We start from the raw sequence: 57,671 nt of genomic DNA, 5'->3' as shown, positions 1-57,671 counted from the left end.
CAACGCCGTAGAAAAACTATATTGAACCAAAGTCAACTTGAACAAATTGAGGTGTGGATAGAGGAAAACCCCAATATTACTATTAGAGAAATGAGAATAAGAATCCAAGAAAGATTTGGTTTGAATATCAGCAAATCCACAATACATCGTAATATGCAAAGAATGAAATTCTCATATATCACACCAAGACCAGTTCATAGTGGACAGGATAAAAATAAGCAAGAGGAGTTTAAAAAAAAACCTCAATGAAACTATTGTCATGCATTCTGAAAAAGAGCTATTTTTCTTCGATGAATCACGGTTTGGTACACATTCAAAAGTTGGACATGGGTGGTTTAAAAAAGGCAGTAGGACACAGGTTAAGGTAAAATTAGGTAGGGAAAATTTTTATCTCTATAGTGCAGTTAATCCCAGAAATGGAGAGAATTTTAGCTTATTTGCACCAAACGTCAACACTGCTTGTATAAATATATTCCTTGAACAGATGTCGCAATATTTAGGAATACGAAAGGCTTTTCTCGTGATGGATTGCGCTAGTTGGCATAAGTCAAAAAGTTTAAAGATACCTAAAAATATCGAAATTATATACCTACCACCATACTCACCTGACCTCAATCCTGTTGAGAGGTTTTGGTTATATATAAAACAGAACATTTTGCGCAATAAAATCTACGATACAATTGTTCTGCTTGAGAGCGCTTTGTGTAAATTTATTACCTCTCTTTCCCCTTCCACGGTTAAACAACTCTGCAATGCTTCTTATTTGGTTCATTAATAATGAGAGTTGGTATAAGACCTGTATTTGCTCATTATTAAGAGTATGGGTCAAAGTTTCTAGCTGATTGTGTGTTATTTTCTCAACAAAAATTTTTGCAAATGTTTTTGATAGCATTATATCCTCTGGTATTTTAGATGATATTATATCTTGTATTACTTCTTCCTTGACATGCCGTTCAATATATTGGAGTGCCTGATTGTCAGGTGAATCAATAATATTCCCTTGATCATCCGAAAAATAATATTTGTAGGTATCACCCGACTCTTCCCATGTTACATATTTATATTCCACTGGTTGTGCCTTAAAAACGTAAGTATACCTTGTGCTATAATCAGAAGGTTGTGATACTTCGTAGTCAATTGATATCTTCATTAATTTTTCATTAAGATACACAAAAGAATGTAAGTTATTTTCATAACCGAGTTTAGCGTTTCTAAATGGCACGACTGGAAATTTACAATTTGTGATTAGACCTTCTCCTTTATCACAACGGTAAGATGTTTGTTTCAAATCTTTTCCATTCTCCTTTATGCATGCAACAATTGTAAAGGGACCATCGCTTGGAGCGTTGCAAAATTTTATAGGTAAATCTAGTACTCTACCATCTTCATCGTCCAGTGGAATAAATCCAATTTTATCAAAACTATTCCAAGTTAACTCTTCACCATCTACGGAACCTTGAAATATCCTCATTCTAGTCTCGTTAAATACCCTTTGTCCAGGTACCATCTTAAAAATATGTTTTTTTCCGCTCATTAAGTATTATCCAATAAATTTGACTATATTTATTCTAACATTTATTGATTAATTTATTATTAAGTTGAAATATATTAGAATTATAATAACAAACATTACTTGTGTAGAAAAAAGTTACAGAAAGAGGGATTTTTTAGGAAACTAGTATAAAACACTCCTAGATTAAAATCACAACTGTACGAACGTTGTAGTTTGGGCCACCAGTGGGGTGTCATCCCAGTGCCCAGACACTGGGATCCAGCTTCTATGCAACTTAATTAAAAACGTTTGTTTTAGCATAAGAAAACTACCTTTAGCTCATCAGCTCAGTTATAAGCAAAATTTCTGGATTCCAGTGTCAAGCACTGGAATGACACCATTTGCTGTGCAATTTATCTCCAAAAATGAATGTTCGTACAGCTATGGATCAAAATAAGCTGTTTTGACAAGTTTTGTGGCGTGCTAGAGCTAATATAGACTGGTGGAGGCAAGCGGGATCGAACCGCTGACCTTCTGCGTGCAAAACAGATGCTCTACCAGCTGAGCTATGCCCCCAACTTTTGCTTAAAGCATAAATCACTCAGGCTGAAATGCAAGAAATATTTATCTGTTACTCAATAGTGCACAAACTCTGCAGTTATGTAAAATTCTCTATCTTTTTAGAGTTGTATGTCAGCTTTGCCAAATAAATCTGTTAATTAACAAGAAGTTTTCCTTCAAAAATTTTTAATTAAATTATCACTAATACAGTACATTATATAATTTATTTAACCACGCATGAAAATTTTAGTTTGATTAAAACAGATAAAAACTATATTACTGTTTATTATAGCTGAAAAATAAAATGATCCCGTAGCTCAGCCGGTAGAGCAACTGACTTTTAATCAGTGGGTCACGCGTTCGAATCGCGTCGGGATCACTTAGAATCTTAAAAGCATGCTAAAAGAACAGGACAAAATATTCACAAACTTAAATGGTAAAGAAACACCACTACTTGAGGGTGCAAAAAAACGTGGTAGTTGGCAAAAAACAAAGGAATTACTGGATTTAGGATCAGAAAAAATCATTGATGAAGTAAAGAAATCTGGTTTGAGAGGTCGAGGGGGTGCAGGATTTTCCACCGGCCTTAAGTGGAGCTTTATGCCCAAAAATCCTTCAAAAGCGTATTTAGTAGTCAATGCAGATGAGTCAGAACCTGGTACGTGTAAAGATAGAGATATATTACGATATGAGCCACATAAGTTACTTGAGGGAATTCTTCTAGCTGGCAGAGCAATCAACGCATCAGTTGCATATATTTATATCAGGGGTGAATTTTATAATGAATATTTAGTTCTAAAAAAAGCACTTGAGGAAGCCTATAAAGAAAACTTAATTGGAAAAAATGCCTGCAAATCAGATTATGATCTTGATGTGTTTATCCATAGGGGTGCAGGAGCTTACATATGTGGAGAAGAAACAGCTCAACTTGAATCAATTGAAGGAAAAAAAGGCTTTCCTCGCATGAAACCTCCATTCCCTGCGGGTGTTGGACTTTTTGGCTACCCAACCACAATAAACAACGTTGAAACTATAGCCATGGTTCCAGATATTCTAAATCGCGGAGGAGAGTGGTTTGCATCTCTGGGTAAACCAAATAATACTGGCACTAAGGTCTTTTGCATTTCAGGGCATGTAAATAATCCATGTAATGTTGAAGAAGAGCTCGGAATTTCACTGTGTGAATTAATTGAAAAATACGCAGGTGGAGTGAGAGGAGGTTGGGATAATTTACTTGCTGTAATACCTGGTGGGTCTTCAGTCCCATTAATTCCAAAATCTATATGTGATACTATTGAAATGGATTTTGATTCATTAAGGGCTGCACAATCAGGGCTTGGTACTGCTGCTGTAATAGTGATGGATAAATCAACTGACATAATAGCTGCAATAGAAAGATTATCACATTTCTATATGCATGAGTCCTGCGGACAATGTACACCATGCCGTGAAGGCACTGGATGGATGTGGAGAATTATGAGAAGAATGGTAGCAGGAAATATTAAACCTGGTGAAGTAGATAAGCTACTTGACCTTACAACTCAAATAGAAGGGCATACAATTTGTGCACTTGGCGATGCTGCAGCTTGGCCAGTGCAAGGATTAATCAGACATTTTCGTCATGTGATTGAAGAGAGGACAGTAACTTAACTTTATTTATGCTTTCCTACTATCTAGCAGCTAGAACTAAAAAATATTGATTTCCTTCTCGTTTAGGCGCTAGCTCTACCTTTGCAATATCTTCAGTATCTCTAATGAACCGTTCCAATTTTTCCAGTCCGACTTCAGTGTTTATAAGCTCTCTGCCCTTAAATCTCATTGTGACTTTAATTCTATGTCCATGCACAAGAAAATCCCTTGCTTGACGCAATTTTGTTTCGTAGTCGTGATCATCAATATTAGGACCCAGTTTAATTTCTTTTATAGTTAATGTTTTTTGTTTCTTTTTTGCTTCACTTGCCTTCTTTTTTATATCATACTTTTGTTTGCTATAGTCCAGAATCTTACATACTGAAGGAGTTGAATCAGGTGCGATTTCTACCAAGTCTAAATTAACACTTTGTGCAACTTCCAAAGCTTGTTCTATTGGAACAATTCCGACCATTTCACCATTTTGGTCAACCAAGCGTACTTCTCTAGCTGTGATGAATTCATTAATTCTGTGTTTTTTGTTTTGCAAATTTTGACTCCCTTAACTTAAATTAACGCCTTTTAATAGCAATTCAGTAGCATTCTCCAAAGAAAAAGACTCCTGCTTTTCCGATCCTAAATTTCTCACTGACACAGTTTTATTTGTAACTTCACTTTTGCCCATGATCCATAATATAGGTACCTTACTTGAACTATGCAAACGTATCTTATAGCTAATTTTTTCATTGGTCAAATCAGTTTTGATTCTCACACCTTGTTCTTTTAAAACGTTGCTGATTTCTGTAGCATAACCGTCAGCCTCATTTGTAATGGTCAGAATAGCAAGCTGTGTTGGAGCAAGCCAAACTGGAAATTTTCCTGCATAATTTTCTATTAAAATTCCAATAAAACGCTCAAAAGTTCCAAGAATTGCCCTATGTAACATGACAGGGTGATGCTTGTGCCCGTCTGCTCCTATATAAAAAGCTCCAAGCCGCTCCGGTAAAATAAAATCAACTTGCAACGTTCCACATTGCCAATTTCTACCTATTGCATCTTTCAAAACAAACTCTAACTTTGGACCATAAAATGCACCTTCGCCAGGGCTCAGTTCATAACTCAAACCCGCTTCTTTAACGGCTTCAAGCAGCGCTTTTTCAGCTCTATCCCACACTTCATCATTACCTGCTCTAATATCTGGACGATCTGAAAATTTCACAGAAATTTCATTGAATCCAAGCTCTGAATATACTTCTTTTAAAAGGTCACAAAACTTTACAGTTTCAGAATTCACTTGTTTTTCCATACAAAAAATGTGTGCATCGTCTTGCGTAAAACCACGCACTCGCATCAGTCCGTGCAATGAACCTGAGCTTTCATTCCTATGGCACGTGCCAAATTCTGCCATACGTATTGGTAGATCACGGTAGCTTCTCATGTGAGAATTAAAAATCTGCACATGGCAAGGACAATTCATGGGTTTTATTGCTAGCTTTTTGCTTTCAGATTCATCAACAATAAACATGTTTTCACGAAACTTATCCCAATGTCCCGATTTTTCCCACAGCTCTTTGCTTACTAAAATAGGAGTTTTTACCTCAAAGTAGCCATTGTTCATTAACTTTTTTCTGATGTAAGACTCAAGAACATTATATAAAGTATACCCTTGTTTATGCCAAAAAATCTGCCCAACGGCTTCCTCTTGAATGTGAAATAGGTCCATATCCTTAGCGATTTTACGATGGTCGCGTTTTTCTGCTTCCTCCAGACGTTTAAGATAAGTATTTAATTCATCCTTATTTCTCCACGCGGTGCCATATATTCTTTGCAACATTGGGCCCTTAGAATCGCCACGCCAGTATGCACCTGCTACTTTCATAAGTTTAAACGCTTTAACTCTGCCAGTTGATGGTGAGTGCGGACCACGACATAGGTCTACAAAATTGCCTTGTTTATAAACAGTTAGGTTTTCGTTTTCTGGTATTGATGAGACAATATCAACCTTATATTTTTCGCCTACATCACTAAAGAAATCAATTGCCTGTTTGCGAGTCCAAACCTCTCGGACGAATCTGTGGTTACTTTTTATAATTTCCTTCATTTTTTTTTCTATTGCAGCAAGATCGTCCGTGGTAAAGGCACGATCTGTAGCAAAATCATAGTAAAAACCGTCCTGAATTATTGGGCCAATAGTAATCTGAGTATTAGGAAATAGCTCTTTCACTGCCTGCGCCATTATATGAGCAGCATCATGCCTTATTATATCTAAACCCGCTTCGTCACTTAGTTGTATCACCTCTATCTCTGCATCAGATTCAATTTCACGTGAGAGATCATACAACTCACCGTTTACTTTCAATGCAACTGCTTCTTTCAAAGCATCCGGTTGTAATATATCAAAACCAGTGACTCTACCACTGTATTCTTTTACTTTTTGTTCGGTTGAAAAGGTAACTTTTATCATTCATCAGACCTTTTGTCATCCCAGTGCGTGACACTGGGATCCATGTTTCTTTTTTTCTAGATTCCAGCGTCACGCGCTGGAATGACACCAAAAGGTGAGCTACTGATCTTTCACTTAAATAACAGTTGTACAAGAGATCTATTACATACTTGCTGTAAGAAATTTTAATTGTTGACATACCTAGTTAATAATACGGTCTATTCTTTTTTAACCTTAGTGCAATTGCGTCTTCCCAAACTTCACCATTACGCAATAATTTTTCCTTATTGTACATCAACTCTTCTCTTGTTTCTGTGGCAAACTCAAAATTAGGGCCTTCAACAATTGCATCAACAGGGCACGCCTCCTGGCAAAGCCCGCAATATATACACTTTGTCATGTCAATATCATAACGCGTAGTGCGGCGACTGCCGTCTTCCCTTTCCTCTGCTTCAATAACTATCGCTTGAGCAGGACAAATAACTTCACATAATTTACAAGCTATGCAGCGCTCTTCACCATTTGAGTATCTACGTAATGCGTGTTCACCACGAAATCTTGGACTTAAAGGACCTTTCTCCATAGGATACTTAAGCGTAACCTTTGGCTTAAACATATATTTTAATGTAATAACAAACCCTTTAATTAACTCTACAAAAGACCAATACCAAGCTAATTTCTTTAGCATAAAATGTTTAAAACCTGCATTTATAATTATAAGTCATATTATCAGTTTTCAAAATAAATATTTTCACCTGAGGGACCTTTACAGTTTCTGTATATAATATATTTATTAATATGACAATGTTATATTTCTATAAATTAGCAAGATAGATAAAAATTTTGAATATTTTTAAATTATGCATTTCTCTTTCTTAAGTGTAATATTGCTAAGTAGTTTATATGAATAATGACAAACACAAATGAAACTATCTTTGCCTTATCAACTGTGTTTGGTAAGTCAGGAGTTGCAGTAATTAGAATTTCAGGTAACGATGCACTTAAAGCTTTAAATCATTTTAACATTAAGAAAGAAGTTAAATCAAGGCTTGCTACTTTAGTTGACCTATATGATAACTCCGATCAATTGATAGACAATGGAATAATTATTTATTTTCCTGCTCCAAATAGTTTCACTGGCGAGGATGTTATAGAGTTGCAGGTACATGGAAGCAAAGCAGTAATAAAAATTATCTTGGAGGAGTTATCAAAAATTTGTGTTATGGCTAGGCCTGGAGAATTCTCACTTAGGGCTTTCCTGAATGGTAAGTTTGACTTAACGAGAATAGAGGGAATTGCAGACTTAATTGATGCTGAGACAAAAATGCAAGCCAAACAAGCAATCAAGCAAATGTCAGGAGAATTAGAAAAACTATACAGCAGTTGGAAGCAGAAATTAATAACGATACAATCAGAGATTGAAGCATATATAGACTTCCCGGAAGATATTTTGGCAGAAAAAAGCCAATTGGAAAAAATTAATAATGAAGTCCAACATCTCATGCAATTGATACAAAAGCATTTAAATGATAATAGACGTGGTGAGAGGTTGCGTGAGGGTTTACATATTGTAATAACTGGTAAACCAAATGTTGGTAAATCAACGCTGTTTAATTTCTTGGCCAAACGTGATATTGCTATTGTTTCTGAATATGCAGGCACAACAAGGGATGTGCTTGAAGCTCATATTGACATTGGCGGATACCCAATTATTCTCTCTGATACTGCCGGAATTCGTAAGAGTTTAGATCCAATAGAATCAGAAGGTATAAATCGAGCGAAAAAGAGGTCTTGTGAAGCTGATTTAAGAATAGAACTATTTCCCTTTGAACAACGTTATAATATCAATTGCAACGTTGTAAATAGCGATACTATTTATGTATTGAGCAAAGCTGACGATGCAATTAATGACAGAAATATACTGATTGGCGGTGTAGATTTTCTACCTATTTCTATTTTAAAGGGAATAGGTACAAACAAGTTGATCTCTCTCATAAAAAAGAAGGCAGAGGAAAAATTTGGGCATGATAGAGACACTCCTGTGATTACTCGGCAAAGACATAGGAGTCACATGCAGAAAGCACTGAAACATTTACAACGTTTTAATATCGATAATCCAATTGAGTTGATATCTGAAGATTTGAGGCTTGCTGCATTTGAGCTTGGTGCAGTGATTGGAACTATTGATGTTGAGGAAATATTGGATGGTGTGTTTAGCAGTTTTTGTGTAGGTAAGTAAGATTTTTATAGATTGCTTGAAATTAAATGTTGTGGTAAAAAAGAAGTGGACGGATGGCCGAGCGGTTTAAGGCACCAGTCTTGAAAACTGACGTACGTGATGAGCGTACCATGGGTTCGAATCCCATTCCGTCCGCACAGCATCTCGCTATGATAGCTGATTTTTAGAGCTTATTTGGACTATGTGGTTCATAACGCTGGAAATCTTATCTAATCTAGCCACATCTTTTAAAAATACATCCCTTTGTAAATTGACCTTGTTAGCAAAGAAAGCTAATATCTATAAATAGATCACCATCTGAATATGGAAACCGATATCGTAATAATAGGTGCAGGGCCTGTTGGAATATTCACTGCTTTTCAAGCGGGAATGCTTGATATGAGATGTCATATAATAGATGTTTTGGATCAAGCAGGAGGACAATGCACAGCTCTTTACCCAGAAAAGCCAATATATGATATACCTGGTTATCCTGTAATTACTGCCCAAAAATTAATTGAGCGACTAATGGAGCAAGCCTCACCATTTGAGCCTGTTTACCATTTAAGTCAAAAAGTGGAAAAGATTTCAAATAACGAAGGTGAAAACTTTACTGTCATAACAAACATAGGTACAGAGGTAAAATGCAAAGCCATTATCATTGCTGCAGGTAACGGAATGTTTGAACCTAACCGTCCACCCTTAAGTGGTATATTAGAATATGAAAATAAATCTGTATTTTACAGTGTAAATAAAATTTCTGATTTTCAGGACAAAACTATAGTTATTGCAGGGGGGGGTGATTCTGCAGCTGATTGGACTGTAGAACTTTCTAAAGTTGCAAAGAAAATTTATGTAATACATAGAAGAAAGGAATTTCGCTGCACTCCTGAAACTAGAAATAAATTAGAATCACTTGAAAATAATGGAAAGATAGAACTGGTAGTGCCATATCAATTACATGAACTAGCAGGAGGTAATGGGCAGTTGAGCGCAGTGATAGTAAAAAACATTGCCTCTAAGGAAGAAAAAGAAATATCTGCTGATTTTTTACTGCCGTTTTTTGGATTATCAATGAATTTGGGTCCAATAACCAATTGGGATATAAAGTTAGAACATGGCCGCATAATTGTCGACCCAGCTACACTTAGAACCAGTAGAGATAGAATATATGCAATCGGAGATATAGCTACTTATCCAGGCAAACTAAAATTGATACTAAATGGTTTTGCTGAGAGCGCCATGGCTTGTTATGACATATACAAAGTAATTCACAATTCTCCGGTTAACTTTCAATACTCAACTTCAAAGGGAATTCGTAGAAATAAAGAGTAAGGACATTCATGAGCCTGCATGCAATTACCTCAAGCATAAGGGAATACAAACGAAAAAGATTACTTTACAAATTCTCCCAACTCCCTTATTATGATATATATAACAATGTTACAAAAAATAATATCATAGAATTCAGTAGGATAATTCCTAGAAAACCCCTACATACTAAAAAAAGCAAAATGCTGTTAAAATGAGCTTAAGAATAAATAGCAAACATCTAACATAACAATTCTATTTGTAAATCAGGTGAGGCTTATCCTATAGAAAGCTTTCGAACTACGCAAGCGTATCTTTTGCCTTTAGTATTTCTTTATTGTTTAAGATAACTGTCTGAGCTCCTCTGCCTTAGCATTATATCTCCACTTTCTGCAAGTTATTCCATTAAGTAGTAAAAATATTAGACTTGCCGCAAAACTAAGAAAAAAAGACCAAAGATAGAGCAGATTGAACTTACAGTAAAAATAGAACAAAAAAACTCCAACAATAAATTATGCAAACTTCATCAGGTTAACTTTAACTTAAGAAAACATAAATCAAATTTTCTTGCTCAAAGACCTTGCTTTTTCTCCAACCTTACTCAAACGTACTCTAGCTTAATGCATAATTTTACCCATAAACAACCTTATCTTTGGTACTTTTATTAGTTACAAGTCATCTAGAAAACCCAGATGCTCTACGAAGCCCACCAATCAATATCAGATCCTGCTCTTGTCCTACAGCATTTAATATAGCGTATAACAAAACCATCGCATCTCCCCCAGTAATACGCTTGCATCCTCCACAAAATTCGTATTCACTTAACTGTCGATTTGCCTCCACCCTTTTTCGTTCAACTTGTTCTGCGGTGTTAGCATACTTCAACTCTATTCCAATTGGATGAGTATCATCATTTTCCGCAGATTTTGATAATACTAGGTCTATTTTCCTTCCTCTCTGTAGCTGGAACTCAATAATTACCTTGGCAGGATTATCGCAACTTTGAAATATCCCACGCAACAAAGCCTGAAATTTAGCTTCATTGTTCACGAGTAGACGGTTTCCATTTAATAACGGAGACAACAGACGAGAAATCTCATTAAATAAAACTTCATACCTAGCCCTGTACTCACCATTAACATTACCATCATTACCAAAATTAGGCTCAGCACTCATCAACTGATCTGCAAGTTGATGTAAATTCCTAACATTACCCATTTGTTCTGAAAACCTTCCCTCGAAATAACCTTCACTATGAGAACGTGAGTAAGCACGTAGTGATTCGAATTTCTTTGCAGAAGCCACTTCCAGATGACCCTGGACATCTACTTCACAAAGTACTTGACGCACCTTAGCATCATCTGTGGCTTGAGGCAGTAACGACAGGTTCAATGCTTTGTCTGGTAAAGTCTGCCACTTTAAACGACGAAAAATGTGAAGCACAACAAAACCAATATTTGATAAAAATAGAGCTAAAGTTAACGCATGGCTTACAATATCTGCTGCATCTCCCCTACCACCTGTACGTTTCATTTTCTCTCCCTGAGAGTGGTTAAATAGATACTTGGTAACCCTTACCTCCCGCCCATCATTTGTTTCTAAGTCCCTCCTTGTAGATAAAACATTTCCAAAAACAAACGATGACGTACAGGAAAAAGTGTTACAATGAGGCGATTAAGTGAACTCTGATGCTATGGGTTGTAAAAAACGTTTTACATTTCCCCTAACTCCATTTCCATGAGGATGTAGTAAACCCGGTATTAAGGAAAGACCACCTTCTGAAAAGGCCTGCACAGAAGTTCGGAGACCAGCACCTCCACGTAATTGAAAATTTAACGCTACACAAACAGCACTTGGTGATGAGGTATGAATAGGCAAAGACGAAACAGAACAACTTTTAGCATAATCTTTAGCTTGCTCTAATCCTTCCTCATCACCAACCTTCAACTCAATTATAATTGGAACCGAATCATTTGTCTGATCAACACCACGAACAAGCAAAACAACATCTGCATAACCTTTTCCTATAAGTAGCTCTGGGTAGAAATCAGCCACAGCTCGGTATCTAAAATTTACTAAAAACCCACACAGAAAACCGTGGTAATCAGACTCTGCACGAAACACTAAGCTATCTTCATGTTCATCATGGATATCAATAACATACTCCAAAATTCTTTTAACATTAGTACGCACTTCTCCTGTATCATCATTTGCCAACTCACTCATCAGGTCTAACAATTCACCTTGTTCTCTGATTGGGTTAATTTCATGAAAAATTGGAGCTCCAGGTTCATCACGTTGAGGAAATCTATCTATTTCATGAATAAACCTACATTCTTCTCCAAACCGAAATATTTTATACTCTTCCCAATCCAGATCCTTATCTTCCTGTAATTCTTGTGGAAGATTCTCTTCTACCTGCTGCTTCTCTTCTGCACTAAACCTTGACCCAGGGCTGTTCTCATTATCAGCAACAGTATAACACCTGACTATTCTTCTATTTTCTTTATTAGTGAGAACAGCAACTTTTAGATTTCCATAATTGTCAAAACGAAAATAGACTCTTTCATCTTCAACTAATATACCTGCATCATGTGCAGTAGAAAACATACCAAAAAAGAATGTAGGAAAAAAGCCAGGCTTATTAGCCGAATGCAAAAAAGATGGACAGTTGTTTAAAAAACCTACAAATTGTCTACTAAACTCATCACAACCTCCACTTAATAAAGCCCTAACTAATTCACGATCTTCATTATTACCATGCATAAATACTCCTATTTGTTAACAACTGCAGCAGGCGAAATACTAACATTAGTACCCACTAACGTAGATTGAGGACCTTCAGTGCTAGCAGAGAATAAATTCAAATTTCTCGCTGACTTACACAACTCTTCTATTAAATTGCAGGAGCTAGTTGCATCTATCATCTTAGAATTCCTTGTTTTATCTAAACTATTTGCTATCCTCTCTTTTAATGATTTAAAGCTTTTGTCTGAACAACAATCTTTAGCAAACTTTAAAATACTCAAGACCAAATCAACTTTTTCACCATCGCCAGCACTTTGAGTATCCTTGCTGTTCTCCTGATCTACAATCAAATTTGAAATTGCATTTTCCATTGCAACAAAAGCAATCCTATCTTTAAAAGGATCGACAACATTTATTTTATTTTGGTTAAATACACTAGATTCCCAAAGACTGCTAATAGCTGACCTTGCTTCATTCCTGTTATCCAAGTCATAATCTTTAGAAACTACAACAAATGAAAGCGATGAGAGAAGATGTGCATATCCTCTAGGTGAAAGCATTTTCTCTACTTCAGATCTTGAACATCCCTCGCTCAAGTACTGGATAACATACTTAGTTGTGCAAAGAAAACCGTGCTCTACTAAGTAACTAAGAGGACGATAGATCACACCCCTATCTTTCTTATTCGGTAGCCCAAGTAGTGACTTATGATCTACTTTTGCGCTTATGACTTTACCTAGAAGGGAACTTAAGGTAGAAGCAAGTTTATAGCTAGATTGCAATGGAGATAATTTTGCAATAGCAGAAACTAGCAATTTTTCTCTCTCTTCTTTCACTAATTTTTCTTCAGAACACAGACGATTATAGAAGTGTTCCACTCCCTTACTCCACTTGAAATCTACAGCCTTATTAAATCCATCTTCTGCTTCTATATTTTCTCTAAGGTTACCTGATTCTTGATCAATCCAGAAATTGAAAACAGGATCACGTCTTCCCATGGAACTTAACAATTCAACTCTTGCAAGCTTATCACTGCAAGCTAAATTCCTATCTTCCTCACATGCACCTTTATGAGATAAGTCAGATCTAAAAGACTCTAACGCCTTGTCAAATAATTGCTTAATTTCACTCTCTACACACTCAATACATGCTATTTTATATATAGCAAATGGATTCAACACACCTGATTTAGCTAATTCTCCTACCAATTTAGCAACATCTAGTGTCGCACCTGACCAACAAGATTCATCACGAAACGCATTACATAAGAGGTCCGATTGCTCAACGGTTAGACCCTCTACTGTTACAGGGTGAGCCTTGACCCATTCCTCAATAGCTGAAGTTCTATCACCTTTAACAACATCCTTCAGCTTACTTATTACTTTGCTAGAGATAATCTCTTTATTTTTTTTAGGATCAGAACTGAGACGAGATCTTTTGCTTGGGCCTGCATTACCCTTCAAATCTTCCGTTCCACGTTTAGTTTTACTTTTTGGCATCTAATTACCTCAAAATCAAATATTCAATGAAGGTATTATACAAGCATTAGAATAATATATAAATCGAAAAATTAGTGTGCACCTAAATTTAAGCAGTAATTATAGACCTGCTGCAAAAGAGGAGATATTAAAGAGAGATGTAGCAAGAGGGAATGAGCTTAAATTATCAAATTAACGTTATTCTACTTTACCTCACTAGCATTTTCCTTACCTTGAGCCTTACTATTACTCACAAATATAAACGTTCGTTACATAGCTCTTAATATGTCTAAAGAGACGAAATTTCCCGAATTATTTATAATGAACCCTTACGATCACATTCTGGGGACGTACATCAGAAAACTTTTATATTATTAGTTTTGTAGTAAAATTATATGAGTACATCGTATCTATTAAATCAGAAGCTTTATGGATTACAGATTGAGAGCTTATTTGTTTGGGGTTATCTGGTTTATACTTAGCTTACTTAGTAGTGTAGCTAATGATACTATATCAAAATATCTAAGTTTACATCTTCAGAGTTTTGAAATAATTTTTTTCCGCTTTCTGTTTACCACTATTACCCTTGTACCTTTTATGTTTTACTATGGAATAGAAACTTTTAAAACAAGTCAAATATCTACTCAAATAACCAGGGGTGGGTTGTTGTTTTGTGGAATGACCTTATGGACTTACGGGTTGACTGTTTTCCCCATAGTAACTGCAACGATTATAAGTTTTTCTATACCATTATTTGTTATACTTCTTGCAATCCCTTTACTAAACGAAAATATAATTTGGCAAAGATGGATAGTAACTATTATTGGTTTTGTTGGTATTGCTATTACCACCAAAGCTCATAGTGAAGACTTTAATCCTAAAATCTTATTTTTATTGTATCTGCGTTAATCTTTGCTATATTAGACATACTTAATAAGAAACTTGTGATAAAAGAGTCAGTAATAAGTATGTTATTTTATTCAGCTCTAACGACAACTATTTTTTCTACTCCACCTTTGTTATTTTATTGGCATATGCCTTCCTTGTTGGAGTTAGTATTACTGCTGATTTTAGGAATAAGTTCAAACCTAATTCTGTTCTTCATGTTAAAAGCTTTTGCTCTTACTGATGCTACTGCACTTGCACCGTATAGATACATAGAGCTAATAATTTCTGCAATAGTAACATACGTTATATTTAATGAATTACCTGATAAAAGTGCTTTATATGGTACTTTGATATTAATACCATCAACCTTATTTATAGTTTATTCGGAAGGTAAGGCAATTAAGAAAAATAATGTAACAACAAAAGTTTATAATTGTTAATGGTATTTATTTTAGATGCTAAGCTACATTTTTAAGGTGATAGTAAAATGCACATAACTATTATAGGAGTAGGGTATGTAGGCTTAGTATCTGGTACAATGTTATCGGAGCAGGGCCATAAAGTTGATTGCATTGACATAAATACTGAGAAGATTGAACTTTTGAAATCAGGGAAAATTCCTCTATATGAACCTGGATTAGCAGATTATTTAGAGAATAATATAAAGTCACAAAGGATAAGATTTTTTGATTCGTATTCTCAAATAAATCCCAATACAGAAGTAGTATTTGTAACTGTAGATACTCCATCAGACTCCCTAGGAAATGCAAATTTAAAGAATGTATATAATGCAGTAAGTGAAGTTTCTGAGAGGGTTAATCAAGATTGCTTAATAGTGATAAAGTCAACTATTCCTCCTGGTACTGCAGAAAATATACATAATTATTTATCTAATAAGGGCTATAACTTTGATTTGGGAGTTAATCCAGAGTTTCTCAAGCAAGGCTCTGCAGTATCAGATTTTTTATACCCAGATAGGATAATAATAGGAGTAAAAACTAAGCTAGCTAGGGCAAAACTAGAAGTTATATATAGATCATTTATAGATAAGAATATTCCGTTAATAGTCACTGATACAGTTACTGCTGAAATGATTAAATATGCTTCTAATGCTTTTCTAGCAACAAAGGTTGCTTTTATCAATGAGATGGCAGGTTTATGTGAGCTATTAGGAGCAGACATTGACCTTTTAGCTAACAGTATGGGAATGGACCATAGAATAGGTAAGGAATTTCTCAAAGCTGGTCCAGGATTTGGAGGATCATGTTTTCCTAAAGATTTGTCAGCTTTAATAAGGCTTGCTGAAGATCACAATGTCAAGCTACAAATTTTAAATTCAGTTAAGGAATCTAACTATAATCATATAACAAACATTGCTAAAAAGGTAGAATATGTATTAAATGGAGTCCAAAATAAAAAAATAGCGATATGGGGGCTAACTTTTAAGTCTGGTACTGATGATGTAAGAAATAGCCCAGCTATAGACGTTGCAAAATTGCTAGTGAATAACAAGGCTAAAATTACTGCATATGATCCAATGGGGATGGATAATGCTAGGCAAGTTCTAAAGGATATAGAGTACGCGGACAGCGCTATAGGAGCTGCAAGAGACGCGGAAGCCTTATTATTATTAACGGAGTGGAAAGAATTTAAAAATCAAGATTTTGCAAGTTTAAAGAGTATTATGGCTGCACCTAATATTTTTGATTTCCGTAATTTATTAGATAGCGAGCTATTACTAAGATATGGTTACCATATTTATTCCTTGGGTAAAAAATCTATCTACAAAGTTTAACTGTTGAGAAATTTTTTTTACACCGCTTTACTTAGTTTTTTAAGATCTTTGCTTGATAGTATGGAAAAGCAAACGAGTGCAACAACAGAGCAAATGGAAAAAAATGAAAACATAATACTGTTACCACAGTGCTTAACAAGTACTCCTAAGAGCAGACATGAAAATATTGAACTTGCAATATACCCAAATAATCCTGTTAAGCTTACAATTGCACATACATTATTTTGTGGAGCAATTTCTACAGCTATAACACCTGTCAGTACTTGAACTCCAAATATAAAGAATCCTGATAAGATTGCACCAAGGTTCATAAGAATTATGTTTTGGCCAAAGTTCATTGCAATAAAAGTGAGTGCTATACCCAACATGTAAAGTAATGCCAGCAAGCTTCTATTTTGAAAAAAGTACATATCACTAATTCTTCCTGTGATTAAAGTTCCAAGGATTCCACCTAAATCATATACGCCTGTTATTAGTGAGGATTGTACAAGAGAAATTTGTAATTTATCCCTTAAAATTATAGGAAACCAAAAGAAGATTCCCATTTTTATAATATAAGCACAAAAAGTAGCACAACATAGAAACCATATGGAACTTTTCACTTTGACACCTATCTGAGATTTCTGCACCTTATAATAGGTAGTAAAGTTGGCACTTTCTTTGTAATATGCTTTTAATATTATATAAATTCCAAAAAGTAAGCATAAGAGACCAGAGTACAAAAATGCACTTTTTGCATCATATATTTTAATTATACTTGGTAATACAATTAAAGTAATACAAGAACCAAGTTGCTGAGATGCGCTCATAACTCCCCATGATGATGCAATTGAAGAGATGCTAGAGTTTGTAACCATAAACTTGGTAATAGCTGGCCAACCTAACCCTTGTGTCCAAGCTAATAATATTAATGTTAACAGTAATAAAGTTAGATTATTATATGATAAAGTTATACCAATGGTTAATAATCCAGTTGCAATATTGCATAGCCCAAACATAAATAATGGATTATTTTTGGAGTCCATGATTATTCCATTAACGAATTTTGATACTCCATAAAAAAAAGAAAAGCAGGCAAAAAAATAGCTTAATTTTACATGGTCAGTATCTATTAACAGTGGTAGAGCAATTGGTATACTTTGTCTTGATAAATAAAGCAGCATATATCCACAGAAGAATAGCAAATATTGAAAGAAGACAAAGTTCACACCTATTCCCAAATAGCTCTATGCAGATGCTAGCATAATACTATATTGGTATAATATTGTTTGACAAGAAGTTTGCAAACAATTAGTGCAGAAAATTACTTGCTTAGTATCTTTCTTATAGCAGATACAGTAGTATTAATATCTTCATAGCTTATATCTCTATGTGTTATAGCTCTGATTTTACCTCTTATGTTAGCCATTCTAATTCCATAATTTGTAACTAGTACGTTTATTAATTCTTGAGTAGATATACAATTAGTACGTAATGAAAAATACGCTATATTAGTTTTGTATAGGTCGATATCAATTATAACTTGATCTATGGAGTCTAGGCCTTCTATAAGGTGCTGCATCTTTTTATGATCTTCCTCTAAACAATTTATATTATTATGTAAAGCATATAAACATGCAGCTGAAATAATGCCAGCTTGGTGCATACCTCCGCCAATTTGAAACTTATAGTACCAAGCTTTTTCAATAAACTCTTCACTTCCAAGCAATATTGCGCCCATTGGAGCACCTAATCCTTTACTAAAATCAATGAATACCGAATCAAAATAACTTGCATACTCTTTTGGAGATATTTTAGTATGAGCACAAGCGTTGAACAGTCTTGCTCCATCTAAATGAGTGAATACGTCATTCTCTTTGCAGAGACTTGAGATCTCTTGAATATATTCTAAAGGCCACACAGCTCCACCACCAAAATTTGTCGTTTGTTCGATAGAAACAAGCCCAACTCTCGGAATATTTCTTAAACTAGGACGAGTAATAAACTCAACAATTTGTTCTCCAGTAAATATTCCTCTCGTACCTTTGATGGGCAAAGGAGTGGCATGTGCCTGGGCTGCGATCAAGCCAGATTGTACTATGAGCGGATGTGAAGTTTCATCAAGCAGCAAGTAATCACCAGGTCTTTGAATGTGTACTTTATAAGCAATTACATTGGACATCGTTCCTGAAATCAAAAAGATTCCTGCAGGTTTACCTAATATTTTACATGCGGTTGCCACTAATTCGTTCACAGTTGGATCTTCACATGCAGCTTCGTTTCCAACTTTTGCTTTAGCCATCGCTTCCCTCATTTTAGCTGAAGGGTCAGTGTTTGAATCGCTAAAGAAATCTATTTTTATTCTCATATTAAATTTAACACAACTTCCTTTATAATTTCAGCAGCTTTCATGATGTCTGTTTCCTTTGTGCCAAGATGGGTAACTGCTCTTATATGAGACTCGAGCCAAGGAAAAAGCAATAAACCATAAGCTTGGCACTTACTCAAGAAAACCTCATTAGTTACATTTAGTGCTTTTATACTAAAGCTTACTATATTAGTTTCTGGATAAGGTAGTACCAGTTTTATGTGTGGAATTTCTTTAATCTTATCTGCAAACAATTTAGCGAGCTTATTATCTTCTTTAAGCCTAGAGATATTATTCTGTAGTACGTATTTTGCTGCATTAGCACAATACCCTATCTGATGATAACCACTACCTAGCCAAACCTGTAGCTTTTTAGCCCTTTCAATTATCTCTCTTTTACCCATAAGCATTGAACCAAAAGGAGCGCCAAGTCCTTTAGTAAAAGAAAAGCTCATTGTATCCACATATTTAGCATAATCTGCTAAAGCAATATTTGTTTCGATATGAGCATTAAATATTCTTGCACCGTCTAAATGAAGATTTACATTGTGAGCTTTTAAAAAGTGATATAACTCGACTTGTTTTTCAAAAGGATAAATTTTACCATTAAACCCATTTATACTATTTTCTATAGAAACAAGACTCACCTGAGCAAAAATTTTATACCTCGGCTTAGAATTAATAGCATATTCTACTTCATCAACATCTAAGATTCCGCTATTATTTCTAATACAATTAAATACGATATTATTTACTTTTGCATTGCCTGCACTATCGAAAAAATTAATGTGATAATTATAATTAGTTATTAGTTCATCACCAGGACTTGTTTGAATGGCAATGGCTAATCTATTTGCAAGCATACCGCTGGTTACAAATAATGCTTCTTCTACTTTGAATAATTGTTTGCAATATTCTGATAAGTCATTACAGCTTTTGTCTTCACCATAAGCAAAATCTCCAACAGTTGCATTACTTATTGCATGTATAACGTTGGAGCTCTGCAGAGTTGTAGTGTCACTTCTCAGATCAATAATTTTTTCCATCTTATTTCTTGCCATTCAAACAACCAATTTGAGCATTCCAAAGTTCCTTGTAAAGACCTTGCTTAGAAACTAATTCAGCGTGTTTACCATCTTGGACAATTTTTCCTTTGTTAAATACTATAATTCGGTCCATGTGTAAAAGTGTAGAAATACGGTGTGCTATAGTAATCGTAGTTTTATTTTTCATCAATTTGAATAAACTCATTTGAATTGTTTTTTCTGTTATAGAATCTAACTGACTAGTTGGTTCATCGAGAAATAATATTGGAGCGTTTTTTAAAAATGCCCTTGCTATTATTATTCTTTGTCTTTCTCCTCCAGATAGCTTGATGCCTTTTTCTCCAACTGTAGTTCCATATTGATCTGGTAGAGTCATAATGAAATCGTGAATACCAGCCAGCTTTGCAGCTCTCATTATTTCTTCGATAGTAGATTGAAGTTTACCATATATGATGTTTGCTAAAATAGTATCATGAAATAACAATGGGTCTTGAGGTATTACAGATATTTGTTGCCTCAAAGAACTCTGTGTAACTTCTGATACTATTTGATTATCAATCTGTATATTACCTTTTTTAACATCAAATAGCCTTAGAATTAAGTTTATAAAAGTAGATTTACCACCTCCAGAATAACCAACTAGACCTACCTTTTCGCAAGGATTAATGGTAACTGAGAAATCTTGAAATAATGGCTCCTGACCTTCATAAGAAAAAGAAACATTGTTAAACGTTATTCTTCCACTTAATAAATTTAATTCTTTAGCATTTTCCTTATCTTGAATTTCTGGTACGGTAGTCAAGATTGGCAATGCATCTGAAACTTTGCCGAAATGAGTAGAAAATTGGGTAAGATTCCTAGTTAGATGGTTAAGAAACTCTATAATCGATATATTAATTCCAAGTACAAGAACAATATCTCCTATTGCGATTTTGTTCAATTGATAATCATGAATTAAAAAATACAAGTTTACTGCTTGGAGTATATCAAATGAATAGCCGTATATAAACCAAAGCCAAAAGTATGCCCATTGTAATTTTCTCTCTGCAATAGTTCTTTTCTTGCATATTTGAAAAAATTTGTGTCTCTCATGTGCTTGCTGAGAAAATAACCTTACTGATATAACATTTAAAATACTATCTGCTATACTAGCTATTACCTGTGAATTTTGTTTAGAGTAATTATCAGCTAATTCAGTAAGCACACGAAAGCTGAAAATCGAGACTAAAATAAAAATGCTTACCCAAGTGAATGTAGCGATTGCAAACTTTATGTTTACTAATGATAAGGTATAAATAGCTAAGACTAATGCTATACTGTAACCGAAAAAACAATCTATAAGCAATCTTATTAACTCTATCACACTATCCATTAAGCTACTGACCTTATGTACTAAGCTTCCAGATAAATTGTTCTGATAATAGGAATGGTCTTGTTGGAGTAGCCTACAAAAAGATATATCAGCTATCTTTTGACGCATTAAGGTAAACATTTGAATGTCAACAAAATAGCCATAGAATCTAAAAGCAGTAGTGATAAGTAATGCCATACCAAGATAAGCGCTTACAGGTAATAAAAGATTTTCAATTACATTACCTTCCTGATATTTTACAGCTGTATCTAGAATATTTTTTACTAAATACTTTCTAAAAGACAAATCAACAGCTACCACCAGGGCAACTAAAGACATTATAAGTACATTAAGTTTGAATTTAGATGCTATATTCAAGATGAACATCAATACACATTTGAAGCTATCAACTCTACTTCTGTTCATTTATAATGCTAGCTCCACTACGTTGACTTTTTTATTGAGAAATACAAGTAGTGAAAACCATAAATTTTTGTATATTTTTCCTGAGATGTCTCCAGCATCATGTAGTGCTGATGCTTGATTGAGAATAAGTAGCTTATATAAATCTCGCTTAGCCTTAGTAGTGTCGATCTCAGAAATATTTGTAGTTGTGTCTGTAATAAAGGCTAACCAGCTCTTGATAAGTTCTTCCATGTTTTTTGCTTTTACACTTTCCTGGTAGCCAAACAATGACAAGCATTCTATCAGTACAGATTCTGTTAACTCACCACAATTGAGTATACCAAAAACTGAAGGCTGAGGTTTTGGCACATAGGGAAGATCTTGATCTTTTATAATCCACCTTGTTACATAAGCAAATCTATCTTTAGCATCTGTATTCTTATCACTACCATGCCATAACCGTGAATCAAAAACTATTGCATCTCCTGCTGAAATAGGTAATGACTTAATTTTGTAATTTTCCCGATTATTTGAGTACTGATCAAAAAAATATGGGTACCAAAAATCAACTAAAGGCTGTATTTCCCATTTATGACTGTTTTCTATAATTTGCAGTGCACCTGAAGTTTCACTTACATTATTCAAAGCTAACCAAACAGAAAAGTGGTAAGGATCATTGAAACTATAGGAGATGTCTTGATGGAAGGGAACTGCATCTATTAAATCAGCAGTTTTACATATAACATTTGATTTTTTCTGCAGTATCTGACACTGAAGTGACTTTTCAAGGTAATTTTTAATAATTTTATCTAATGCTTGAGAGATAATTCTAGTTACTCGAGATGACGTACCCCATCTGCCGGTACAGTTTAAGTAGTCAGAAGTTGAAACACTTAGTTCTTGGGATAGCTTTGATATCTTATTTGTTATATCACTTAAAGACTGAGTTATTAGCTCTAAAGGAACCAGATTTTTGATAATAAAAAAACCATTTTTTTGTAATGTTTCCATGTGATTAACACCTGACATCAATAACTGATAAGTAATCTGTTAAAGGTAAAACAGCAAAAATTTTGAATCCTTTTACTTGTTTGAGTATTTTTTCCCAATCGTTTAATGTTCTTAGTTTACCTCCTGTTTCAACCATGACATTAATATCTACAGAGCCTCCAGTTGGAGAGCGGTAATCTAAAATAGTTTCTATCAATAAAATACGAGATATTCCTTTGACCAATTTTAAATAAGATAATACTTTATCATCATCATAATGCTGCAGAAAGCGGCAAAAGACACCTAATTCATAATTTGTAACTGATAGTTCTTCCTGAGTTATAAGTTTGACTTTTAAATTTTCTACTAACTGTCTTGGTACTTTATGTTCGTTATATAGGCCTATAGAACCTTTATTGTGTATATCAGAATAAGCAAGAAATAAAGAGTGTACACCAAATAGCAATATATTCTTAGCACCATCTATATTAATCCTAGAATTAAACTCTTTAGTATCAAATCTAGAATATCCTAGCAATGCTTGGTAAAACGCTATTTTCTTATCTTCTGATGCTTCTCTTTCCTTAAAAGATTCAAATGAAGAGATGGACTTCTGTTTTAGTATATCGGCAATCTTTAACCAATTCTTTTCAGCGGCAACTCTTGCCCACATCGTTGCTGCTTTTGGCAAAAATGGTATTTCCTTAAAACACTTACCTTTTGATGATAGTTGCCATAAGTCCTTGTCCTTATCGTAATCAATAAACCCTATTTCCCACAACGCCCTTAACAGCCTTTCTAGATTTGGTACGATAATGTTTAACTTTTTAGATAAAAACGGCACAGTTGCAGGTAAAATATTTAACAAATCAAGTTCAATAGCAACGCTTGTTAGGTAAGTTTTCCAAAAGGCTGAAAGTTCTGCAGAAATCCTATGCACTTGAGATTCTTTACCTAAATCAAAAATACTAAACTTTACATTTCCGGTAATATTGATTTGTCCTAACAAACCTTCAAAAGTTTCAACCTTTGCCATGCCATTATAGAATGCTTCTACCATTTTAAATCTCTGCTGGTAAACAGGATCACCATTAATATCTATATGAAACCAACCATGTTGATCTTCTGCAATAGAATACCCTTTATGAAAAACATTAAGTTTTTTATACCATTTATTATGTACTAACTTTCCATGATGATTAATATGTGTAGCTTTACCATCCTTATAGACTACAGCGATACCATCCTTAAAATCTCCAACATAATCATATTCCTCCTGATAAATCCTGTTGCCATTTAAATTAATATGAAAACATTTATCATGTCTTCTAACTATACAAGCATCTTCCTGATAATTTCCAACCCATTGATAAGACTGTTTGTATACTCTACATCCAGATGGATCAATGTGATAACACCCTGTATCATCTTCTACGGCCGCTCTATTGAAGTAGAATCCAAAAGTTTTTAGAAATCTATGATGATAAACTGCTTCTCCTCTTACATTGATATGATAAGCGCCTGTCTGATCATAAACCGGTGCAAGACCGGGCTCATGAAATTTACCAGCCTTTATAAACCTATTTTCATACAAAGGATTTCCTAGTAATTCGTGAAAGCTCTCACACGGTGAAATTTTAATAGATCTAAGATTATCTTTGATTAATTGATCAAAGGTTTTCTCATGTTGCATGTTTTGCATAATTTGTAATTTAAATAATTCTTTTGTAAGCTTAGGTACTCACTACTCTGCCATATTTCCTCGAGTTTAACCTCATTAACATTACCAAAATTTCCTAATGTCTTACGGAGTTCATCTGGAGCACAGCAAGGACTAAACTTTCCTTCATTGTTTATCCATGCTTCTTTACCTAAAAATGGGCATTGACCACCTGGAGCCAAATCCTTAATACCTTCTTGAGAAAGGATTGTGAAATTTTCTAATTTTATCTTTTTACCATTTGGCAATAGAATATTATCTCTAAGTTCGTATAACCTTCTCACCTCCGTGTTCCATCTACTAATTGCTAACTCATCTCTTCTCATAGATAGATCCTTAATTTCCTCAAAATGTGCCCAAAGATGATGTCCTTTAACTCTATCTATGCCATTTTTTATGGCCATCTTAACTATGTCATAGAGTTCATATAAATTACTTTCCAAAAATGTTAATTGTAAAGTAACGGTACACCTTTCACCTGTATTGCTAAAGTATTTATCTCTAACTTCAAGGAAAGTTTTTAAATTTTCTGTCACTACTTCCCATTTTGAACCTTTCATGATTCTTTCATGAGTTTCTTTAGTTGCCCCATTCCAGGAAATCTTAACATCAGACAAAATTGGCACCAATAATTCAGCCCATTTTCTAGCTCCTTTAATAGGAAAAGAACCATTGGTCGTAAGATTAAGCTTCAGGCCGAACTCATGGCACAAATTGATTATTTCATCAAAGCTTTTATACATTAAAGGCTCACCCATAGTAGAAGGAATGATTTCCCTTAAAGGTGTGCCAGCTGCTTCCTTAATTACTTTTCTGATAGTTTCTATCGACAGTATCTTAGGTTTTATTCCTTTAGCTTTCTTTTCTTCTTTAACTTTGCTGTATGGTGAAAAACATTCGCACATTATACAAGCAAAATTACAGTAATCTGGATTAGTATCAAAAGTAATTCTCCAAGGACCGGGTTTAACAGCTACTGATTTGCCTTTCTTTTCAATAGCATCACGGTAAATCTTGTTAAGTTTTTCAGTATGCTCACTTATAGAAGGTATATTTCCATTTTCAGTATAAGGATAGCCTTTTTGGGTAAGTTTATTGTATAACTCCTGATTTGTAGATAGGACTTGCATTTTTTCTGACAAACTACTTGCATCTCTGTGCTTAAACAATAGTCCATCTCTTACATATTCTGCCATGCCACCATAATCGGCTGTTATAACTGGTATTCTAAGTTGCTGTGCTTCATGTATTACTAACGGTGAATTTTCACCCCAAATTGAAGGAACGACTATTGCATCAACTTTATTAAATACGTCAGTAACTATATTCTTATTATCATAACCTCCCATCCACTCTATTCTTTCTTTCACAACAGGTGAAAACTGATCGGCAATCGCTTTTAAAGCTTTAGTTTCTTCTCTTGCTGCTCCCCAAATTCTAAGTTTTGCTTTAGATGATAAGTGAGAAAAAGCTTTCAATAATAGATCAACACCTTTTTCGGGAGTATGAGTACCAATATAACCGAAAATAAACTCTTTTTCTTGTACTCTATTTCTATTCTTAAGACGATTGAGATCAAAACCATAATCAAGATAAGAAATTTTGTTTATCGGAACATTAAAATCCTGAGTAAATTTGTCCATCAAGAATTTCGATGGGGAAATAAAGTAATCTATATAGTCTATTATTTTCCTTGTGTGCTTCATTCTAGTTGCAACCCATTGTTCCCAATAATTTATGTCTAAATTCAGGAATTCTTCATCTCCTGTAAAATATCCTTTGTAACATTGGGTTACACATTTTTGATCCTTTTGTCCATCACAAAGCTGTAACAAATCTCCAGAATTGCGTTGAATAAACCTTCCTCTTGGACACATTAACCAAAAGTCATGTAGCGTAAAAATTGTAGGTATATTTTCTTTAAAAGCAATTTCTGGTAAAGTAATTGATAGATGATTAAGATGACCAAAATGTATAAGATCTGGCTGAAAGTTATCTATTACTCTTTTAAATTGTATATCTACTTCTTCATTGATAAATTTGTAACGATATTTAGCTGTGGGTATATTAATTAAATGCAGTAAGATTCGAGAATCACTACGATCTAGGACTGTAGTGTAATAAAAATCAGGTAAAAAGCTATTTTCATACCTAGTAAATACTTGTACCTCATTGTTATTTGCTAGTTCATGAGCAAGAGTTTGGCTGTAAACCTCTGAACCAGCACTATAATAAGGAGGGTAACCATGAATAACTTTTAATATTTTCATATATTACCATATCTATATTGTTAGGATACTCTTGTATATTGTTTTGTAGACTTTTCATAAAATTGCTTAATCCTACCTCTAATGAATGCTTTGGAGACCAACCAAGTAGCTCTTTAGCTCTAGTAAAATCACCATGGAACTTAGTTACGTCAAAATTTCTTGGAGGATAAAAATCAATTCTAGAATCACTTTTCGTGACTTTTAATATTGTTTTTGCTAAGTTTTCTAAAGTACATGGGCTATTAGTAGTAAGATGAATAGCAGGAAGAGAAGATTTTTCACTTTGTAAATATTTAACAGTTAAGCATATACCCTCTATAACATCATCCAAGTAGGTAAAATCAAAAACGCATTCTTTACCTTCTATTTTAATTGGATCACCTCTTAATGCATTAATACAGAGTGCAGGAATTACTCTACTGTTATGATCTAGTAAACCACCGTATACATTTGAAAAGCGTAATATTGCTACATTAAAATCTTTTAAACTTGTTATTTGTTCCTCAATAAATGCTTTACCTTTGGCATAATTATTTATTGGATCGATACTAGCAGATTCTGTAACCGGCAGTTCCTTCTGCTCTCCATAGACTTCCCTACTACTTGCATATATAAACCATGGTTTATTTGGAAGTGACTTACATAACCCTAAAAACTGCATTGTACCATCAACATTAATTTTTCTACACAGTTCAGGATAAAGTTCACCATGTATAACTCGAGAAATTGCAGCCAGATGAATAATTCCTGTACACTGAGCAAGTAGTGGTACTATATCTTCTGAAAAAAAACTGAGTGGATTGTTGTGAAACCTAATATCACAGCTTATTACTTCATGGCCCTGGTTTTCTAACTTTTTCACCAAGGTTGACCCTATCAAACCTGCAGCACCTGTTATTAATATCTCCATGTATACCCTCTCACTACAACTAGGAAAATTTGTCGTACCAATTATCTTACAAGTAAGAATCAAAAGGTATTATAAAACCAGTATAAAACAAATGTCAACTTAAATTAATGAATAAGAAAATGTAGTTATGAAAGAAAAGTTGGCCGCCTTTTTTTTTGAAAATAGTGTTCGGCTTTAATCAAATCCTCTTTATTATTTACTCCCATTGCTTCTCTTTCATCAGAAACTACATAACCTACACTCAAGTTATTGTTTGCTGCAATGGGTACTATATCATTAAGACAATATTCATTGGTCGAATTATTAAATTTTATTTCTTTTACTAAGGTAAAAAGATCTTTAGCATATGAAACTATTATTCCAGAGTTTGCAAGAAGCATTTTATCTCCTGAAACTATTATTCCAGAGTTTGCAAGAAGCATTTTATCTCCATTTTTTAGGATTTTTTGAACATTTCCGTAATTATCAATTACTAATCTTCCATATTGTTCATCTTGACTATTGAATCCAAGAAGAACTAAATTATTATACTTTAAACAATCAGTCATTTTCATAACTGTATCACTAGATATAAAGGGAGTGTCTCCATACTGTATTAAAACTATGTCTTGATCAGATAACTCCTCCAGATTTTCTAGAGCAATTTTAACTGCAGTGCCAGTACCTGTAATATCTTCTTGAATTATTAGTTTTATATTGTATTGATCGATTATACTTTTTAGGGTATCAAACTTTTCTAAATCTTTTAGAAGGGAGTTGTTAACAACAATTGATAAGCTTTTTAGACTCAGCAATTTTGCATTAGAAATTATATGTTCTAAAAGAGTAAGATTTCCCACTTGGTGCAACGCTTTTGAATATTCAGAATTCATTCTACTGCTCTTTCCTGCTGCTAATATTATCAAAATGTTACTCATACATGACTTAGGGATTGATTAGATAGTAAGTTAATTTATAATTAATAAGATGTAAAGCCCACTATAATTTTCTAAATGATCTAGATCTTGGCACCCTCATTAGAGTTTCATTTAAGAGAGCTATAACTTTAAACTCTTTACTCGATTTTCTACGCTGACATCTTGTAAACTCTGATCTGGACTTTTTAATATTTCTAATAATCTACTTGCAAGGTTTGAGTGTTTATTGATTACTACAACCTGGACTAATGACTTGCCTTGATCATCACGAGCATTTGTTACAGCTACGCGCTCATCGGGTTTTATTGCTTTCAGCTTACTGATAATTTCAACATTACCATTTTTTGCATTTTCAAATAGCTCTTCTACTAATTTCAATAGGTTAGTAATATTCTGGTCTCGAGAAAGATCAAGTGGTGTTTTACCTTCTTTATTCTTGATGTTATAAATTGCACCATGTTTCAACAAAGATTTTACAGCTTCGAAAAAGCTATTTTCAGTAGCAACATGCAACGACGTAGTGCCTTTAACTATTGTTTTAGCATTAATAAAATCACTCAATTTATTGTGGCTTACACGTTGTAACAAAGCTTCAATAATTTCTTTATGACCTTTGGAAGCAGCAGTGTGTAATGGTGTATTACCTTTGTTAGTAACTTTAGTAGCATCAGCTCCATTTGCTAGCAAGATATTTACAACTTTTATGTGCCCATTATTAACAGCATAATGTAATGGCGTTCTTCCATCCACGTTCTTCGAATCAATGATTGCTCCATCTCTAATGGAACTCTCAATTCCTAAATAATTATTATCTTCTATAGCCTTAAATAACTTCTCAACCAATTTTAGTAATTTTATTACTTCTGGGTTTCCTCTTCTTTCCGCAAAGTGTAATGGTAAAACATATCTACCTCCTTCAGCTCTAGCATTAAAGTATGCTCCGCTCATAAGTAGAGACCTAACTATATCTAAATTACCAATTTGTGCCCCTAAGTGTAAAGGCGTAGCATTTTTATCCATTTTTGCATTAACATCCGCTCCATTTATAATAAGAGTTTTAACTACCTTAGGATGACCATATTGAGCTGCAAGATGTAGGGCTGTGCCTTTATTTTGATTTTCTTTTACATTTACATCAGCACCATGTTTCAATAGAACGGTTGCTATCTGATCATAACCTTTTTCTGCTGCAAAATGTAAAGGAGTCCAATTTGTGTGATCTAAAGCATTAATATCTGCTTCCTTTTCTAAGAGCAATTCAACCACCTCTAAATGATCATGGTCTACTGCAAAGTGTAGAGGTGTAGTACTTTTAACTGTTTTAGCATTAATGTCTGCTCCTTTATCAAGCAAAGATTTAGCAACTTCTAAATTACCATCATATGCTGCACAATGTAGAGGAGTCCAACTTCTGTTATCTAGAGCATTAATATCTGCTCCATTTTCAATCAAGAAATTCATTATTTCCAAGCGATTATGTTCTGCTGCCAAATGTAGAGCTCTTCTACCATCATCCATCTTTGCATTTATATTTGCTCCTTTTGCAATTAAGCTCTCTACTATTTTTAAAGAAAAACCATTATATGCTGCATTATGTAAAGGAGTCCAATTCTGATCATCCACGGTGTTAATGTTTGCTCCATTTTTAATTAAAAAATCACTCACCTCGAAATGACTTTGCTGAATTGCTAGATGCAAAGGTGTAAAACCTTCGTTTTTTTTAGCATTAACATTGGCTTTTTTCTCTATTAGTAGCTTCACTACTTCTAAGTGACCATTCTGAGATCCTATATGTAAAGCTGTGGAATTATCGTGGTCCTTAGCATTAACATCAATTCCCCTTACGAGAAGAAGAGACTTAACTACTCCAAAGTGATTACGTTCTGCTGCTAAATGTAGAGGTGTAAGATTCTCATAATCCTTAGCATTAACATTAGATTTTGCTTTTAGTAAAATGTCTACTAACTCTAAAAAGCCATTTTGAGACGCTAAATGTAGAGGTGTAATCTTATCATCTGTTTTTGCATTAACGTTTGCTCCCGCTTCAAGCAGAACTTTAACTATATCTAACCTACCAGTTTGTGTTCCCAGATGTAAGGGTGTAATGTTTGCATCAACTTTATGATTACCTATGCCTGAAGATCCAGCGTTAATATTAGACCCTTGTGAAATAAGAGCTTTAACTACTTCGAGGTTACCATTTTGTACTGCAGAATGCAAAGGTCTTGCTCGATCATTATTTACAGCATTAACATCTAATCCCTTTTCAATAAAAACATTTACTATATCTAGATGACCATTCTCTGCTGCTAGGTGTAAAGGTGTATTAAGTTTATCTGTTTTAGTACTAAGATCTGCTCCATTTGCAATCAAGGTGTTGACTATATCTAAATATCCTTGCTGGGATGCAAAACTTAAAGGTGTAAAGCCTAGAATGGTCTTATGGTTTACATCTGCTCCATGAGCAATAAGAAAGTTAACCATCTCTAAGCGATTTTTTGCAATTGAAAAATACAGTGGCGTAAAGCCATCGTACTTAATCTCTGAATTAATATCTAAACCTTCTCCTAATAAAGTGTTGACTAAATCCAACTGACCATTTCCTGCTGCTAAATGTAGTGGTGTAAGACTAAGATGTTTCTGAGTTTCATAATTTTCGTTTAAAAACTCTACAAAAAATTGTAGCTGATCCAGATTATTAGATATTCTATTAGTAAACATAAAGGCCTCGCATGAAGAATTTATGTAAAATATAGTATCTACAAGTTTTTAAGCAAGATAAATCTTCTTCTTAAAAAAGATACTGTGATCCAATCTGTGTGCTTATAACTTTTTTATTTGATCATGAGTGATCAGCTGTCTCAGCTGCAATAGAGACACCTTCCTTAAGTAGTTATACCAACTCTCATTATTAATGAACCAAATAAGAAGCATTGCAGAGTTGTTTAACCGTGGAAGGGGAAAGAGAGGTAATAAATTTACACAAAGCGCTCTCAAGCAGAACAATTGTATCGTAGATTTTATTGCGCAAAATGTTCTGTTTTATATATAACCAAAACCTCTCAACAGGATTGAGGTCAGGTGAGTATGGTGGTAGGTATATAATTTCGATATTTTTAGGTATCTTTAAACTTTTTGACTTATGCCAACTAGCGCAATCCATCACGAGAAAAGCCTTTCGTATTCCTAAATATTGCGACATCTGTTCAAGGAATATATTTATACAAGCAGTGTTGACGTTTGGTGCAAATAAGCTAAAATTCTCTCCATTTCTGGGATTAACTGCACTATAGAGATAAAAATTTTCCCTACCTAATTTTACCTTAACCTGTGTCCTACTGCCTTTTTTAAACCACCCATGTCCAACTTTTGAATGTGTACCAAACCGTGATTCATCGAAGAAAAATAGCTCTTTTTCAGAATGCATGACAATAGTTTCATTGAGGTTTTTTTTTAAACTCCTCTTGCTTATTTTTATCCTGTCCACTATGAACTGGTCTTGGTGTGATATATGAGAATTTCATTCTTTGCATATTACGATGTATTGTGGATTTGCTGATATTCAAACCAAATCTTTCTTGGATTCTTATTCTCATTTCTCTAATAGTAATATTGGGGTTTTCCTCTATCCACACCTCAATTTGTTCAAGTTGACTTTGGTTCAATATAGTTTTTCTACGGCGTTGAGGTGGAGAAAATAATTTTTCTTCTCTTCCAAATTTTATGTGCTTTATCCATGTAGTAATTGCCTTTCTCGAAATGCAACATATTTTTGCTACAGCTGTTATACTGTGCTTTTTTGCTGCAATTACAGCATTTAGTTTTTTTGCAACATACGCATTATTTCTTACTTTCTTCAGCATCTCTTTTGCTGATTCCACCACTTTTTCATCCAATAATTTTGATCTTAATGCCATCTAAACCTCGCTATTTTACTTACTCCAGTATGGCTTTTTTTCCATTATTGTCTATTCGTTGCTTGTATAGCGGGAATTGGTATTAGAATCTGTACATGATCTCAAAAAAAGAATAGATTTTTGCTTTTTATCCCCTGTTATAAAGGAGTATACAGCGTACGGTGAAAGGCCTGGGTAAAAATGATATAATTCCAACAAGAGAGATAACCCTTCAGATCATCTTCCATTGAATGTAATGGTTGATGTCACAGTTGAACAGCACAAGCAAAGACAATTAGAGTTATAAAATCTTGTTTAATACACATTAAAGTGGACCTATGTTTTGCCACTCAGAACCTGTCTTGAAAGGGGAAAAAGAAAAGAATAAAGCAAGAAATAGGAGAGTAACAAGTGATAAGGCTAAATGTTGCACAAGAAGCAATAGGGAGAGCAAAAACATAACAATTATTAATGCGATAAAATATATAATGAGGCAGTGCTAACCTTTAATATAGTTATGCAAGAGGCCTAATTTAAAATATTAACGTAAAAAATTGCTTCCATATATTTTAGATCTGATTATAATCACAGTTAGAGATATTTTAAGAGCTCAAAATCTATCTTCGTCTGCAGACTTTTCTATTAAATAATCAAACTAAGTAAGAAATGTAGCGTATCTTCTTCAGCGCATACACATATGCTTAATCTCTGTCGTATGTGCGCTGCACTTTTTTCTAATCTTTTTTACATAGGGGGATTTTATGTCCAGAATTCCAGATATTTGACCTTTACTTTAGCTAAAAAACAATAGGCGCCTATGGCTAATTAAAATAAAAATTTTTCTAATATATAGAAAAATCACTATTTACTGAAAACGGGGCAAGAAAGCTGCTAATGTCACAGAATTTTAGGTAAACGTTGTTTGCTTGACGTATGAGCGTGCTCTCCTTACTTCAAGAACTCTTTAATATTTAACCACTTAAGTCCTTTCAAGATATGTTCTTATACCAATTCCCGCTATACAAGCAACGAATAGACAATAATGGAAAAAAAGCCATACTGGAGTAAGTAAAATAGCGAGGTTTAGATGGCATTAAGATCAAAATTATTGGATGAAAAAGTGGTGGAATCAGCAAAAGAGATGTTGAAGAAAGTAAGAAATAATGCGTATGTTGCAAAAAAACTAAATGCTGTAATTGCAGCAAAAAAGCACAGTATAACAGCTGTAGCAAAAATATGTTGCATTTCGAGAAAGGCAATTACTACATGGATAAAGCACATAAAATTTGGAAGAGAAGAAAAATTATTTTCTCCACCTCAACGCCGTAGAAAAACTATATTGAACCAAAGTCAACTTGAACAAATTGAGGTGTGGATAGAGGAAAACCCCAATATTACTATTAGAGAAATGAGAATAAGAATCCAAGAAAGATTTGGTTTGAATATCAGCAAATCCACAATACATCGTAATATGCAAAGAATGAAATTCTCATATATCACACCAAGACCAGTTCATAGTGGACAGGATAAAAATAAGCAAGAGGAGTTTAAAAAAAAACCTCAATGAAACTATTGTCATGCATTCTGAAAAAGAGCTATTTTTCTTCGATGAATCACGGTTTGGTACACATTCAAAAGTTGGACATGGGTGGTTTAAAAAAGGCAGTAGGACACAGGTTAAGGTAAAATTAGGTAGGGAAAATTTTTATCTCTATAGTGCAGTTAATCCCAGAAATGGAGAGAATTTTAGCTTATTCGCACCAAACGTCAACACTGCTTGTATAAATATATTCCTTGAACAGATGTCGCAATATTTAGGAATACGAAAGGCTTTTCTCGTGATGGATTGCGCTAGTTGGCATAAGTCAAAAAGTTTAAAGATACCTAAAAATATCGAAATTATATACCTACCACCATACTCACCTGACCTCAATCCTGTTGAGAGGTTTTGGTTATATATAAAACAGAACATTTTGCGCAATAAAATCTACGATACAATTGTTCTGCTTGAGAGCGCTTTGTGTAAATTTATTACCTCTATTTCCCCTTCCACGGTTAAACAACTCTGCAATGCTTCTTATTTGGTTCATTAATAATGAGAGTTGGTATTAGATAATAGTTTTTCAAATCTTTGGTAAATCAAAGTCAGCTTAACTATTAATTATTTATCTTTTTTTCTAGTTATGTAACGGGTCTGTTATTAAATTTTTCAATAATACCTTTTATTTTCGCCGCCTCTTCAAACTCTAAATTTTCAGCATGCTTCAACATTTGCTTTTTCAAACTATTTAGATCATCCTTACTAAAATTCTCAACTACCACTTTTTCCTGTAAAGTATTTGATATAGGCTTTATTATAGTTTTTGGTACAATATTATGCAGTGTATTATGCTCTGTCTGTTTCTTTCTTCTCCTTTCAGTTTCTTTCAGTGCGCGATCCATAGAATTAGTAATTTTGTCTGCATATAAAATTACTCTGCCTTCAACATTGCGTGCAGCACGACCTATCGTTTGAATGAGCGAAGTCTCTGATCGTAAAAACCCTTCTTTGTCAGCATCTAAAATTGCAACCAGCCCACATTCGGGAATATCAAGACCTTCCCGCAATAAGTTAACACCAACAAGAACATCTATTTCTTTAGATCTTAATTTGCATATAATTTCAATTCTTTCCAGTGCACCAATATCTGAATGTAGGTAAGTTACTTTCATACTGAGCTCACTCATATGCTCAGCTAGCTTTTCAGCCATTTTTTTTGTCAATGTGGTAATTAGAATACAAAACCCTTTTTTTATTGTTACTTGCGCCTCGTGAATCACATCATCAACCTGACTCTCTGTTGGTTTTATTGTGCAGATGGGATCTGTCAGTCCTGTTGGGCGGATAACTTGCTCTATGAATGCGTGGTTAGTCTTTTCTAACTCATATTTTCCTGGAGTAGCCGAAACGTAAATAGTCTGGGGCCGTATTGCCTCCCACTCTTCAAATTTTAATGGACGGTTATCAAAAGCAGAAGGTAGCCTAAAACCATAATCTATCAATTTCTTTTTACGTGCTTCATTACCGCTATACATTGCACCTATCTGGGGAACGGTTACATGGCTTTCATCAGCAAATAAAATTACATCTTTAGGTAAATATTCAAACAACGTAGGCGGTGGATCCCCGGATTTCATTCCATAAAGATAACGCGAATAATTTTCAATACCTTTACACACTCCCGTCGCCATCATCATTTCAATATCAAAATTAGTACGCTGCTCAAGGCGTTTTGCTTCAACAATTTTGTTCTGTGAATAGTAATAATCCAAGCGTTCATGCAGTTCTTTTTTAATTAATTGAACTGCTTGCAACAGGGTCTCACGTGATGTAATATGATAACTATTTGGAAAAATGGTGACTTTATCTATGCGTCTGATAGTATTGCCAGTTATAGCATCAATTTCAGAAATTTCTTCTATTTCATCACCAAACAATGATAAGCGCCAAGCTTTATTTTCATAATACGCAGGAAATATATCAATAATATCGCCGCGCACTCTGAAATATCCTCGCTCAAATCTGACATCAGAACGCTTATATTGGAGATTAGCTAAATTATTCAGAAAGTCATTAACATGAATCTTATCTCCAGCACTTAAAGTCAAGGTCATGCTGAGATAGCTCTCAGGCGAACCAAGACCATATATACAAGAAACACTGGCAACTACAATCGTATCCCTACGCTCCAAAAGGGAGCAAATAGCAGAATAACGTAGCATATCAATTCTTTCATTTATTAAAGAGTCTTTTTCAATATAAGTGTCTGTTTGTGGCGAATACGCCTCAGGCTGATAATAATCATAATAAGAAATGAAGTATACAACAGCATTGTGGGGGAAAAATCCTCTCATCTCCTCATAAAGTTGCGCTGCTAAAGTTTTATTATGCGCCATAATTAATGCAGGCCTGTTTGTTCTTGCAATAACATTTGCCATAGTAAAGGTTTTTCCAGAGCCAGTAACTCCAAGCAAAACCTGATCTCTTTTATGACTATTTAGCCCTTCAATTAAACTGTCTATTGCCTGTGGTTGATCTCCAGCTGGCTGAAAATGTGTAACTATTTGAAATTCCATACCTTTATGTTTTCATAATGTATTTATTATTATATAATACATCTGCTATTATAAATAAGGCATAAAAGAATGAACATAAAAAAACTCTATTTTTTCTTTTTATAGAGCTTGCTCCAAATCCTGTTGTTAGTTAATACAAAAAACACTGTCAAAATTACAAAGTATGTCACTATTTTTAACCCAAGTTTATGTCGACGTTCCAGTTCTGGCTCTGCTGCCCATTGTAAGAAATTTACCACATCATATGCCATATTTTCAACTGTGGCTTGCCTTGTACCATCATATTCTACCATTCCTTCAGATAATGGTGGTGCCATAGCTAACCTGCCTGTTGAAAAATATGGATTAAAATATAAACCGTTCTCATCATGTTCACCGTTTTGATAACCAATTAGTAGTGAATAGATGTAATTTGCACCATCATGTCTTGCTTTGACAATTAATGATAAGTCCGGTGGAATTGCGCCATTGTTGCTTGCTGCAGCTGCTTCTTTCGTGTCAAAAGGTGCAATAAAATAGTCCGAAGATACTCCCGGCCTATCAAACATTTCACCCAAATCATTTGGACCATCTTTAACTTGATAAGAGGCTGCAATTTGTTTTACATCCTCTTCAGAAAAACCAGCATCTTGCAAGTTACGAAACGCTATTCTATTCATTGAATGGCAAGCAGCACAGACTTCCTTGTATACTTTATAGCCACGCTGAATTGACTCTCTATCGAAAGATCCAGTAATTCCATCAAAACTCCAGTCGATTTTCTTATTTTGTGATGGTGTGAATTCTTCTGCACATACATAATTAGCAAGAAATAATGCACAAAACGCAGCAAATATATTTTTAACCAGCATCACTTCATCTCCGGAACGGAATCGCTTATTGTTTTTGGTAATTTTTTTGGTTTCTCATACTTACTAAGTAAAGGTAAAACTATCACAAAATATGAAAAATAGTAAAGAGTTGAGATTCTACTTAAAGTAATGTAAGGCTCTTTAACTTCCTGCCCCCCAAGCCAAGCAAGAAATGCAAAATTTATTGCAAAAACCCAAAAAAATTTCTTAAATAATGGACGGTAAGAACCACTTTTAACCTTTGATTTATCAAGCCAAGGTAAAAGAAACCAAACTAAAATAGATCCAAACATGGTAAGTACACCAATAAGTTTATTTGGAATTGAACGCAACATCGCATAAAAAGGTAGGAAATACCATTCTGGTACTATGTGTACTGGAGTTACCATAGGATCAGCTTCTATATAATTATCAGGATGACCAAGATAATTAGGGGCATAAAAAACAAATCCAAACAAAATTATAAAAAATAAACCAAAAGTTATGCAGTCCTTTGCTATATAATAAGGATAAAAAGGAATAGTGTCCTTACCTGACCTGACTTCTATTCCACTTGGGTTATTAGAGCCAAACCTATGCAAAGCTATCACATGAAGCATAGCTAAAGCAACAATAACAAAAGGCAGAAGATAATGCAGAGCGAAAAAACGGTTAAGTGTTGGGTTATCAACGGAAAAACCACCCCACAACCATATAACTATTTTATCACCAATTAAAGGTATGGCTGAAAATAAGTTAGTTATAACTGTTGCACCCCAAAAGCTCATTTGTCCCCAGGGAAGAACATATCCCATAAAGGCAGTTGCCATCATTGCAAAAAATATAAATATGCCAATAAACCACACCATTTCTCGCGGTCTTTTATAAGATCCGTAATATAATCCACGCATGATATGAACATAGACCACCATAAAGAAGAGTGACGCCCCAACAGCATGAGTATAACGTATTAGCCATCCATAACTTACGTCACGCATTATACGCTCCACACTATTAAATGCATGATCAACATGCGGAGTGTAGTGCATGGCAAGAAATATACCTGTTATTATTTGTAAAATTAGTGCTATACCAGCTAAAGAACCAAAGTTCCAAGCATAATTTAAATTTTTTGGTACCTGATAAGAGGCAGTATGTTTTAGAAAAGAAAATATAGGCAGTCTATACTCTATCCAACCTAATATACCTTTTTCTTCTGTTATTTCTTTCTTGCTATCATCTTCCATAACTTAAATTTTTTTCATCTTAACCCATTTTATTGTAACAACTTACCTACAACGCACAATAAAAAGTTTAAACTTAAAGGATAGATTTCATGAAAATAAGCACTCAAACTTGAGCGCTTATTTTAACTGATTCATAGGTGCTTTTGATGACGCACACCCTTGGATATTGTTAAGTTGCTTAATGAACTTCCGGGACATTGATAAAGTTTTTCATACTTACTGAGTGCCATCTCAACATTTTTTGCCATAGTGTTAAGCTCTCTTTCTGTAATTCCTTCTTTTATAAAAAGCGGATTATTCAATGGTTCTAAACATTCTTCCCCTGTAAACTTCTTGAACATTAAATAACCTAACATGGCTGTTCCATTAAAATCAACTTGTGAAGAATAGATGGGACTTCCAGCCGAATGAGCAACAGATTGCTGTGCAGAAGGTAAAGCAGGAGTATTTCGACCCAATGTAGAAGCAGTTATCCAACTAAATATACTATTAATAAAAGAGGAAGGTTTTACTGCACTGCTTGCTGCGTTACTTGCCACGCTGCTAGCTTCCAATTCTTCTTTAAGACTTACTCTAGTAGAAGTTAATATCGCTTTGCAATCAATTGAAACGGCACCACTTAATATAGATATTACTCTTTGCATTTCACTACTGTTATTACACATATCTCTTCTGTAACCTCCAACAACATCCAATGCTGTTCTGCCATTTACATCTTTAATACTAGTATCAGCATTGTTGCAAAACAAGAGTTCTACCATATCTGATTGACAATGAAACGACGCTAAGTATAAGGGTGTAAAACCTTTATAATTTGTAGCATTGATATTATCAGCACTATCAATTAGAAGTTGTGCTATTTCCAGTTTACCATTAATAGCAGCAATGTGCAGAGAAGTATTAAGATATTCAGTACTAGTAGCATTAATATCAGCACCTTCATTAAGCAAAAGCTGCAATATTTTTAAGTTGCACTTGTCAGTAGTAAAATGTATAGGTTTTATACCATGCTTTTCACTACTCAAGATTTCGCTTTTTATACCTATACTCTCCGTCTCTTTAATGCACTTTTCAACTTTCTGAAAATTACCTATGTTTATAGCAGCAAATAATTCATTGATCAATTGTTCAACTTTTTTGCTTGTTACATCTGTGGTATAATAATTGCTAGAATTATTATCAGCTTCTAATGCTGCCTTAATAGTTACTACAGAAGTGATCTTAACAACATCTTCTAACATAGATAATATTTCTTGTCTTGCATTGCTATCACACATATTTCTTCTATAACTTCCAATAGCATCTAAGGCTGTTTTGCCATTTACATCTTTAATACTAGTATCGGCATTATTAAAAAGCAAAAGTTTTACCATATCTAGGTAACAATAGAAAGATGCTAAGTACAAAGGTGTAAAACCTTTATAATTTGTAGCATTGATATTAGCACCATTATCAAGTAGAAATTGTGCTACTTCTGCTTCGTTAGCAGCAGCAGCAATATGTAAGGGAGTACTCAAATGTACAGTACTAGTAGTAACATTAATATCGCCACCTTTGGCAACTAAAAAGCGTAATATCCTTAGAACCTGTACATGATCTCAAGAAAGGAATAAACTAAGAGATAATGTATATAAGTTAGGATATATGAGGAGTGTATACCCAAGTGATATAAGTCGGGAAAGATTTGAGATTATATTACCAGATCTAGAATCCTGTAGAAAAAAAACAAAACCAAGAAAACTGGATTTATATGAGTTATTTTGCGGTGTACTTTATGTGCTAAAAAGTGGCTGTCAGTGGCGAATGCTACCAAAAGAGTTTCCAAAATGGCGCAATTGTTACGATTACTTCAAGAGATGGAGTAAAAAACCGAATGAAGATAGAGAAAGTGTTCTAGAAATTGTCTTAAAAAAAATTAGTTGGAGAGGTTCGTTTCAACAGTGGTCGGAATACAAAAACAAGCTTCTGCATCATTGATGCTCAAAGTGTAAAAAACACCGATATTGCTGAAGAAAAAGGTTATGATGCCGGCAAGAAAATTTCAGGAATAAAGCGTCATATTGCAGTAGATACGCAAGGTTTGCCACATGCAATTTATATTACTACAGCTAATATCGGAGATCGTACTGCTGCTGTAGAGATGATTTGTAACGCAAGAAAAAATCTTTCCGAAGTTCAAAATATACTAGTTGATGCAGGTTATACAGGAGAAAATTTTGCAACTCAAATAAAAACGACTATTGGTGCAACCGTTGAAGTAATAAAACGAAGTGAATTACATACCTTTGTTGTATTGCCAAAAAGGTGGGTTGTAGAGCGTTCTTTTGCTTGGCTGGAAAAGTGTAGACGGTTATGGAAAAATTGCGAGCGTAAACTCAATACTAGACTACAAATGGTCGTTCTAGCTTTTACTGCCTTGCTCCTCAAAAGATTATGAACAGGCTCTTAAGTTACGTTTTTGAGTAGCAAGACGCAGAGGATTTATAACGTGCTCTCTACTATTCAAAACCTCATTCTTTACATGCTCACTCTTTGCCTCTTCAACATATTTTTCAACTTTCTGAAAATTACCTATGCTTATAGCAGCAAGTAATTCTTTTCTTAATTTCTCAACACTTATTGGCATCAAAACACCTTTAAAAAAATAACATTCCCGGCTTTATATCATGTAATTGAGTATGCACAAGTGAAATTTATAGAGAAAAAATTTCAATAGTGAAGAATTAGGTCTTCCGACAACCTATCACTTTAACTTTTGTACAAGACATGCTGAGCTTCCTTATTCAAATTTTTTTGCTCTTAATAAGAAGCAATCTACTTTAGAAAAGGAAATAAGGGATAGAAAAACAAGCACTCAGACTTGAGTGCTTGTTTTAACTGATTTAAAAGGACATTTGATGCATACTTTTAGATATCGTTAAATTGCTTAATGAACTTTCAGGACATTGATAAAGTTTTTCATACTTATACCAATTCCCGCTATACAAGCAACGAATAGACAATAATGGAAAAAAAGCCATACTGGAGTAAGTAAAATAGCGAGGTTTAGATGGCATTAAGATCAAAATTATTGGATGAAAAAGTGGTGGAATCAGCAAAAGAGATGCTGAAGAAAGTAAGAAATAATGCGTATGTTGCAAAAAAACTAAATGCTGTAATTGCAGCAAAAAAGCACAGTATAACAGCTGTAGCAAAAATATGTTGCATTTCGAGAAAGGCAATTACTACATGGATAAAGCACATAAAATTTGGAAGAGAAGAAAAATTATTTTCTCCACCTCAACGCCGTAGAAAAACTATATTGAACCAAAGTCAACTTGAACAAATTGAGGTGTGGATAGAGGAAAACCCCAATATTACTATTAGAGAAATGAGAATAAGAATCCAAGAAAGATTTGGTTTGAATATCAGCAAATCCACAATACATCGTAATATGCAAAGAATGAAATTCTCATATATCACACCAAGACCAGTTCATAGTGGACAGGATAAAAATAAGCAAGAGGAGTTTAAAAAAAAACCTCAATGAAACTATTGTCATGCATTCTGAAAAAGAGCTATTTTTCTTCGATGAATCACGGTTTGGTACACATTCAAAAGTTGGACATGGGTGGTTTAAAAAAGGCAGTAGGACACAGGTTAAGGTAAAATTAGGTAGGGAAAATTTTTATCTCTATAGTGCAGTTAATCCCAGAAATGGAGAGAATTTTAGCTTATTTGCACCAAACGTCAACACTGCTTGTATAAATATATTCCTTGAACAGATGTCGCAATATTTAGGAATACGAAAGGCTTTTCTCGTGATGGATTGCGCTAGTTGGCATAAGTCAAAAAGTTTAAAGATACCTAAAAATATCGAAATTATATACCTACCACCATACTCACCTGACCTCAATCCTGTTGAGAGGTTTTGGTTATATATAAAACAGAACATTTTGCGCAATAAAATCTACGATACAATTGTTCTGCTTGAGAGCGCTTTGTGTAAATTTATTACCTCTCTTTCCCCTTCCACGGTTAAACAACTCTGCAATGCTTCTTATTTGGTTCATTAATAATGAGAGTTGGTATTAGTATTTATTCTAGCAGAAAGTAATAGTTCTGTACAATTATTTTTATGAAATCTTAACACAGCTAAGAATATTTTTTCTACGTCACAGCCATCACTGCAAAGACTTTCATAACCTGGAATAACCTCAAATGCTATTTTGCCATTTGTACTTCTAATGTTAACATCAATATTATGATCAAGCAGAACTTTTGCTATATCTAATCGACACCGATAAAGTGCTAAGTGTAAAGCTGTAAAATTTTGCATTCCTTGAAAGCTAGTGTTGCCGTGAATACAATCAAATACAACTTTCTCCATATCATATGTTACAATAATGGATACGGAAGGAACAATGCACGCATCACTCACAGCATTAACACGAGCACCATTGTTAATCAAAAACTGCAATATCTTTGAGTTAGCTCTGTAAGTAGCAAAATGTATAGGTGCCATGCCATATTGCTTACCATTAATAATATCATTTTGTACACCTTTAATCTTTGCTTTTCTAACACATCTTTTAACTTTCTCAAAATCAAGTTTGTTTATAGCAATAAACAATTTATTCCTTAACTCTTCTATTCTGTATTTTCGCATCAAATACCTCCTATAAGACAACGCCCTTGGCTTTGTATCACATGATTTAGTATTTACAAGTAAAATTTACAGAGAAAACAATAGTTAAAAATTAGGTCTTTAGCAATCTATCACGTGCTGCGTTTAACTTTTGTGCAAAATATTCCGAGCCTCCCTTGTCTGGATGGACCAGTTTCATTAAATTTTGGTATGCCTTATTGATTTCATTTTGGCTTGCCTCGGAATTCAGCCCCAGTATTTTTAATGCTTCATCTTTGGACATATTATCACCAGTGTAATTTTTGGTGTAACTTTTACTGCTGTTAAATTCGTTCAAAAACTTACTTAATATAGAGTTCATCATAAAACTTATGTTATTTCTCTTTGCCAAAAAGAGAAAAAATACAACAATGCTAGGTAAAACAAACGTGATTATTGTGAATATCAAAAAAAGGAAGAAGATGAATGACATGTATATTTTTTTATCATTTTATGATTAAATAGTAACAATTATAATTGTCATGGTAAATAACATGTTTATCCAGATTGAAGAAACACCAAACCCAAACACGCTGAAATTTCTTCCTGGTTTTGAAATTCTGAGCGAAGGAGAAACAGCTGATTTTTCAAATGCAGATGAAATAAAGAACTCCAAACTAGCAGTAAATCTTTTTCAAATAGAACATGTTGTAAGAGTATTTTTTGGTCATGATTTTATTTCGGTAACAAAATCAGATAGAATGAATTGGGATATAGTAAAGGTGGAAATTTTAACTACAATTATGGATCACTTTACTTCTGGTGGAAAAGCATTTGATAAAGAAGGAGTAAGTGATAATAAAATGCTAGAGGAAGAATTCTTTAATGAAAATGATATAGAAATTGTAAATAGAATAAAAGAATTGATGGAAAGTTATATTAAACCTGCAGTTGCTCAAGATGGTGGTGATATCAAATTTCGTGGCTATAAAGACGGAATAGTTTACGTTGAACTGCAAGGAGCTTGCTCTGGGTGCCCAAGTGCTGCAATTACCTTAAAACAAGGAGTGCAGAATATGCTAAGCTATCACATACCAGAAGTTTCAGGTATACAGACTATGCTATGACTAATCAAACAGTTAGAGGAACAAAAGATCTCCTGTTTGATGAATGGTACAAGTTTAAACACATAGAGCAAACAGCAAGCAGAATCTCAAGTTTATACGGCTTTTTACCTGTTCAAACTCCGATATTTGAATACACAGAAGTCTTTACAAAGACTTTAGGTGATAGCTCAGATATTATCACTAAAGAGATGTATACTTTTATTGATAAAGGGGGAAAGAGCATAACTCTGCGTCCTGAGTTCACTGCAGCTATTGTTAGGTTACTCATTGAAAAAAAACTGCAAACGCCGATAAAATTATTTTCAATAGGGCCTGCATTTCGCTATGAAAGACCGCAAAAGGGAAGACAAAGGCAATTTCATCAGATAAATTTTGAGGTTTTTGGCATAGAAGATCCAAAAGCTGATATTGAATTGATATCACTCGCTCAGCACTTACTAACTGAATTTGGCATCAATAAAAATGTAAAGCTGGAAATCAACTCTCTGGGTGATAGTGAAACAACAAGTAAGTATAGAGAAGCTTTAATATCGTATTTAAAAAAGTTTCAAAATGACCTATCAGAAGATAGTCAAAATAGATTGATTAAAAACCCACTCAGAATATTAGACTCTAAGGATAAGACAGATAAAGAAATAATCTCTGACGCACCAAAAATCAGTGATTATTATACAAAAGAATCTTCATATTTCTTTGACCAGGTGTTAAATGGACTGCAAGCTCTTGGCATACCTTACACTGTAAATAGCAAATTAGTTCGAGGTCTAGACTATTATTGTCACACAGTATTTGAATTTGTCACAGAAGATTTAGGTACACAAGGAGCAGTTTTTGCCGGTGGAAGATACGATAATCTAGTATCTTCAGTAGGTGGAAAACACACTCCAGCAATAGGATTTGCAGGGGGGATTGAGCGTATAATGGAATTAATCAACTATGCTGAAAAAAAAGAGAGGCCTATTTATATAATTCCAATCGGTGGAGAAGCTGAAGAACATGCTCTAACACTTGCAAGTGAATTACGCAGAAATGGTTTATATGTGATTTACGAATATAGTGGAACTCTAAAAAACCGAATGAAAAAAGCAAATCAAGCAAATGCAAAAGTTGTATTAATCTTTGGTGATGAAGAGCTAAGCAGTAAAACTTTAAAAATTAAAAATATGGACACGGGTGAAGAAAAAATGATTGCTCGCGATAAAACCGTAGAAAATATCTAATCAGAAGCAATAGGAGTGTTAGCTATAGAAGAAAATTCCTCTGCACAAGAATTTTTCATAGCATTTAATATATCATAATCTGTAAAATCTAATTTTATCGGTGTAATAGTAATAAAACCTCCTTTTATTTTATCTACACTACCACTGCCTGAGTGTTCCCGAGACCAATGTAAGCTCAAAGAACCATTTAAGTTTTCAGTAAAAGTTAAATCACCATCAATGTTATATTCACCTTGTTCAGCAAATTCGACCCCTTTCACTTTTTCTGTAGCAGGAAAATTTATACTCATCACTATATCTTTAGGCCAACCAACTTTCATTAGCTTGCTGATAACCTTTGGTGCAAAAACTTTTGTATTGTTCCAGTCTATTTTATCATGATAAACTTGGCTCAGCGCAATAGAAGGTATAGATCTTGCAGCACCTTCCATTGCAGCACCGATTGTGCCTGAATAACAAATATCATCGCCGACATTTGATCCAATATTTACTCCAGACAATATTAAGTCTGGTTTTTTATTCATAATCTTATTTAGTGCAATAATGACACAATCTGCGGGAGTACCAGACACACTAAACTCCCTTTCACTATGTTGACTTATTTTAATAAATTGCTTTACTGGATAGTCAAGAGACCTTGCAGCTCCACTCCTATCAGTATCTGGTGCCACTATCCATACTTCCGATGCAAAATTGTGTGCAATTTCTTTAAGTAGTCTTATTCCTTCACTTTCAAAACCATCATCATTTGTTATCAATATTATCATATGTAACACTAACCTATCAAAGTATACTAATGAGGTTTGAAATTTCTTTTCATAACCATAACAAAGAACCTGCTACAAATCAATAAGGAAAAATTGAAGTGTTTCCGGGTTGCCATCGTTTAGTTTGCTGTGAGTTAATTGTAAATACCAATTTTAACTTCACGCCTAACTCACAATCAAAGCTTAGGCAAGTCTCAGAGCTCTAAGCAGCAGAGAATCTTGTATGCCCTGCAAAAAATGCTTTCATCTTTTCAAGATAAGTAGATGGTTTTTCAGGGATTTCTATATTATCTATTACAGCACTTACTGCTTCCTTGATATCCTCATCTGTAATTAGTTCTTTCAATTTCTGCTTTATAGGGCCCCTTCCAACTTCTTGACCATATCTATTATAGTAATCAATATACAATTTATTAAAGACAAATTGCTTTGCCTCTTCCATCAACTTACCCATACTATCTTTTACTTCAAGATCCATATCATTCTCAGAGTAGAAATTGTCAAAATTATCCTTTAAAATCTTCATCTTTTTACTTTTACAATGCTTAAGAAACTCTTCCGTAATGCTCGGCATTCTTTCGTATACTTGAGCATTTACCTCGACTGTAAAGTTGTTTTTTGCTTCAAGACAACTAAGTGAATAAATAATACGATTAAACATTCCAAGATGACATGCACCACTTCCTTCTTGTAAACGCATGAGTAACATGCATTTTAGTAAGTCTACATCTAACTTCTGATTCTTAGCTGCAGCTAAAACTAAGTTTGCAGCTTGTGTTAGCGTTAATCCAGTTCTTGATTCTCTATAAGTTGCTCTATTGGAGCCATTAAAGTTAAGATAAAGGTTTAATTGCTCTTTTTGTGGAGGTGTAAGCTCATCTGAATTATTTATGTGGTCTGCAAACTCTTTATTGAGCATATTTGGTTGATTTCCGAATTTCTGCTTTAAGTCTTGAGCGCATTGGAGAATGCTGTATTCAAAACTACTCGTATGAACACTCTGACTGCCGGTGCCTACATCACTTACATTAAACAAAAAGCTCATTTGCTTTACACTTAAACCCAGAGGCGAGAAGAGCTTTATCAATGGATACTTTATTAACTCAAGAAGTGCTACTGGGATCAATAATATAGTATTAATAAGCACTAAACATATTCTAAGACCCAACGCTCTACTATTTGATAATGTTCTGCTAAGCTCTGATATCTTCGATGAGCAATACAAAAATGGTAATTGGATACAATATATTGAGTATATAGAAAAAAATAAAATCTTATCTTTCAATCCTATTGTCGGGTCATTATATACTTCAGAAAAAATGTTATCATCACTATTTTCATTTTTGAAAGATTGATAGCTACTTGTAATCTTTTCTGTAAAAATAGAACAGAGCTTATGTAGTCCGTAGCATGAAACGCCAACAGCTAAAAAAATTGCAAGTGTTCCAAAAAATGCTAATACTTCACTTGAAGTTTTAGCAAGAAGAAATTCAAAAAGCACACCGAAAAAAATTTCAAGCAAATATTGAGATAAAATTAACGCTGCAATAGCAGAAATAAACAGTAAAATGCCCCCACAAATAATCAAAAAATCTCTTAACCTTGGATTCATGCTACCTCTTAATAATCTATTAATATACTTTTTATTATATGCACAAATTAAAAAAATGCAAATTTTGTAAAGACCAATTGAAATTTCTGAGCTTCAAATATATTGTTAATATATTCAGATAAAAATTAAAAATTGTTGTGTCAAATAAAATAGGCTTTTTAGCTGTACTTGCCTTGGTGATTAGTAGCCAAATCGGCTCTGGAATTTTTATGCTCCCAATTAGCCTTGCACCTTATGGCGCTTATAGCCTCATAAGCTGGGTGATATCAGGATTTGGCGCTATATCTCTTGCTTTGATTTTTGCTTCACTATGTGCAAAATTTCCAGAAACGGGTGGCCCACATATTTATGTGAAACATGCCTTTGGCTCTACAGCAGCTTTTTTTGTTGGCTGGACATATTGGGTAAGCTCGTGGGTTAGCTCAACTGCTGTAACGATTGCAAGCATCGGTTATTTAGCTCCCCTTTTTCATAATGATATACAAGGTATACGTTTGCTTTTAGAAATAATATTAATTTTAGCTATTATGCTAGTAAACTTAAGAGGAGTAACTACTGCTGGCCGTGTTGAACTTCTGCTGACCATCGTCAAAATTATTGCACTTCTTGCAATACCCATAGCAGGGCTATTTTTCTTTGATAGGAATAATTTTATTGTAAGTGAGGAAGTATCAAATTTTACAATATCGCAAACTCTTGCTCGTTCTACACTCCTTACTCTATGGTGTTTTATTGGACTTGAATCAGCAACAGCACCTGTAGGATCGGTTAATAATCCAGCTAAGACAATACCAAGGGCCATTGTGCTCGGAACAATTTGTGTTGCTGTGATATATTTCATCAATAGCCTTTCAATCATGGGGTTAATAAGCGGTCACGACCTAGCAAGTTCAAAAGCACCATATGTTGACGCAGTAAAAATTATGCTTCCAGGTAATTGGCATTTGATCATTTCTGTTATTGCTTTTATTGTCTCTGTAAGTAATTTAAATGCTTGGTTTTTAGCTGATGGACAGGTCACCTTAGGCCTTGCAGAAGATAAATTAATGCCGCAATTTTTTGCCAAAAAAAACAAGTACGATGCTCCTTTTTGGGGAATAATACTCAGTACTTTAGGGGTGTTAATTTTACTTATCCTAACGTCAAACAAAAGTTTTGCTGAGCAAGTAACTTCAATAATTGATATCTCTGTGGTGTCATTTTTGTTTATCTACTTAGCATGTAGCCTTGCTTTTCTCAAAGTTAATATACAAGACAAAAGCTACTGCAAATTTTTAATTGGAGGTGTGGCTGTATCTTTTTGCTGCTGGATAATATACGAGACTTCTATAAAAACATTGTTAATATCAAGTCTATTCCCTTTAAGCGGAACACTTATTTATCTACTTTGGTATCATAAACTAAAAACTTAACTTAAATTTTTTATTTGCTAAAATTCTTAAGCTATACTACTGGCTTACATTAATAGAATTAAGAGGTATTGTGTCAAATAAAATAGGTTTTTGGGCTGTTTTTGCTTTAGTCATTAGTAGTCAGATCGGCTCTGGGGTTTTTATGCTTCCAATTAGCCTTGCTCCATATGGCGCTTATAGCCTTATAAGCTGGATGATATCAGGAGCTGGTGCTGTGTCTCTTGCGCTAGTTTTTGCTACGCTATGTGCAAAGTTTCCAGAAACAGGAGGTCCTCACGTTTATGTGAAACACACTTTTGGTTCTACTGCAGCTTTCTTTGTTGGTTGGACATACTGGGTAATCTCATGGGTTAGTACAACAGCTTTAATAGTTGTGGGTGTTGGCTATCTTACACCATTTTTCCATGAAGATATCAAAAGCATGCGTTTATTTTTAGAGCTGTTGTTATTTACAATCATTACATTAATAAATTTAAGGGGAATAGCTACTGCAGGGCGCGTTGAGTTTCTACTCACGATTGTGAAGGTTGCTGTATTGCTTGCAATACCTGTAGCAGCGTTGTTTTTTTTCGATAGAAACAATTTTATCATAAGTGAAGAAATATTAAGTCTTACAACATCGCAAATTCTTGCCCGCTCTACGCTTCTGACTTTATGGTGTTTTATTGGACTTGAATTGGCAACAGCACCTGCAGGGTCAGTTGATAATCCAGCTAAAACTATACCAAAAGCTGTAGTGCTTGGCACAGTTTGTGTTGCTGTTATATATTTTATCAACAATTTTGCAATTATGGGATTGATCAATGGCAATAATTTAGCAAGTTCAAGAGCACCATATGTTGATGCAATAAAAATTATGTTTTCTGGTAATTGGCATTTAATTATTTCTATAGGTGCATTCATTTTTTGCATTGGCAGTCTAAATGCTTGGGTTTTATCTAGTGGACAAGTTGCTTTTGGTCTTGCAGAAGATAGACTAATGCCAAAATTCTTTGCTAAAAGGAACAAGTATGGCTCTCCTTTTTGGGGAATAACAGTTAGTTCAATTGGAACTGCAGTTTTACTAATTCTCACTTCAAACAACAATTTTGCCCAGCAGATTACGTCGATTATTGACTTTTCTGTAATTTCATTTTTGTTCGTTTATCTTACATGCTGTTTTGCCTTTCTAAAGGTTATTATAAAGGAGAGGAGTTGTTATAAGCTTTTAATTGGTAGCATAGCAACAACCTTTTGTTGTTGGGTGATATTAGAAACCCCTGTAGGTACTCTGCTGATTTCGAGCCTGTTTACTGCAAGTGGCATACCCATTTATTTATTGTGGTACTGCAAAACTTCTGTGCAACAAATTCAGTAGTGAGAGATACACTTTAAATGGTTAATATTTATGGGCCAAGATTTTTTTTCTCTTTATCTACTTGTTCAATATTACCATTCTCAAGTTTGCTACCTACTTCTTCTGTGCGTTTATTATCTATGTAGATCTCATTTTTTGCTTTATTAGAAAGACCTATTTGCGATTGCAGTTTTTTATACTCTTCTTTTTCAGGCGTGAAAATTTTCACTAAAAGTCTTCCTATTATTGGTATTAAACTTAAAAAATCTCTTAATCCAAAAGATTCTTGCTTCTTGTTTGAAAGATGCTGGTCTATCTTAGAAATTTTCACACCATACTTTTTATCATCAAAATTTATCGCTGGCTTGCTTTTTTTCGAAAGAACATTTTGAATCTCTAATCTATTGACTTTTTCAGGCTTTTGAAATTCAGATACTGCAGGTTTAACCTTAGTGTCATCATGTTTTTCACTCATTTCATTCTACCATGCAATATTACTTATAATTATAACTAAATTATGGTTAATTGCAAGGTAAAAATATTAAAGTAATTGTAAATTTTATCAGTAAAAATATAATATAGCTTTAAAATCAGAGGTTTATTTATATGGGATGTAAGATTGCAGTTATTGGAGCAACAGGAAGAGTAGGATATGAGGTATTGACCATGCTTGCTGAGTTTCAAAAAGAGGGAAAATTTTCGATAGATTCTGTTATTGCTTTTGCATCGAAAAAATCAAAGGGAAAAAAGGTGAGTTTTGGTGACAAAGAGTTAACGGTTTTATGCCTTGAGGATTATGACTTCGTTGGAACTAATATAGCCATTTTCTGCGCAGAATCTCATGTTTCTGAGAGATACGTACCAATTGCAACTGAGGCTGGGTGCGTTGTGATAGATAACACTTCCTATTTTAGGATGAAAGAAGGTGTGCCACTAGTTATTCCAGAGATCAACAAAGATAAAATTACGGAATATAAAAACCATAACATAATATCTAATCCAAACTGTACTACAATACAAATGTTGCTGGCATTACATTTATTACACCAAAAAGCAAAAATAAAGAGAATCGTTGCTTCAACTTATCAATCAACTTCTGGTGTAGGTAAAGCAGCAATGGATGAGCTTTACAATCAGACAAAAAAAATCTTTATGAATGAAGCTAAAAAACCTGAAATATTTCCTAAGCAAATAGCATTTAATTGCATTCCTCATATAGGAGAGTTCATGGAAGATGGTTCTACAAAAGAGGAGTGGAAAATGCAAGAGGAGGCAAAAAAAATTTTAGAAGAGGATATAAAAGTAACTGCAACTTGTGTCCGAGTACCTGTTCTTGTTGGTCATGCTATAGCAGTAAATGTAGAATTTGATCAGCATATAACTGAAGAAGAAGCTCGTGAAATGCTCAGTGAAGACGATGGAGTTTTAGTGCAAGATAAGCGCGAAGATGGTGGATATATGACTCAGATTGATGTTGTGCAAGAGGATGCCGTATACATATCGCGTATTAGACAAGACGATACCGTTAAACACGGATTAAATATGTGGATAGTAGCTGATAATCTACGCAAAGGTGCAGCACTAAATATAGTGCAGATCTTGGAGATCTTGATCAAAGAGCATTTATAGCTCAATAAATTAAATCTATATTGACATGTCCCATTTTACGCTTGTCCCTAACCTCTTTTTTCCCATATATGGTTAAACTAGCTTTTTCGTTGCTCAAATATTTGTGAGAATTATATATATCATTACCTATTATATTTTTTGTCATGCAAGGAAAGCGTAATACTACTTCCTGCATAGGTAGCCCGCATATTATCCTAACTAGCTGCTCGAATTGACTAACGTTGCATGCATCCAAGCTCCAGTGGCAAGAATTGTGGGGTCTTGGGGCCAGTTCATTAACTAGTAATTCATGATTTTGAGTGATGAAAAGTTCAATAGCTAGAATTCCTACTACATCAAGCGCAGTTGCTATTTTCTCTGCAGTTTTTTGTACCTCTTGGGCTAATTTATTATCTATTTTAGCTGGTGCTATTGAAGTATTAAGTATTCCGTCAACGTGGTGATTCTCTGCTATAGGAAAAAAAGCTACTTTACCGTTTTTATCTCTTGCAACGACTATTGAAACCTCTTTCAATAAATCAACACTTGCTTCAAGAATGTACTCTTTATTCCAATCGAAGGAAGCAAATTGCTTCAGTTTAGAATCATTTTCAATCACATATTGTCCTTTTCCATCATAACCCATTTCTGTTGTTTTTAGCCTCACTGGATAGCTAAAAGTTTCACTACTTTCTAGTAGCTGATTATAATTTTGTATACTTTTGTAATCAGCAGTTTTTATGCTTAAATCTCTAATAAAATCTTTCTCTCTCAGCCTATTTTGCGAAATGTGTAACGCCTTTTTACCTGGATAAAAATCTGTATGCTGCGACACAATATCAATTGCACTACATGGAATATTTTCAGACTCAATAGTAACTAAATCCACACTCTGTGCAAAAGATTCAAGTGCCTTCTTATCAGAGAAGTTTGCTATTGTTAAATCATCAGCAACAGAACAAGCTGGATCGTCTTTAGCACTAGCAAAAACATGCACTTTTTGTCCAAGTTTTATTGCAGCAATAGCGCTCATTCTACCCAATTGCCCACTTCCTATTATTCCTATCACTTTTTTATCCAGTGGATCTGTTTTGTTCATCATGTAGATTAATATTTCCTAGTTAGAGTACGATAATATGCTTGGAAAATCTATGAAAAAAGTGTATAATTGAAGTGTGTTAAATTTTTATCATGAAATACACACTTATTACTAATTCTGTTGAAGTTACAGTTTTGCCAATTTACATTGAAGAGCAATCCATTCCTTATGAAAATTGTTACGTATGGATGTATAATGTTAAGATAAAAAACAAAAGCTCATCAACCATTCAATTATTAAGTCGCTATTGGCGAATAATAGATCATAAGGGCAAAATAAATGAAATTGCCGGAGTTGGTGTTATTGGAGAACAACCTGTAATAAAATCTGGAGAGGTATTCAAATATACAAGTGGAACATACTTAAATACACCATCAGGAATAATGCAGGGTAAATATGAATTTCTGAACGAAGAGAGCATAAAAACCTTTGATGTTATGGTACCACCCTTTTCCTTAGACAGTCCATACGTTAACACTAGACCTCATTGATCATCAAGATAGTATATTTGTTCAAGTGCATCTGAAACCAATGCTTCTTGTTTTGTCATTTGAGCTTCCGTAATGTCATTGCAGTAGCTGATACTGAGATCCAACTAAGTTGATAAACACGAAAGCACTGACCATTTGCTTCTATAGTTGTCTTTTTTCGTCTATCTTATTTTGTTACTCTGCTGAACAGATGCAAAATAGTTTATTTTTGATTCTTATCATCAAGTGTGAATAAGATTATTGTAGAGGTTAAACCTATAATAACTATCATTAACGAAAATGGGGCAGCTTCTCTGTAACGCTCATCGCTGACAAGTTCATATACTCTAGTTGATATAGTTTCAAAATTAAATGGTCTAATAATTAGTGTTGCCGTGAGTTCTTTTACCGTATCCATAAACACGAGCAGAAATCCCGATAGTATGCTTTTCTTGATAAGGGGAATATGAATATTCAGGCACGTGGAAATAGGCCCATGACCCATAGTATATGCAGTCCATTCAATTTCATTTGGTGTTTTTTTGAGTCCCGACTCTATCGCCTTGAAAGATATAGCAAAAAAACGAAATAAATATGAGTAAACTAATGCGCCAATAGTTCCTACCAAGCTAATTTCTACAATATATTGAGTAATGAAAGAAGATATTCTGCTTAAAAACATTATTATGCTAATTGCAATAATTGCATTTGGAATTGCATATCCAAGAGAAATGAGACGTGCTATATTGCTTATTACCTTATTTTTACGTGCTGTATATCCAATAATTATTGCAATGCTGATCGAGATTAGCGCGGTAATAAATGATAAACTAATACTGTTTGTTATTATATTATAAAATCTTGCTTCGTATATGAAAAAGCCTTTCTCTATGCTCCAATATATGAGCGGAATCATTGGCAAAATAAAACCTATTAATATCGGCAATACACACATAAGATAAGCAAAGATCAATGGTATAGTGCCACTTACACTCCGTTTGTTGTGATAATCTGCATTAGTGTTGATTGAAGAGTAAGATATTTCTCTTTTTTGCAGTTTTTTCTCGATAACTATTAATGTTGCAACGAAAATCAGTTCTGCAACTGCCAAAACAGTAGTTGAATATTTGTCATGCAGTAAAAACCAAGTTCGATATATTCCTGTCGTAAAAGTGTCGATAGCAAGAAACTGTGGTGTGCCGAAATCTGTAATTACTTCCATTAGTACCAAGGATAACCCAGCTATAATTGATGGACGTATGGAGGGTATGATGACAGAAAACAGACTCTGTAATGAGGAGAACCCAAGTGTTGATGCAATAGTGACTGAGTTACTAACGCTCTTTAGACTTGAGCGGACCAACATATAAACGTATGGATATAGACTAAATCCCATTACTAATATTCCACCAGCTAGAGATTTTATTTCAGGAAACCAATATTCACCTTTGCCCAATTGAAAAGTATCTCTTAACAAGCTCTGAATCGGACCTGAAAACTCTAACGTGTTTACATAAACAAACGATACTATATATCCAGGAATTGATATCGGAAAGAATAAAGCAATCTCAAAAATTCTACTTCCGGGAAACGAAAAAAATGTAGTAAGCCAAGCTGGAATTACTCCAAATATAAAGGATATTAACCCTACTCCTACCATCAAAATCAACGTGTTGAGTATATACTCAGGGAAAAGTGCGCTAATTACCCATCCAGAGTTTGCCGATTCTGTAAATAGAATCGATGTTAACGATAGTATAGGGCAGACAAATAGTATACTTACTAAAAACAAGAATATATTTTTAAATACTCTCAGAAACATTAACTTGAATCTATATTTGATATTAAAATGTTATATGCAAAAACTAAAGATATCCAGTAATTAACAGCCGTCCTATTGAATGTCTTCTTGAATATCTTCATAATTTTATATATTATGTTTTAAGTCGATAAACTAATTAATTATGAGTTTCGTCATTGCAACTTTCTATCATTTTGTAAAACTCTCTAATTATTATGACATGAAAGACGAAATAAAAGTTGCATGCGATAACGTTGAATTAAAAGGCACTATACTCCTTGCAGAAGAGGGTATTAATGCAACTGTATCTGGAGAAAGAAACGCAATTGATAAAATATTTGATTTTCTACGTTCTGATGACAGGCTAAAAGGTCTTACGTGGAAAGAGAGTGTGGCAGGATACCAACCGTTTAGTAAGATGAAAGTGAGATTAAAAAGAGAAATTGTGAATCTTGGTGTAAGTAATCTCGATACTTCAGTTAGAGGCCAGTACGTTGATCCAGAGCATTGGGATGATTTTGTCTCTCAATCTGATGTTTTAGTGATAGACACACGAAATGAATACGAAGTAAAACTAGGCAAGTTTAAAAATGCAATCAATCCACACACTCAGCGTTTTCGCGATTTTCCTCAGTGGGCAGAGTCATTTTCTGAGAGTAAAGACTTGAAAGTAGCTATGTACTGCACTGGTGGAATCAGATGTGAGAAATCTACAGCATATATGAAAAGCCTTGGATTTTACGATGTTTACCATCTTAAAGGCGGTATTCTTTCCTATCTTGAAAAAACTGGTAATAAAAGTGGTAATTGGGAAGGCGAGTGTTTTGTTTTTGATGATAGAATTGCTGTTGATCACTCACTTGGCCCAAGTGATAAAATAAAATGCATATTCTGCTCAAGTAAAGTTTCAACTGATGAGCTGAAATCAGTTCCACGTGGACAGGTGGTTTGCTCTGATTGTAAATCTTTAAGTATTGAAAGAAATTCAGAATACAACACGAACCTTTAACAACCCCTTTCTCTTTGCATATTTGTAACCTTAATTTTATCAAGACATTTACCTACGACATAGCCTGCTCCAGCTCCAAGTAACGCACCAACTATAGCAAATGCAATCAATACTACACCAGAAACACCAATAAGAGCTAAAGTTTCTTGCCCTAACCAACATCCTGCAACTAGACCAGCGACTAAACCAATTGCTGCACCTATACACCTAAGTTTCATATTATTACTAATATTTCTACCTTTCCTATATTGTATACTATGATCAGTATCATCATCTTGAAAAGCAAATTCTTTGATATCATCTCTTGTTTTTAAACAATCGATAAGCTCACCTATTGTTTTGCTACGCAAATTGTGTAAATTTATAACGCCATTTTTTATAGATTGTTCAAATGTCATTTTATTTTTCCATACTATTAGAATATGTTTTTACTACACTGAGTATCTTAATAATTGGTAAACTTCCATACAAAAATGAGTAGCTAGTCTGACCACTATAAGTGGGACTAAAGTTCTATAAGATTAAATTCCTGAAAAATGTTAGTAAGAAGAGCTTTTCCAAAAACAATAAAATTAAGAGTTGAAGAAATAGTAAAGGAGCGCCTTACAGTTAACCCAATTGATTTTGGTGAATCGTTGTGTTACAGACTCAAAGGACACAGAAGACTGAGAACTGGCGATTATCGTATCATGTAAATGCTGCAAAATATGAAGTAACCATTGTTTCAATAAAACACAGAAAAGACATTTACGAGTCCGAGGCTCCATACTAATATCCTTCCATTATTAACTTACTGTGACTTTGCCGGTTGATCCACTGCGATTCTTTGCAACATTTATCTCCAGTTAATTATTAGCGTCGGTTTTATAGTAACTGTTTCTGTAGAGTAGTGAAATTATAGGGGTGTAGCCGAAAAATCAGTTATTTTTGAGCTGAGCGAAGCCACTTAGATGAAGAGGAAGGAGAGCTGTATAATATATATTTAATGTTTATAAA

Annotated in this window: 46 protein-coding genes, 3 tRNA genes and 1 pseudogene (1 of these 50 running past the window's edge); 18 read left to right on the top strand and 32 right to left on the bottom strand. The window is 34.1% G+C overall.

The genetic code is table 11. The features are described from left to right. Positions 1-775, top strand: a protein-coding gene (locus tag ABWU62_RS00250) for an IS630 family transposase (protein ID WP_353287112.1) whose coding sequence is annotated in 2 segments (ribosomal slippage) — positions 1-231 and positions 233-775 — 1,005 coding nt in all (it extends 231 nt beyond the left edge of the window). Because the reading frame shifts where the segments join, the coding sequence is not laid out codon by codon here. Positions 776-1,992: 1,217 nt separating this feature from the next. On the opposite strand, the gene ABWU62_RS00245 is transcribed toward ABWU62_RS00250, so the two are convergent. Beyond that, positions 1,993-2,068, bottom strand: a tRNA-Ala gene (locus tag ABWU62_RS00245). A 291-nt stretch (positions 2,069-2,359) separates the two neighbouring features. Between ABWU62_RS00245 and ABWU62_RS00240 the strand changes: the two genes are divergently transcribed. Together ABWU62_RS00240 and nuoF are read left to right on the top strand one after the other, a co-directional pair. Beyond that, positions 2,360-2,432, top strand: a tRNA-Lys gene (locus ABWU62_RS00240). Positions 2,433-2,449: 17 nt separating this feature from the next. After that, entirely contained in the window at positions 2,450-3,703 is a 1,254-nt protein-coding gene (gene nuoF, locus ABWU62_RS00235) for an NADH-quinone oxidoreductase subunit NuoF (protein WP_353287111.1), read from the top strand. Positions 3,704-3,722: 19 nt separating this feature from the next. Here the strand turns inward: nuoF and infC are convergent, their stop codons facing one another. From infC to nuoI, 3 genes are all read right to left on the bottom strand, one after another. Beyond that, a complete protein-coding gene (gene infC, locus ABWU62_RS00230; RefSeq protein ID WP_353287110.1) occupies positions 3,723-4,232 on the bottom strand; it encodes a translation initiation factor IF-3 in 510 nt (169 codons plus the stop codon). A gap of 12 nt (positions 4,233-4,244) precedes the next feature. Then, positions 4,245-6,146 (bottom strand): threonine--tRNA ligase, encoded by a 1,902-nt coding sequence (thrS, locus tag ABWU62_RS00225; protein ID WP_353287109.1) that lies wholly within the window; start codon positions 6,144-6,146, stop codon positions 4,245-4,247. Between the two features lie 184 nt (positions 6,147-6,330). Further along, positions 6,331-6,813, bottom strand: a complete 483-nt coding sequence (gene nuoI, locus ABWU62_RS00220) for an NADH-quinone oxidoreductase subunit NuoI (protein ID WP_353287108.1) — start codon at positions 6,811-6,813, stop codon at positions 6,331-6,333. Positions 6,814-7,035: 222 nt separating this feature from the next. Here nuoI and mnmE point away from each other — a divergent pair, with 222 nt between their 5' ends. The 3 genes from mnmE to ABWU62_RS00205 all read left to right on the top strand — a co-directional run bounded on the left by mnmE (position 7,036) and on the right by ABWU62_RS00205 (position 9,678). Next, positions 7,036-8,364: a tRNA uridine-5-carboxymethylaminomethyl(34) synthesis GTPase MnmE gene (gene mnmE / locus ABWU62_RS00215; RefSeq protein ID WP_353287107.1), complete on the top strand. Its 1,329-nt coding sequence runs from the start codon at positions 7,036-7,038 to the stop codon at positions 8,362-8,364. Between the two features lie 47 nt (positions 8,365-8,411). Beyond that, a tRNA-Ser gene (locus tag ABWU62_RS00210) sits at positions 8,412-8,499 on the top strand. 168 nt (positions 8,500-8,667) lie between these two features. After that, the gene (locus ABWU62_RS00205; RefSeq protein ID WP_353287106.1) at positions 8,668-9,678 is read left to right on the top strand and encodes an NAD(P)/FAD-dependent oxidoreductase; all 1,011 of its coding nucleotides are present in this window, start codon (positions 8,668-8,670) and stop codon (positions 9,676-9,678) included. 651 nt (positions 9,679-10,329) lie between these two features. Here ABWU62_RS00205 and ABWU62_RS00200 read toward each other — a convergent pair. The 3 genes from ABWU62_RS00200 to ABWU62_RS00190 all read right to left on the bottom strand — a co-directional run bounded on the left by ABWU62_RS00200 (position 10,330) and on the right by ABWU62_RS00190 (position 13,901). Next, entirely contained in the window at positions 10,330-11,187 is an 858-nt protein-coding gene (locus ABWU62_RS00200; protein ID WP_341820051.1) for a hypothetical protein, read from the bottom strand. Between the two features lie 141 nt (positions 11,188-11,328). After that, a complete protein-coding gene (locus ABWU62_RS00195) occupies positions 11,329-12,420 on the bottom strand; it encodes a hypothetical protein (RefSeq protein ID WP_353287105.1) in 1,092 nt (363 codons plus the stop codon). An 8-nt stretch (positions 12,421-12,428) separates the two neighbouring features. Next, positions 12,429-13,901: a hypothetical protein gene (locus tag ABWU62_RS00190; RefSeq protein WP_077188281.1), complete on the bottom strand. Its 1,473-nt coding sequence runs from the start codon at positions 13,899-13,901 to the stop codon at positions 12,429-12,431. A 408-nt stretch (positions 13,902-14,309) separates the two neighbouring features. Here ABWU62_RS00190 and ABWU62_RS00185 point away from each other — a divergent pair. Both ABWU62_RS00185 and ABWU62_RS00180 read left to right on the top strand, forming a co-directional pair. After that, positions 14,310-15,208, top strand: a pseudogene (locus tag ABWU62_RS00185) (DMT family transporter). A gap of 47 nt (positions 15,209-15,255) precedes the next feature. Then, complete coding sequence (locus ABWU62_RS00180; protein ID WP_019236556.1) at positions 15,256-16,563, top strand: UDP-glucose dehydrogenase family protein; 1,308 nt, start codon at positions 15,256-15,258, stop codon at positions 16,561-16,563. Positions 16,564-16,580: 17 nt separating this feature from the next. Here ABWU62_RS00180 and ABWU62_RS00175 read toward each other — a convergent pair whose 3' ends face one another. The 11 genes from ABWU62_RS00175 to ABWU62_RS00125 form a co-directional block, all read right to left on the bottom strand. Further along, on the bottom strand, positions 16,581-17,783 hold the full coding sequence (locus tag ABWU62_RS00175) for an MFS transporter (RefSeq protein ID WP_353287104.1): 1,203 nt from the start codon (positions 17,781-17,783) through the stop codon (positions 16,581-16,583). 83 nt (positions 17,784-17,866) lie between these two features. Next, on the bottom strand, positions 17,867-18,910 hold the full coding sequence (locus ABWU62_RS00170; protein WP_019236558.1) for a threonine aldolase family protein: 1,044 nt from the start codon (positions 18,908-18,910) through the stop codon (positions 17,867-17,869). Continuing rightward, positions 18,907-19,956: a threonine aldolase family protein gene (locus ABWU62_RS00165; protein ID WP_026097216.1), complete on the bottom strand. Its 1,050-nt coding sequence runs from the start codon at positions 19,954-19,956 to the stop codon at positions 18,907-18,909. Before ABWU62_RS00165 ends, ABWU62_RS00170 begins: the two co-directional genes overlap by 4 nt. Position 19,957: 1 nt before the next feature. Beyond that, complete coding sequence (locus ABWU62_RS00160) at positions 19,958-21,733, bottom strand: ABC transporter ATP-binding protein (protein ID WP_019236560.1); 1,776 nt, start codon at positions 21,731-21,733, stop codon at positions 19,958-19,960. Next, complete coding sequence (locus ABWU62_RS00155; protein ID WP_353287103.1) at positions 21,734-22,723, bottom strand: phytanoyl-CoA dioxygenase family protein; 990 nt, start codon at positions 22,721-22,723, stop codon at positions 21,734-21,736. It abuts the gene before it with no gap. Between the two features lie 4 nt (positions 22,724-22,727). Further along, complete coding sequence (locus ABWU62_RS00150; protein ID WP_353287102.1) at positions 22,728-24,404, bottom strand: WG repeat-containing protein; 1,677 nt, start codon at positions 24,402-24,404, stop codon at positions 22,728-22,730. Then, positions 24,365-26,692 carry a glycosyltransferase gene (locus tag ABWU62_RS00145; RefSeq protein WP_353287101.1) on the bottom strand — a complete coding sequence of 776 codons (2,328 nt, stop codon included), beginning with the start codon at positions 26,690-26,692 and terminating at the stop codon, positions 24,365-24,367. The genes ABWU62_RS00150 and ABWU62_RS00145 overlap by 40 nt, the downstream gene beginning before the upstream one ends. Beyond that, entirely contained in the window at positions 26,649-27,602 is a 954-nt protein-coding gene (locus ABWU62_RS00140; RefSeq protein WP_353287100.1) for an NAD-dependent epimerase/dehydratase family protein, read from the bottom strand. The genes ABWU62_RS00145 and ABWU62_RS00140 overlap by 44 nt, the downstream gene beginning before the upstream one ends. Positions 27,603-27,727: 125 nt before the next feature. Beyond that, complete coding sequence (locus tag ABWU62_RS00135; RefSeq protein ID WP_353287099.1) at positions 27,728-28,519, bottom strand: NTP transferase domain-containing protein; 792 nt, start codon at positions 28,517-28,519, stop codon at positions 27,728-27,730. A gap of 120 nt (positions 28,520-28,639) precedes the next feature. Further along, a complete protein-coding gene (locus ABWU62_RS00130; protein ID WP_353287098.1) occupies positions 28,640-31,240 on the bottom strand; it encodes an ankyrin repeat domain-containing protein in 2,601 nt (866 codons plus the stop codon). 190 nt (positions 31,241-31,430) lie between these two features. Next, a protein-coding gene (locus ABWU62_RS00125; protein WP_353287090.1) for an IS630 family transposase occupies positions 31,431-32,436 on the bottom strand; the annotation gives its coding sequence in 2 pieces (ribosomal slippage) (positions 31,431-31,973 and positions 31,975-32,436; 1,005 coding nt in all). 1,066 nt (positions 32,437-33,502) lie between these two features. Here ABWU62_RS00125 and ABWU62_RS00120 point away from each other — a divergent pair. Further along, positions 33,503-34,508 (top strand): IS630 family transposase gene (locus tag ABWU62_RS00120; RefSeq protein ID WP_353287097.1). Its coding sequence is split into 2 segments (ribosomal slippage): positions 33,503-33,964 and positions 33,966-34,508, totalling 1,005 coding nucleotides; the frame shifts between segments, so codons are not numbered across the junction. 88 nt (positions 34,509-34,596) lie between these two features. Here ABWU62_RS00120 and uvrB read toward each other — a convergent pair. The 4 genes from uvrB to ABWU62_RS00100 all read right to left on the bottom strand — a co-directional run bounded on the left by uvrB (position 34,597) and on the right by ABWU62_RS00100 (position 40,185). Next, entirely contained in the window at positions 34,597-36,531 is a 1,935-nt protein-coding gene (uvrB, locus tag ABWU62_RS00115) for an excinuclease ABC subunit UvrB (RefSeq protein ID WP_353287096.1), read from the bottom strand. Between the two features lie 86 nt (positions 36,532-36,617). Beyond that, positions 36,618-37,382 carry a cytochrome c1 gene (locus ABWU62_RS00110; RefSeq protein WP_353287095.1) on the bottom strand — a complete coding sequence of 255 codons (765 nt, stop codon included), beginning with the start codon at positions 37,380-37,382 and terminating at the stop codon, positions 36,618-36,620. Continuing rightward, positions 37,382-38,608 carry a cytochrome b gene (locus ABWU62_RS00105; protein ID WP_353287094.1) on the bottom strand — a complete coding sequence of 409 codons (1,227 nt, stop codon included), beginning with the start codon at positions 38,606-38,608 and terminating at the stop codon, positions 37,382-37,384. Before ABWU62_RS00105 ends, ABWU62_RS00110 begins: the two co-directional genes overlap by 1 nt. Before the next feature lie 131 nt (positions 38,609-38,739). Next, on the bottom strand, positions 38,740-40,185 hold the full coding sequence (locus ABWU62_RS00100) for an ankyrin repeat domain-containing protein (RefSeq protein ID WP_353288122.1): 1,446 nt from the start codon (positions 40,183-40,185) through the stop codon (positions 38,740-38,742). A gap of 67 nt (positions 40,186-40,252) precedes the next feature. Here ABWU62_RS00100 and ABWU62_RS00095 point away from each other — a divergent pair. After that, positions 40,253-41,045, top strand: a protein-coding gene (locus ABWU62_RS00095) for an IS5 family transposase (RefSeq protein ID WP_353287093.1) whose coding sequence is annotated in 2 segments (ribosomal slippage) — positions 40,253-40,516 and positions 40,518-41,045 — 792 coding nt in all. Because the reading frame shifts where the segments join, the coding sequence is not laid out codon by codon here. Here ABWU62_RS00095 and ABWU62_RS00090 read toward each other — a convergent pair. Both ABWU62_RS00090 and ABWU62_RS00085 read right to left on the bottom strand, forming a co-directional pair. Further along, entirely contained in the window at positions 41,040-41,234 is a 195-nt protein-coding gene (locus ABWU62_RS00090) for a hypothetical protein (protein ID WP_353287092.1), read from the bottom strand. The genes ABWU62_RS00095 and ABWU62_RS00090 overlap by 6 nt on opposite strands. 256 nt (positions 41,235-41,490) lie before the next feature. Next, complete coding sequence (locus ABWU62_RS00085) at positions 41,491-41,664, bottom strand: hypothetical protein (protein WP_353287091.1); 174 nt, start codon at positions 41,662-41,664, stop codon at positions 41,491-41,493. On the opposite strand from ABWU62_RS00085, the gene ABWU62_RS00080 reads away from it, so the two are divergent. Next, positions 41,658-42,663, top strand: a protein-coding gene (locus ABWU62_RS00080; protein WP_353287090.1) for an IS630 family transposase whose coding sequence is annotated in 2 segments (ribosomal slippage) — positions 41,658-42,119 and positions 42,121-42,663 — 1,005 coding nt in all. Because the reading frame shifts where the segments join, the coding sequence is not laid out codon by codon here. The two genes, ABWU62_RS00085 and ABWU62_RS00080, sit on opposite strands and share 7 nt — an antisense overlap. Here ABWU62_RS00080 and ABWU62_RS00075 read toward each other — a convergent pair. Together ABWU62_RS00075 and ABWU62_RS00070 are read right to left on the bottom strand one after the other, a co-directional pair. Continuing rightward, complete coding sequence (locus ABWU62_RS00075) at positions 42,660-43,256, bottom strand: ankyrin repeat domain-containing protein (RefSeq protein WP_353287089.1); 597 nt, start codon at positions 43,254-43,256, stop codon at positions 42,660-42,662. The two genes, ABWU62_RS00080 and ABWU62_RS00075, sit on opposite strands and share 4 nt — an antisense overlap. 91 nt (positions 43,257-43,347) lie before the next feature. After that, complete coding sequence (locus ABWU62_RS00070; RefSeq protein WP_236607909.1) at positions 43,348-43,599, bottom strand: DnaJ domain-containing protein; 252 nt, start codon at positions 43,597-43,599, stop codon at positions 43,348-43,350. Positions 43,600-43,768: 169 nt separating this feature from the next. Between ABWU62_RS00070 and ABWU62_RS00065 the strand changes: the two genes are divergently transcribed. Both ABWU62_RS00065 and hisS read left to right on the top strand, forming a co-directional pair. Next, positions 43,769-44,341: a NifU family protein gene (locus ABWU62_RS00065; protein WP_353288121.1), complete on the top strand. Its 573-nt coding sequence runs from the start codon at positions 43,769-43,771 to the stop codon at positions 44,339-44,341. Continuing rightward, positions 44,338-45,561, top strand: coding sequence for a histidine--tRNA ligase (hisS, locus tag ABWU62_RS00060; RefSeq protein ID WP_353287088.1), 1,224 nt, complete (start codon positions 44,338-44,340; stop codon positions 45,559-45,561). The genes ABWU62_RS00065 and hisS overlap by 4 nt, the downstream gene beginning before the upstream one ends. Here hisS and surE read toward each other — a convergent pair. Both surE and ABWU62_RS00050 read right to left on the bottom strand, forming a co-directional pair. Further along, complete coding sequence (gene surE / locus ABWU62_RS00055; RefSeq protein WP_353288120.1) at positions 45,558-46,328, bottom strand: 5'/3'-nucleotidase SurE; 771 nt, start codon at positions 46,326-46,328, stop codon at positions 45,558-45,560. The two genes, hisS and surE, sit on opposite strands and share 4 nt — an antisense overlap. Before the next feature lie 202 nt (positions 46,329-46,530). Beyond that, positions 46,531-47,940, bottom strand: coding sequence for a hypothetical protein (locus ABWU62_RS00050; protein WP_353287087.1), 1,410 nt, complete (start codon positions 47,938-47,940; stop codon positions 46,531-46,533). 137 nt (positions 47,941-48,077) lie between these two features. On the opposite strand from ABWU62_RS00050, the gene ABWU62_RS00045 reads away from it, so the two are divergent. Together ABWU62_RS00045 and ABWU62_RS00040 are read left to right on the top strand one after the other, a co-directional pair. Continuing rightward, positions 48,078-49,352 (top strand): APC family permease, encoded by a 1,275-nt coding sequence (locus ABWU62_RS00045; RefSeq protein ID WP_353287086.1) that lies wholly within the window; start codon positions 48,078-48,080, stop codon positions 49,350-49,352. Positions 49,353-49,422: 70 nt separating this feature from the next. After that, positions 49,423-50,709, top strand: coding sequence for an APC family permease (locus ABWU62_RS00040; RefSeq protein WP_353287085.1), 1,287 nt, complete (start codon positions 49,423-49,425; stop codon positions 50,707-50,709). 28 nt (positions 50,710-50,737) lie between these two features. On the opposite strand, the gene ABWU62_RS00035 is transcribed toward ABWU62_RS00040, so the two are convergent. Beyond that, positions 50,738-51,163: a hypothetical protein gene (locus ABWU62_RS00035; RefSeq protein ID WP_353287084.1), complete on the bottom strand. Its 426-nt coding sequence runs from the start codon at positions 51,161-51,163 to the stop codon at positions 50,738-50,740. 131 nt (positions 51,164-51,294) lie between these two features. Here ABWU62_RS00035 and ABWU62_RS00030 point away from each other — a divergent pair, with 131 nt between their 5' ends. Next, positions 51,295-52,317: an aspartate-semialdehyde dehydrogenase gene (locus ABWU62_RS00030; protein WP_353287083.1), complete on the top strand. Its 1,023-nt coding sequence runs from the start codon at positions 51,295-51,297 to the stop codon at positions 52,315-52,317. A 1-nt stretch (position 52,318) separates the two neighbouring features. Here the strand turns inward: ABWU62_RS00030 and ABWU62_RS00025 are convergent, their stop codons facing one another. Then, positions 52,319-53,395 (bottom strand): 5-(carboxyamino)imidazole ribonucleotide synthase, encoded by a 1,077-nt coding sequence (locus ABWU62_RS00025; protein ID WP_353288119.1) that lies wholly within the window; start codon positions 53,393-53,395, stop codon positions 52,319-52,321. A gap of 89 nt (positions 53,396-53,484) precedes the next feature. Here ABWU62_RS00025 and apaG point away from each other — a divergent pair, with 89 nt between their 5' ends. Next, positions 53,485-53,886 (top strand): Co2+/Mg2+ efflux protein ApaG, encoded by a 402-nt coding sequence (gene apaG / locus ABWU62_RS00020; protein ID WP_353288118.1) that lies wholly within the window; start codon positions 53,485-53,487, stop codon positions 53,884-53,886. A 202-nt stretch (positions 53,887-54,088) separates the two neighbouring features. Here apaG and ABWU62_RS00015 read toward each other — a convergent pair whose 3' ends face one another. Beyond that, positions 54,089-55,687, bottom strand: coding sequence for an ABC transporter permease (locus ABWU62_RS00015; RefSeq protein ID WP_353287082.1), 1,599 nt, complete (start codon positions 55,685-55,687; stop codon positions 54,089-54,091). Between the two features lie 142 nt (positions 55,688-55,829). On the opposite strand from ABWU62_RS00015, the gene ABWU62_RS00010 reads away from it, so the two are divergent. Next, entirely contained in the window at positions 55,830-56,675 is an 846-nt protein-coding gene (locus tag ABWU62_RS00010) for a rhodanese-related sulfurtransferase (protein ID WP_353287081.1), read from the top strand. On the opposite strand, the gene ABWU62_RS00005 is transcribed toward ABWU62_RS00010, so the two are convergent. Continuing rightward, positions 56,672-57,073: a hypothetical protein gene (locus ABWU62_RS00005; protein WP_353287080.1), complete on the bottom strand. Its 402-nt coding sequence runs from the start codon at positions 57,071-57,073 to the stop codon at positions 56,672-56,674. The genes ABWU62_RS00010 and ABWU62_RS00005 overlap by 4 nt on opposite strands. Positions 57,074-57,671: the final 598 nt, after the last annotated feature.

Origin of the sequence: Wolbachia endosymbiont (group B) of Gerris lacustris, from assembly GCF_964028355.1 — a bacterium.
In the GTDB taxonomy this organism is placed as follows: Bacteria; Pseudomonadota; Alphaproteobacteria; order Rickettsiales; family Anaplasmataceae; genus Wolbachia.
The sequence above is the reverse complement of the archived record's forward strand: the minus strand, read 5'-3'. Positions and strand labels throughout refer to the sequence as shown.

Excerpts from the sequence above, each read along its gene's own strand:
- nuoF (WP_353287111.1), top strand. The coding sequence starts at position 2,450 with ATGCTAAAAGAACAGGACAAAATATTCACAAACTTAAATGGTAAAGAA.
- thrS (WP_353287109.1), bottom strand. The coding sequence starts at position 6,146 with ATGATAAAAGTTACCTTTTCAACCGAACAAAAAGTAAAAGAATACAGT.
- nuoI (WP_353287108.1), bottom strand. The coding sequence starts at position 6,813 with ATGCTAAAGAAATTAGCTTGGTATTGGTCTTTTGTAGAGTTAATTAAA.
- mnmE (WP_353287107.1), top strand. The coding sequence starts at position 7,036 with ATGACAAACACAAATGAAACTATCTTTGCCTTATCAACTGTGTTTGGT.
- ABWU62_RS00205 (WP_353287106.1), top strand. The coding sequence starts at position 8,668 with ATGGAAACCGATATCGTAATAATAGGTGCAGGGCCTGTTGGAATATTC.
- ABWU62_RS00200 (WP_341820051.1), bottom strand. The coding sequence starts at position 11,187 with ATGAAACGTACAGGTGGTAGGGGAGATGCAGCAGATATTGTAAGCCAT.
- ABWU62_RS00195 (WP_353287105.1), bottom strand. The coding sequence starts at position 12,420 with ATGCATGGTAATAATGAAGATCGTGAATTAGTTAGGGCTTTATTAAGT.
- ABWU62_RS00190 (WP_077188281.1), bottom strand. The coding sequence starts at position 13,901 with ATGCCAAAAAGTAAAACTAAACGTGGAACGGAAGATTTGAAGGGTAAT.
- ABWU62_RS00180 (WP_019236556.1), top strand. The coding sequence starts at position 15,256 with ATGCACATAACTATTATAGGAGTAGGGTATGTAGGCTTAGTATCTGGT.
- ABWU62_RS00170 (WP_019236558.1), bottom strand. The coding sequence starts at position 18,910 with ATGAGAATAAAAATAGATTTCTTTAGCGATTCAAACACTGACCCTTCA.
- ABWU62_RS00165 (WP_026097216.1), bottom strand. The coding sequence starts at position 19,956 with ATGGAAAAAATTATTGATCTGAGAAGTGACACTACAACTCTGCAGAGC.
- ABWU62_RS00160 (WP_019236560.1), bottom strand. The coding sequence starts at position 21,733 with ATGAACAGAAGTAGAGTTGATAGCTTCAAATGTGTATTGATGTTCATC.
- ABWU62_RS00155 (WP_353287103.1), bottom strand. The coding sequence starts at position 22,723 with ATGGAAACATTACAAAAAAATGGTTTTTTTATTATCAAAAATCTGGTT.
- ABWU62_RS00150 (WP_353287102.1), bottom strand. The coding sequence starts at position 24,404 with ATGCAAAACATGCAACATGAGAAAACCTTTGATCAATTAATCAAAGAT.
- ABWU62_RS00145 (WP_353287101.1), bottom strand. The coding sequence starts at position 26,692 with ATGAAAATATTAAAAGTTATTCATGGTTACCCTCCTTATTATAGTGCT.
- ABWU62_RS00140 (WP_353287100.1), bottom strand. The coding sequence starts at position 27,602 with ATGGAGATATTAATAACAGGTGCTGCAGGTTTGATAGGGTCAACCTTG.
- ABWU62_RS00135 (WP_353287099.1), bottom strand. The coding sequence starts at position 28,519 with ATGAGTAACATTTTGATAATATTAGCAGCAGGAAAGAGCAGTAGAATG.
- ABWU62_RS00130 (WP_353287098.1), bottom strand. The coding sequence starts at position 31,240 with ATGTTTACTAATAGAATATCTAATAATCTGGATCAGCTACAATTTTTT.
- uvrB (WP_353287096.1), bottom strand. The coding sequence starts at position 36,531 with ATGGAATTTCAAATAGTTACACATTTTCAGCCAGCTGGAGATCAACCA.
- ABWU62_RS00110 (WP_353287095.1), bottom strand. The coding sequence starts at position 37,382 with ATGCTGGTTAAAAATATATTTGCTGCGTTTTGTGCATTATTTCTTGCT.
- ABWU62_RS00105 (WP_353287094.1), bottom strand. The coding sequence starts at position 38,608 with ATGGAAGATGATAGCAAGAAAGAAATAACAGAAGAAAAAGGTATATTA.
- ABWU62_RS00090 (WP_353287092.1), bottom strand. The coding sequence starts at position 41,234 with ATGCCAATAAGTGTTGAGAAATTAAGAAAAGAATTACTTGCTGCTATA.
- ABWU62_RS00085 (WP_353287091.1), bottom strand. The coding sequence starts at position 41,664 with ATGCCATCTAAACCTCGCTATTTTACTTACTCCAGTATGGCTTTTTTT.
- ABWU62_RS00075 (WP_353287089.1), bottom strand. The coding sequence starts at position 43,256 with ATGCGAAAATACAGAATAGAAGAGTTAAGGAATAAATTGTTTATTGCT.
- ABWU62_RS00070 (WP_236607909.1), bottom strand. The coding sequence starts at position 43,599 with ATGATGAACTCTATATTAAGTAAGTTTTTGAACGAATTTAACAGCAGT.
- ABWU62_RS00065 (WP_353288121.1), top strand. The coding sequence starts at position 43,769 with ATGTTTATCCAGATTGAAGAAACACCAAACCCAAACACGCTGAAATTT.
- hisS (WP_353287088.1), top strand. The coding sequence starts at position 44,338 with ATGACTAATCAAACAGTTAGAGGAACAAAAGATCTCCTGTTTGATGAA.
- surE (WP_353288120.1), bottom strand. The coding sequence starts at position 46,328 with ATGATAATATTGATAACAAATGATGATGGTTTTGAAAGTGAAGGAATA.
- ABWU62_RS00050 (WP_353287087.1), bottom strand. The coding sequence starts at position 47,940 with ATGAATCCAAGGTTAAGAGATTTTTTGATTATTTGTGGGGGCATTTTA.
- ABWU62_RS00035 (WP_353287084.1), bottom strand. The coding sequence starts at position 51,163 with ATGAGTGAAAAACATGATGACACTAAGGTTAAACCTGCAGTATCTGAA.
- ABWU62_RS00030 (WP_353287083.1), top strand. The coding sequence starts at position 51,295 with ATGGGATGTAAGATTGCAGTTATTGGAGCAACAGGAAGAGTAGGATAT.
- ABWU62_RS00025 (WP_353288119.1), bottom strand. The coding sequence starts at position 53,395 with ATGAACAAAACAGATCCACTGGATAAAAAAGTGATAGGAATAATAGGA.
- ABWU62_RS00015 (WP_353287082.1), bottom strand. The coding sequence starts at position 55,687 with ATGTTTCTGAGAGTATTTAAAAATATATTCTTGTTTTTAGTAAGTATA.
- ABWU62_RS00010 (WP_353287081.1), top strand. The coding sequence starts at position 55,830 with ATGAGTTTCGTCATTGCAACTTTCTATCATTTTGTAAAACTCTCTAAT.
- ABWU62_RS00005 (WP_353287080.1), bottom strand. The coding sequence starts at position 57,073 with ATGACATTTGAACAATCTATAAAAAATGGCGTTATAAATTTACACAAT.